The organism is Lentibacter sp. (assembly GCF_029254145.1).
Lineage (GTDB): Bacteria > Pseudomonadota > Alphaproteobacteria > Rhodobacterales > Rhodobacteraceae > Lentibacter.
This window is the reverse complement of the sequence record NZ_JAQWYD010000070.1, coordinates 1-55,223: the sequence shown is the minus strand read 5'-3', so window position 1 is coordinate 55,223 and position 55,223 is coordinate 1. Positions and strand designations below refer to the sequence as shown.

Annotated in this window: 56 protein-coding genes, 2 tRNA genes, 4 pseudogenes and 1 riboswitch (1 of these 63 running past the window's edge); of the genes and pseudogenes, 28 read left to right on the top strand and 34 right to left on the bottom strand. The window is 57.2% G+C overall.

Annotation, left to right across the window (positions count from 1 at the left end):
* Positions 1-447: the 5' portion of a DUF1007 family protein gene (locus P8O11_RS08400; RefSeq protein ID WP_300293631.1), read on the bottom strand. It extends 177 nt beyond the left edge of the window; 447 of the gene's 624 nt are visible here — the first part of the coding sequence; its start codon is at positions 445-447; its stop codon lies off the left edge, out of view.
* Positions 448-525: 78 nt separating this feature from the next.
* Positions 526-1,434: a polyphosphate kinase 2 gene (ppk2, locus tag P8O11_RS08395; RefSeq protein ID WP_300293629.1), complete on the bottom strand. Its 909-nt coding sequence runs from the start codon at positions 1,432-1,434 to the stop codon at positions 526-528.
* Between the two features lie 231 nt (positions 1,435-1,665).
* Here ppk2 and P8O11_RS08390 point away from each other — a divergent pair, with 231 nt between their 5' ends.
* The 3 genes and pseudogenes from P8O11_RS08390 to dtd all read left to right on the top strand — a co-directional run bounded on the left by P8O11_RS08390 (position 1,666) and on the right by dtd (position 3,769).
* Complete coding sequence (locus P8O11_RS08390; protein ID WP_300293627.1) at positions 1,666-1,998, top strand: helix-turn-helix transcriptional regulator; 333 nt, start codon at positions 1,666-1,668, stop codon at positions 1,996-1,998.
* Positions 1,999-2,589: 591 nt separating this feature from the next.
* Positions 2,590-3,213, top strand: a complete 624-nt coding sequence (locus tag P8O11_RS08385) for a hypothetical protein (protein WP_300293625.1) — start codon at positions 2,590-2,592, stop codon at positions 3,211-3,213.
* A gap of 118 nt (positions 3,214-3,331) precedes the next feature.
* A pseudogene (dtd, locus tag P8O11_RS08380) lies at positions 3,332-3,769 on the top strand (D-aminoacyl-tRNA deacylase).
* Here dtd and P8O11_RS08375 read toward each other — a convergent pair.
* Positions 3,766-4,956 (bottom strand): aminotransferase class V-fold PLP-dependent enzyme, encoded by a 1,191-nt coding sequence (locus P8O11_RS08375; protein ID WP_300293623.1) that lies wholly within the window; start codon positions 4,954-4,956, stop codon positions 3,766-3,768. The pseudogene dtd and the gene P8O11_RS08375 overlap by 4 nt on opposite strands.
* 150 nt (positions 4,957-5,106) lie before the next feature.
* On the opposite strand from P8O11_RS08375, the gene P8O11_RS08370 reads away from it, so the two are divergent.
* The gene (locus P8O11_RS08370; protein WP_300293621.1) at positions 5,107-6,990 is read left to right on the top strand and encodes an ABC transporter ATP-binding protein; all 1,884 of its coding nucleotides are present in this window, start codon (positions 5,107-5,109) and stop codon (positions 6,988-6,990) included.
* Between the two features lie 235 nt (positions 6,991-7,225).
* Here the strand turns inward: P8O11_RS08370 and P8O11_RS08365 are convergent.
* Positions 7,226-7,540 (bottom strand): annotated as a pseudogene (locus P8O11_RS08365) (glycosyltransferase); the annotation flags it as partial.
* A gap of 67 nt (positions 7,541-7,607) precedes the next feature.
* Between P8O11_RS08365 and P8O11_RS08360 the strand changes: the two are divergent.
* Positions 7,608-8,348: a folate-binding protein gene (locus P8O11_RS08360; RefSeq protein ID WP_300293619.1), complete on the top strand. Its 741-nt coding sequence runs from the start codon at positions 7,608-7,610 to the stop codon at positions 8,346-8,348.
* 54 nt (positions 8,349-8,402) lie between these two features.
* Here P8O11_RS08360 and efp read toward each other — a convergent pair whose 3' ends face one another.
* The gene (gene efp / locus P8O11_RS08355; protein ID WP_300293617.1) at positions 8,403-8,966 is read right to left on the bottom strand and encodes an elongation factor P; all 564 of its coding nucleotides are present in this window, start codon (positions 8,964-8,966) and stop codon (positions 8,403-8,405) included.
* Positions 8,967-9,184: 218 nt separating this feature from the next.
* On the opposite strand from efp, the gene P8O11_RS08350 reads away from it, so the two are divergent.
* Complete coding sequence (locus P8O11_RS08350; RefSeq protein ID WP_089893590.1) at positions 9,185-9,505, top strand: DUF6280 family protein; 321 nt, start codon at positions 9,185-9,187, stop codon at positions 9,503-9,505.
* Positions 9,506-9,579: 74 nt separating this feature from the next.
* Complete coding sequence (locus P8O11_RS08345) at positions 9,580-11,028, top strand: cobyric acid synthase (RefSeq protein ID WP_300293615.1); 1,449 nt, start codon at positions 9,580-9,582, stop codon at positions 11,026-11,028.
* Position 11,029: 1 nt separating this feature from the next.
* Here P8O11_RS08345 and P8O11_RS08340 read toward each other — a convergent pair whose 3' ends face one another.
* From P8O11_RS08340 to P8O11_RS08330, 3 genes are all read right to left on the bottom strand, one after another.
* Positions 11,030-11,905 carry a hypothetical protein gene (locus P8O11_RS08340; RefSeq protein WP_300293613.1) on the bottom strand — a complete coding sequence of 292 codons (876 nt, stop codon included), beginning with the start codon at positions 11,903-11,905 and terminating at the stop codon, positions 11,030-11,032.
* Between the two features lie 72 nt (positions 11,906-11,977).
* Entirely contained in the window at positions 11,978-13,405 is a 1,428-nt protein-coding gene (locus P8O11_RS08335; protein WP_300293611.1) for a TolC family outer membrane protein, read from the bottom strand.
* Positions 13,406-13,448: 43 nt separating this feature from the next.
* Positions 13,449-14,102, bottom strand: coding sequence for a protein-L-isoaspartate O-methyltransferase (locus tag P8O11_RS08330; RefSeq protein ID WP_300293609.1), 654 nt, complete (start codon positions 14,100-14,102; stop codon positions 13,449-13,451).
* 130 nt (positions 14,103-14,232) lie between these two features.
* Here P8O11_RS08330 and P8O11_RS08325 point away from each other — a divergent pair.
* From P8O11_RS08325 to P8O11_RS08315, 3 genes are all read left to right on the top strand, one after another.
* Positions 14,233-14,306 (top strand) — tRNA-Cys (locus P8O11_RS08325).
* Between the two features lie 430 nt (positions 14,307-14,736).
* On the top strand, positions 14,737-15,030 hold the full coding sequence (locus P8O11_RS08320) for a hypothetical protein (RefSeq protein WP_300293607.1): 294 nt from the start codon (positions 14,737-14,739) through the stop codon (positions 15,028-15,030).
* 10 nt (positions 15,031-15,040) lie between these two features.
* A complete protein-coding gene (locus P8O11_RS08315) occupies positions 15,041-15,610 on the top strand; it encodes a hypothetical protein (RefSeq protein ID WP_300293605.1) in 570 nt (189 codons plus the stop codon).
* A gap of 23 nt (positions 15,611-15,633) precedes the next feature.
* On the opposite strand, the gene mnhG is transcribed toward P8O11_RS08315, so the two are convergent.
* The 6 genes from mnhG to P8O11_RS08285 are packed head-to-tail and all read right to left on the bottom strand — an operon-like array spanning position 15,634 to position 21,584.
* Positions 15,634-16,023 carry a monovalent cation/H(+) antiporter subunit G gene (gene mnhG, locus P8O11_RS08310; RefSeq protein WP_300293603.1) on the bottom strand — a complete coding sequence of 130 codons (390 nt, stop codon included), beginning with the start codon at positions 16,021-16,023 and terminating at the stop codon, positions 15,634-15,636.
* Entirely contained in the window at positions 16,020-16,307 is a 288-nt protein-coding gene (locus tag P8O11_RS08305; protein WP_300293600.1) for a K+/H+ antiporter subunit F, read from the bottom strand. Before P8O11_RS08305 ends, mnhG begins: the two co-directional genes overlap by 4 nt.
* Entirely contained in the window at positions 16,304-16,807 is a 504-nt protein-coding gene (locus P8O11_RS08300; RefSeq protein WP_300293598.1) for a Na+/H+ antiporter subunit E, read from the bottom strand. The genes P8O11_RS08305 and P8O11_RS08300 overlap by 4 nt, the downstream gene beginning before the upstream one ends.
* Position 16,808: 1 nt before the next feature.
* Positions 16,809-18,350: a monovalent cation/H+ antiporter subunit D gene (locus tag P8O11_RS08295; protein ID WP_300293595.1), complete on the bottom strand. Its 1,542-nt coding sequence runs from the start codon at positions 18,348-18,350 to the stop codon at positions 16,809-16,811.
* Entirely contained in the window at positions 18,347-18,703 is a 357-nt protein-coding gene (locus P8O11_RS08290) for a Na+/H+ antiporter subunit C (protein WP_089891808.1), read from the bottom strand. The genes P8O11_RS08295 and P8O11_RS08290 overlap by 4 nt, the downstream gene beginning before the upstream one ends.
* 1 nt (position 18,704) lies before the next feature.
* A complete protein-coding gene (locus tag P8O11_RS08285; RefSeq protein WP_300293593.1) occupies positions 18,705-21,584 on the bottom strand; it encodes a monovalent cation/H+ antiporter subunit A in 2,880 nt (959 codons plus the stop codon).
* Positions 21,585-22,050: 466 nt separating this feature from the next.
* Here P8O11_RS08285 and P8O11_RS08280 point away from each other — a divergent pair, with 466 nt between their 5' ends.
* Both P8O11_RS08280 and P8O11_RS08275 read left to right on the top strand, forming a co-directional pair.
* A complete protein-coding gene (locus tag P8O11_RS08280) occupies positions 22,051-22,353 on the top strand; it encodes a hypothetical protein (RefSeq protein WP_300293591.1) in 303 nt (100 codons plus the stop codon).
* Positions 22,343-22,606, top strand: coding sequence for a hypothetical protein (locus P8O11_RS08275; protein ID WP_300293588.1), 264 nt, complete (start codon positions 22,343-22,345; stop codon positions 22,604-22,606). Before P8O11_RS08280 ends, P8O11_RS08275 begins: the two co-directional genes overlap by 11 nt.
* Here P8O11_RS08275 and P8O11_RS08270 read toward each other — a convergent pair.
* From P8O11_RS08270 to P8O11_RS08255, 4 genes are all read right to left on the bottom strand, one after another.
* Positions 22,603-22,905, bottom strand: coding sequence for a hypothetical protein (locus P8O11_RS08270; RefSeq protein WP_300293586.1), 303 nt, complete (start codon positions 22,903-22,905; stop codon positions 22,603-22,605). The genes P8O11_RS08275 and P8O11_RS08270 overlap by 4 nt on opposite strands.
* Before the next feature lie 92 nt (positions 22,906-22,997).
* A riboswitch (cobalamin riboswitch) is annotated at positions 22,998-23,207 on the bottom strand.
* A gap of 88 nt (positions 23,208-23,295) precedes the next feature.
* The gene (locus tag P8O11_RS08265) at positions 23,296-24,306 is read right to left on the bottom strand and encodes a TAXI family TRAP transporter solute-binding subunit (protein ID WP_300293584.1); all 1,011 of its coding nucleotides are present in this window, start codon (positions 24,304-24,306) and stop codon (positions 23,296-23,298) included.
* 18 nt (positions 24,307-24,324) lie between these two features.
* Positions 24,325-26,232, bottom strand: a complete 1,908-nt coding sequence (locus P8O11_RS08260; protein ID WP_300293582.1) for a TRAP transporter fused permease subunit — start codon at positions 26,230-26,232, stop codon at positions 24,325-24,327.
* Positions 26,229-26,735: a MarR family winged helix-turn-helix transcriptional regulator gene (locus P8O11_RS08255; RefSeq protein ID WP_300293580.1), complete on the bottom strand. Its 507-nt coding sequence runs from the start codon at positions 26,733-26,735 to the stop codon at positions 26,229-26,231. The genes P8O11_RS08260 and P8O11_RS08255 overlap by 4 nt, the downstream gene beginning before the upstream one ends.
* A gap of 105 nt (positions 26,736-26,840) precedes the next feature.
* On the opposite strand from P8O11_RS08255, the gene P8O11_RS08250 reads away from it, so the two are divergent.
* Together P8O11_RS08250 and P8O11_RS08245 are read left to right on the top strand one after the other, a co-directional pair.
* Positions 26,841-27,194: a hypothetical protein gene (locus tag P8O11_RS08250; RefSeq protein ID WP_300293578.1), complete on the top strand. Its 354-nt coding sequence runs from the start codon at positions 26,841-26,843 to the stop codon at positions 27,192-27,194.
* A 1-nt stretch (position 27,195) separates the two neighbouring features.
* On the top strand, positions 27,196-28,485 hold the full coding sequence (locus P8O11_RS08245; RefSeq protein ID WP_300293575.1) for an amidohydrolase family protein: 1,290 nt from the start codon (positions 27,196-27,198) through the stop codon (positions 28,483-28,485).
* Between the two features lie 3 nt (positions 28,486-28,488).
* Here the strand turns inward: P8O11_RS08245 and P8O11_RS08240 are convergent.
* Positions 28,489-28,575, bottom strand: a tRNA-Leu gene (locus tag P8O11_RS08240).
* 67 nt (positions 28,576-28,642) lie between these two features.
* On the opposite strand from P8O11_RS08240, the gene P8O11_RS08235 reads away from it, so the two are divergent.
* Complete coding sequence (locus P8O11_RS08235) at positions 28,643-28,993, top strand: VOC family protein (RefSeq protein WP_300293572.1); 351 nt, start codon at positions 28,643-28,645, stop codon at positions 28,991-28,993.
* Here the strand turns inward: P8O11_RS08235 and P8O11_RS08230 are convergent.
* Together P8O11_RS08230 and P8O11_RS08225 are read right to left on the bottom strand one after the other, a co-directional pair.
* On the bottom strand, positions 28,990-29,553 hold the full coding sequence (locus P8O11_RS08230; RefSeq protein WP_300293569.1) for a tetratricopeptide repeat protein: 564 nt from the start codon (positions 29,551-29,553) through the stop codon (positions 28,990-28,992). The two genes, P8O11_RS08235 and P8O11_RS08230, sit on opposite strands and share 4 nt — an antisense overlap.
* 30 nt (positions 29,554-29,583) lie before the next feature.
* Complete coding sequence (locus P8O11_RS08225) at positions 29,584-30,075, bottom strand: Lrp/AsnC family transcriptional regulator (protein ID WP_300293566.1); 492 nt, start codon at positions 30,073-30,075, stop codon at positions 29,584-29,586.
* 79 nt (positions 30,076-30,154) lie between these two features.
* Between P8O11_RS08225 and putA the strand changes: the two genes are divergently transcribed.
* The 3 genes from putA to P8O11_RS08210 all read left to right on the top strand — a co-directional run bounded on the left by putA (position 30,155) and on the right by P8O11_RS08210 (position 34,850).
* A complete protein-coding gene (gene putA, locus P8O11_RS08220; RefSeq protein ID WP_300293563.1) occupies positions 30,155-33,601 on the top strand; it encodes a bifunctional proline dehydrogenase/L-glutamate gamma-semialdehyde dehydrogenase PutA in 3,447 nt (1,148 codons plus the stop codon).
* Between the two features lie 143 nt (positions 33,602-33,744).
* Positions 33,745-34,485: a rhomboid family intramembrane serine protease gene (locus P8O11_RS08215; protein WP_300293560.1), complete on the top strand. Its 741-nt coding sequence runs from the start codon at positions 33,745-33,747 to the stop codon at positions 34,483-34,485.
* The gene (locus P8O11_RS08210; protein ID WP_300293557.1) at positions 34,482-34,850 is read left to right on the top strand and encodes a GFA family protein; all 369 of its coding nucleotides are present in this window, start codon (positions 34,482-34,484) and stop codon (positions 34,848-34,850) included. Before P8O11_RS08215 ends, P8O11_RS08210 begins: the two co-directional genes overlap by 4 nt.
* Before the next feature lie 3 nt (positions 34,851-34,853).
* Here P8O11_RS08210 and P8O11_RS08205 read toward each other — a convergent pair whose 3' ends face one another.
* Entirely contained in the window at positions 34,854-35,645 is a 792-nt protein-coding gene (locus P8O11_RS08205; protein WP_089891847.1) for an inositol monophosphatase family protein, read from the bottom strand.
* Positions 35,646-35,723: 78 nt separating this feature from the next.
* Positions 35,724-36,629 (bottom strand): LysR family transcriptional regulator, encoded by a 906-nt coding sequence (locus tag P8O11_RS08200; RefSeq protein WP_089891850.1) that lies wholly within the window; start codon positions 36,627-36,629, stop codon positions 35,724-35,726.
* Positions 36,630-36,725: 96 nt separating this feature from the next.
* Here P8O11_RS08200 and metF point away from each other — a divergent pair, with 96 nt between their 5' ends.
* Positions 36,726-37,589 carry a methylenetetrahydrofolate reductase [NAD(P)H] gene (metF, locus tag P8O11_RS08195; protein ID WP_300293552.1) on the top strand — a complete coding sequence of 288 codons (864 nt, stop codon included), beginning with the start codon at positions 36,726-36,728 and terminating at the stop codon, positions 37,587-37,589.
* Between the two features lie 107 nt (positions 37,590-37,696).
* Positions 37,697-38,140 (top strand): PaaI family thioesterase, encoded by a 444-nt coding sequence (locus tag P8O11_RS08190; protein WP_300293682.1) that lies wholly within the window; start codon positions 37,697-37,699, stop codon positions 38,138-38,140.
* 15 nt (positions 38,141-38,155) lie between these two features.
* Here P8O11_RS08190 and P8O11_RS08185 read toward each other — a convergent pair whose 3' ends face one another.
* Positions 38,156-39,337: a serine hydrolase gene (locus P8O11_RS08185; RefSeq protein WP_300293549.1), complete on the bottom strand. Its 1,182-nt coding sequence runs from the start codon at positions 39,335-39,337 to the stop codon at positions 38,156-38,158.
* Positions 39,338-39,456: 119 nt separating this feature from the next.
* On the opposite strand from P8O11_RS08185, the gene P8O11_RS08180 reads away from it, so the two are divergent.
* The 6 genes from P8O11_RS08180 (at position 39,457) to P8O11_RS08155 (ending at position 43,875) form a co-directional block, all read left to right on the top strand.
* Entirely contained in the window at positions 39,457-39,849 is a 393-nt protein-coding gene (locus P8O11_RS08180) for a diacylglycerol kinase (protein ID WP_300293546.1), read from the top strand.
* A gap of 186 nt (positions 39,850-40,035) precedes the next feature.
* Positions 40,036-40,536, top strand: a complete 501-nt coding sequence (locus tag P8O11_RS08175; RefSeq protein WP_089891863.1) for a YbjN domain-containing protein — start codon at positions 40,036-40,038, stop codon at positions 40,534-40,536.
* Between the two features lie 29 nt (positions 40,537-40,565).
* Positions 40,566-41,384 (top strand): pyrroline-5-carboxylate reductase, encoded by an 819-nt coding sequence (proC, locus tag P8O11_RS08170; protein ID WP_300293543.1) that lies wholly within the window; start codon positions 40,566-40,568, stop codon positions 41,382-41,384.
* Positions 41,377-41,730, top strand: a complete 354-nt coding sequence (locus P8O11_RS08165) for a tRNA-binding protein (protein WP_300293541.1) — start codon at positions 41,377-41,379, stop codon at positions 41,728-41,730. Before proC ends, P8O11_RS08165 begins: the two co-directional genes overlap by 8 nt.
* 3 nt (positions 41,731-41,733) lie before the next feature.
* Positions 41,734-42,687: a D-glycerate dehydrogenase gene (locus P8O11_RS08160; RefSeq protein WP_300293539.1), complete on the top strand. Its 954-nt coding sequence runs from the start codon at positions 41,734-41,736 to the stop codon at positions 42,685-42,687.
* Positions 42,688-42,747: 60 nt separating this feature from the next.
* Positions 42,748-43,875, top strand: a complete 1,128-nt coding sequence (locus P8O11_RS08155; RefSeq protein WP_300293537.1) for a beta-ketoacyl-ACP synthase III — start codon at positions 42,748-42,750, stop codon at positions 43,873-43,875.
* An 82-nt stretch (positions 43,876-43,957) separates the two neighbouring features.
* Here P8O11_RS08155 and P8O11_RS08150 read toward each other — a convergent pair whose 3' ends face one another.
* Together P8O11_RS08150 and P8O11_RS08145 are read right to left on the bottom strand one after the other, a co-directional pair.
* Positions 43,958-44,356 carry a hypothetical protein gene (locus tag P8O11_RS08150; RefSeq protein WP_300293535.1) on the bottom strand — a complete coding sequence of 133 codons (399 nt, stop codon included), beginning with the start codon at positions 44,354-44,356 and terminating at the stop codon, positions 43,958-43,960.
* Positions 44,346-44,927 carry a thymidine kinase gene (locus tag P8O11_RS08145; protein ID WP_300293533.1) on the bottom strand — a complete coding sequence of 194 codons (582 nt, stop codon included), beginning with the start codon at positions 44,925-44,927 and terminating at the stop codon, positions 44,346-44,348. Before P8O11_RS08145 ends, P8O11_RS08150 begins: the two co-directional genes overlap by 11 nt.
* A 405-nt stretch (positions 44,928-45,332) precedes the next feature.
* On the opposite strand from P8O11_RS08145, the pseudogene P8O11_RS08140 reads away from it, so the two are divergent.
* Positions 45,333-45,791, top strand: a pseudogene (locus P8O11_RS08140) (hypothetical protein).
* A 51-nt stretch (positions 45,792-45,842) separates the two neighbouring features.
* Here the strand turns inward: P8O11_RS08140 and P8O11_RS08135 are convergent.
* From P8O11_RS08135 to glyA, 5 genes are all read right to left on the bottom strand, one after another.
* Positions 45,843-46,376, bottom strand: a complete 534-nt coding sequence (locus P8O11_RS08135) for a flavin reductase family protein (RefSeq protein ID WP_300293531.1) — start codon at positions 46,374-46,376, stop codon at positions 45,843-45,845.
* Between the two features lie 226 nt (positions 46,377-46,602).
* Positions 46,603-48,849: a molybdopterin cofactor-binding domain-containing protein gene (locus P8O11_RS08130; RefSeq protein WP_300293529.1), complete on the bottom strand. Its 2,247-nt coding sequence runs from the start codon at positions 48,847-48,849 to the stop codon at positions 46,603-46,605.
* 3 nt (positions 48,850-48,852) lie between these two features.
* Entirely contained in the window at positions 48,853-49,311 is a 459-nt protein-coding gene (locus P8O11_RS08125; protein ID WP_300293527.1) for a (2Fe-2S)-binding protein, read from the bottom strand.
* Positions 49,312-49,505: 194 nt separating this feature from the next.
* Entirely contained in the window at positions 49,506-50,762 is a 1,257-nt protein-coding gene (locus P8O11_RS08120) for an aminotransferase class V-fold PLP-dependent enzyme (RefSeq protein ID WP_300293525.1), read from the bottom strand.
* A gap of 120 nt (positions 50,763-50,882) precedes the next feature.
* A complete protein-coding gene (gene glyA / locus P8O11_RS08115; protein ID WP_300293523.1) occupies positions 50,883-52,166 on the bottom strand; it encodes a serine hydroxymethyltransferase in 1,284 nt (427 codons plus the stop codon).
* A 177-nt stretch (positions 52,167-52,343) separates the two neighbouring features.
* Between glyA and P8O11_RS08110 the strand changes: the two genes are divergently transcribed.
* Positions 52,344-53,105, top strand: coding sequence for an NAD kinase (locus P8O11_RS08110; RefSeq protein ID WP_300293521.1), 762 nt, complete (start codon positions 52,344-52,346; stop codon positions 53,103-53,105).
* A 61-nt stretch (positions 53,106-53,166) separates the two neighbouring features.
* Here P8O11_RS08110 and P8O11_RS08105 read toward each other — a convergent pair whose 3' ends face one another.
* The 3 genes and pseudogenes from P8O11_RS08105 to prpE form a co-directional block, all read right to left on the bottom strand.
* Entirely contained in the window at positions 53,167-53,346 is a 180-nt protein-coding gene (locus P8O11_RS08105; protein WP_089891904.1) for a hypothetical protein, read from the bottom strand.
* Positions 53,347-53,467: 121 nt separating this feature from the next.
* Positions 53,468-54,718: a hydroxymethylglutaryl-CoA reductase, degradative gene (locus P8O11_RS08100; protein WP_300293518.1), complete on the bottom strand. Its 1,251-nt coding sequence runs from the start codon at positions 54,716-54,718 to the stop codon at positions 53,468-53,470.
* Between the two features lie 100 nt (positions 54,719-54,818).
* Positions 54,819-55,223, bottom strand: a pseudogene (prpE, locus tag P8O11_RS08095) (propionyl-CoA synthetase); the annotation flags it as partial.

Genomic DNA, 55,223 nt, shown 5'->3' with positions numbered 1-55,223 from the left:
GAGGCCAAGATCGTAGGCGGTATAATACGTCGGATCAAAAGCCTTGAGGCTGAGCGTTTTCGCAGAGCGCTCAAGCGCGCGGAAGTGGCGGGAGACGATCTGGCCTTTTTCAATGCTTGTGCCGCGGTTCTTGGGTGGGCCGAGCGCAAGCTTGCCCTCGACGCTTGTCGCGTAGAGATCGCCCTCAAAGCCCTCGATCCACTTCAGGTCAAACCCGTCCAGCTCTGCCATTTCGACTTGAGTGAGCTTGCCATCAAAATCATCATCCAGCCCCATGTCTTCGAGGACGAGCAGGGAATATAGCTCATCATAACGCCAAGTGACTTCGACGCCCTCGACCATTCCGCTCTCTCCGCGCACGAGCTTGAGGCCCGTTTCGACAAAGACATGCGGATGCGCGTTAAGCGGCGCGGCAAGCAGACAGAAGATAGCACTCAAATATCGCATAGCTCATCCCATAAGTCGCTGCGCGCGCCGTCGCAATGGGGGCGCGCAGGACTTGGCAAGAAAGTGCCACTGCACGGTCTACTTGCTGCGCCGTTGATCGGGGTGCAGGGAGGCGCCCAAAATGTGATCAGCGCGGTGGATCACATGATTGGCACTGTTGCAGATGAGCGGATCAGGTGTGCCGATCAACTCAACGTCTTTTCCCGGATAGTCGATGCTGGCGAGAAAATGGCGCATACAGGCGAGCCGGGCGCGCTTTTTGTCGTTGGATTTGATCACAGTCCAAGGCGCATCGGCCTTAGCCGTATAAAAGAACATCGCCTCCTTGGCCTCGGTGTAGTCGTCCCATTTGCCAAGGCTGGCCTTGTCGATGGGGCTAAGCTTCCATTGCTTCAAAGGGTCGGTTTCGCGGCTGGCAAAGCGGGCACGCTGCTCTTCTTGGGTGACCGAGAACCAATATTTGTAAAGTCTTATACCTGAGCGGACGAGCATTTGCTCTACATCAGGGGTCTGACGCATAAATTCGAGGTATTCGTTTGGCTCACAAAAGCCTATGACCCTCTCGACACCTGCGCGATTATACCAGCTGCGGTCATAGAGCACGATCTCGCCGCTGGTGGGCAAGTGCTGCACATAGCGCTGGAAATACCATTGGCCGCGCTCTTCGTCTGTTGGCTTGTTCAGAGCTATGACACGGGCGAAGCGCGGGTTGAGATGCTCGGTGAAACGCTTGATTGTGCCGCCCTTGCCCGCAGCATCACGCCCCTCAAAGAGCACAACAATTTTCTCGCCTGCCTCTTGGGCCCAGTGTTGAACCTTCAGGAGCTCTGCTTGCAGGGCGGCCTTCTGGGCCTCGTAATCGCGCTTACCGATTTTGGTTTTGTAGGGATAAATCCCGTTTTCAAACGCGCGGCGCGCCTCCTCGAGACTGGGACTGCCTTCCTTTGACTTTGCTTTAGAAACGGGGGATGTTGTATGTGTGCTCATGCGCGAGACCTTCCTTCAGGGTTCGCTGAACTCATATATTATTACGCTATGGCCCGCCTTGACCTCGCTCAACCTCGCCCGCAAAGGGGAATTGAGTTGTTTTATTACCCTAAAAATTAACTAAAAATTAGTCTTTAACTTTTGTGGAATTTACACAAGCGCTACACTGTGACATAATCTGCGCGCAAGAGCCGATTATAAGGCGCTGGAAATAAAGAAGGCTAGGTAACTGTGGCGAGTTTTGATTTTAAGCTGTTCCGTGAGAATCTTTTGTTTCATATGAAAGCCAAAGGCCTCAAACCAGCACAGCTATCAAAAATGGCGGGACTAAACCCACGCGCTGTGAAAGACATTGAAGAAGAGCGGATCAAAAATCCGCGCATTCAAACTGTGCTTGCTCTGGAAGCCGCGATGCAGCTGCCTTTTGGCAAACTCCTCGGCAAATCCATCGACGAGATCTACAGCGAGCTTCTCAGCCTTCTTGGAGAGCTTGACGGAGCAACCCAGAAACAGCTCCTGATGACTCTTCAATCTTTGTCTTCGAACAAAACCCATTCTCTTTAAGCTTTAAAAGAAAATTAAGCCGGACCTGGGGTGTGGTGTTTTCAAGTAACGCCTCGTGAAACGGGCGTTCACACAACCCGTCTGCGCAATTTGAGTCTGTCGTTTGAAAATTTGACATTTGCCTGTCTTCCTAGTGCTCGAACTCTTTATCGAAACGACTAACTAGCTAAATGTCCCCACACCATTATTCTCTTAAGTTGACTCTAAGATCAATAATAAGTTCGTGGTTTCCTCAAAAAACATGCGTTTCGTCTTCGCCTCTTGCAGAGGCCACATCTTGCAAACAGAACGTTTGACTTACAGGTACATCGAAAGTGCTCCACCCCCAACGGTGTCTGCTGATGTTTTTTGACGCGTATTATAGTTGACCTTCTGACTCAAGCGTTTTTCCCGTTTTGAGCTAAAGATGATTCTAATTTTACGTTTCTCGCTATTTTTCACTTTAAATAAACACTTAACTACAAAACATTCGACAATGCGCTGACGCCAGAATGCAACACAAGATTGCGCTCTCGACACCTAGAGGGCGGCGGATTCTTGCTTGGTGTGATTTAACACAATATTAAGACTTAAAAAGCAGAGGGCAAATTAATGTTCGCAAACACATCAATGAAGTCAAAGCATGGCACACGGAAGGAAGGCGTGGTTGCGCGGCTTATTGCTGCAGCACGGCTTCGCAAAGGCAAAACTGCGCGTAATGCGCAGCCAGACAACTCCCTTTTGGACACTCTTTTTGCTGAAGCTGGCCGTCGGTCCAGCCGTTCACCCTTCTATACGCCGCGTGAAACAGCAAAAGTTTTGAGCGAATTTGACGCCCTGCGACGCGGTTTCGTCTATGTATTTGCAAACCAGTCTCACCAGACCCACAATCTGAAGATATGGCTTGAAGACACGTTTGGAGCGAAAGTCATTTTCGTGTATGAATGCGCGATATTTCATGAGTGGCTGCAAAGGGCGAAATCTGATGCGAGCATGATATTTGTGGATGAAGACAGCTTTGAAGGCGACGCTCCGAGCTTCTCGCGCTTTATGACTTCTCTTCACCGCGAATGCGAAGACAAGCCTTTGGTTGTTTTGTCTCGTGACGCGACACTCAACGAATTTTCTGATGATGACGAAAAGATCTGGGATGTGACGCTGAAAAGCCCGCTTTCCAAGACCGCCTTGTGGCTGGGGATCAATGTCGCGTTGGACTTTGCGAAACGCCGCCAATAACGCTGTTTTGGCGGCGGGCCATGGTCTGCTCGACGTGGCCCGCCTGCCTTGAATTGACCTCCTCGCACTGTCGTGTCACGCATGCGCTTTGAGCCATGCGAACCAAGGGGACCGGAATATGAGAGCGCTACTGCAACGAGTCAGCGAAGCCCAAGTCAGGGTAAACGGGGCCGAGATCGGCGCTTGTGGACGGGGTCTGATGATACTCGTCTGTGCGATGTAGGGCGACACAGATGAGGACGCCACGCGACTGGTACTTAAAATCTCCAAACTCAGAATTTTCACCGATGACGGCGGCAAAATGAACCGATCAGTGCTTGATATAGCCGGTGAAGCACTTGTGGTGAGTCAGTTTACGCTCGCTGCGGATACGTCACGCGGCAATCGCCCTGGCTTTTCGGCAGCAGCTCCGCCTGAGGAGGGCAAGGCGCTCTATGAGAAATTTGCCCGTAACTTGGCCGAGCTTGGCGTGCCTGTGGCCACAGGCGAGTTTGGCGCTGATATGAAAGTCTCGCTGATCAACGACGGGCCCGTGACGATCTTTATGGAAAGCTAGGCCAAGGCCGCGGCAGCGGCATCTAGCGCGCCTGATCCGCGCGGCACATTCAGTGAGGAAAAGGCCGCCTCGATGCTGCCAAGCGTCCCCATGACCATTTGCGCATTAATGTGACCCATGTGGCCAATCCGGAAAAACCCATTGCCTTCAGGGTCTTCGGGCGTAGACATTCCAAGACCGATGCCAAGCGTAAGACCTGCCTCGCCTTCGGTCCATTGGCGTAGGCGCAGGCCATGCTCCACCCCGATATGCAGAGCTGTGACAGCACAGGAACGATGCATGCGCTCAGCAACATTGAGCTTGAGCGGGCCACTCTGCCCCCATGTTTCGCAAGCGGCCCAGATCGCCCCTGCCATACGCGCGTGGCGCAACCAGACGGCTTCCATGCCTTCAGAATGCAGCATTTCAAGGGAGGCTTGCAGCCCGTAGAGGTGATGTGTTGGCGCTGTCCCTGCAAAACACTGCCAGAAGGCCTGCGGGTTGGCACGCGGCGTCCAGTCCCAATACAGGCTGACACGGGGCATCGCGGCGCGCACGGCGGCTGCCTTATCACTAAAGAAGACAAACCCAAGTCCAGGGGGAACCATAAGCCCCTTTTGAGAGGCCGCGACCATGACATCGACGCCCCAAGCGTCCATTTCAAAGTGATCGCACCCCAAAGAGGCGATGCAATCTACCGCAAGAAGCGCATCATGGCCTGCCGCGTCGATCGCCGCACGCATTTCAGCAATATTATTTTTCACGGAGGTAGACGTATCGACATGGGTGCAGAGCACCACTTTGATCTTACCTGCCGTGTCTGCACGCAGGGCCGCTTCCAGTGCCTCGCCTGTCGCTGGCGTTTTAAGGCCGCAATCAAGCGGAACAACTTCGGCCCCAAGGCCGCGCGCCACTTCGGCCCAGCCGACGCCAAAACGGCCATTATAAATCCCGAGCGCTTGGTCGCCCTCGGCGAGAATATTGCTCAGCGCGGCTTCCCATGCACCGTGACCGTTGGCGATATAGATTGTTGCGTTCTGCTCGGTGCGCGCCACGGCTTTGAGGCCAGAGATAAGCTCTGGCATCATATCAGGCAGCTCGCCTGCGTAGATATTGGGCGCGGCACGGTGCATGGCGCGCAAGACGGCGTCAGGCATAACAGACGGCCCCGGAATGGCCAGATATTCGCGTCCACCAGATGCTGACATTGCACTCTCCCTTACCACTTTCGTGGCGACTTTAGACCCATGCTGCGCCGCGTCAACACCGCTTGAGCACAGCTATGGGCGCGCGCAAACCTTGCCAGCCAGCCCGCCCTTCTCTAAACGCATGTGAAAGGCAATAAAGAATGGCCCCTGATGAGCGACACTTCAAATCCGAGTGACAAACTGTTTGGCTGGCTTTGGCGCAGCTATCTTAAGCGCTTTACGCCTTATCTGCTGATTGCGCTGATGTTTATGATCCTCGAAGGCTCTATGCTGGGCGCGCTCAGCTACATCATGCGCCCGATGTTTGACACCGTGTTTATTGCGGGCAATGAGGCGGCCATTAAGTGGGTCGCTCTTGCTATCTTCAGTATTTTTGCTTGCCGCGCCGTCTCGGCTGTGGGGCAGAAAGTCACGCTCGCCTATATTGTCCAGAAGATGGCCGCCGCCCTGAGGACCGACCTTCTGGCGCATATCATGCGTCAGGACGGAACCTTTCATCAGATCCACCCGCCCGGCTTTCTTATTCAGCGGGTGCAGGCGGATGTGATGGCGATCAATGATGGCTGGCGCGCGCTGATTATGGGTGCGGGGCGCGATTTCATCACGCTCATGGTCTTGATGGGTGTCGCTGTCTCTGTGGATTGGAAATGGACCGTCGTGGCGCTGATTGGCGCTCCTGTTGTTCTCGCGCCCACGCGACTTGTGCAGAAATTTGTCCGTCGCCGTGCGCGTGAAGCGCGCGACCTTGGTGCAAAGCTTGCCACACGGCTTGACGAGGTCTTTCACGGGATTGTGCCTGTGAAGCTCAACCGCCTTGAGAGCTATCAAAGCGAGCGCTACGGCGCGCTCACAGACAAGCTTGTGAAAGCCGAAGTGCGCGCCCATGCGGGCAGCGCTGTTGTTCCTGGACTGATTGATATCATGTCGGGCCTCGGCTTTGTCGGGGTCTTGGTTTACGGCGGCTCCGAGATTATTGCAGGTGATAAATCCGTCGGGCAATTCATGTCTTTCTTTACGGCCATCGGCTTTGCCTTTGAGCCCCTGCGCCGTCTTGGTGCGGTGAGCGGGCAGTGGCAGATTGCAGCCTCGGGGATTGAGCGGCTGCGCGAGCTTCTGGAGATGGAGCCAAGCATGCGCTCGCCCGCAAACCCGAAGCCCGCACCGCAAGGCACGCCCGAAATTGCGCTGCGCGATGTGACGCTCGCCTACGGCAACACGACAGTGTTGAAAGGCGCGAGCCTCTTTGCTGAAGCGGGTAAGACAACAGCGCTTGTGGGGGCATCGGGGGCTGGGAAATCAACTATTTTTAACTTACTGACACGGCTCGTGGATCCTGACAGTGGCAGCGTGACGCTTGGCGGCGTCGAGACGCGCGATATGACACTAGAAGACCTTCGCGGCCTGTTCTCTGTGGTTAGTCAGGATGCGGCTCTGTTTGATGAAACGTTGCGCGAGAACATTCTCTTGGGGCGCACTGATGTTTCTGAAGAGCGCTTGCAAGAGGTAATCGAGGCGGCACATGTGGCTGACTTTTTGCCCCAGCTTTCTGACGGTTTGGAGACGCCTGTTGGTCCGCGCGGATCAAGCCTCTCTGGCGGGCAGCGTCAGCGGGTCGCAATTGCGCGGGCTTTGCTGCGCGATACGCCAATTCTACTTTTGGATGAGGCGACATCGGCGCTGGATGCGAAGTCAGAAGCTGTGGTGCAGGAAGCGCTGGAACGGCTCTCCAAAGGACGCACAACGATTGTGATCGCACATCGGCTCTCGACCGTGCGGGACGCCGACAAGATCGTCGTGATGGATGCGGGACGGGTTGTCGACGAAGGCACCCATGAAGCGCTTCTGGCGGGCGACGGTCTCTATGCGCGACTGCATGACTTGCAGTTCAAGACGAGCGGTCAGACCGCCGATAAAGCTGCGCTAGCGCGGCAGGGTCGGCGCCGCAAAAAAAGCGCATCAAAAGCCACAGATTCTTCCCACCACGCAGCACCCAGCCTTCTGTCTCGTATTTTTGCGCGTCTGTCAGGGCGGTAAAGCCAAGCGGCACAAGCTGGCCCCGCAGGGCGCGAGCGAGCGCGACATCTTCCATGAGCGGCAGTTCAGGATATCCGCCTGCAGTGGCGAGTGTTTCGGCAGCGACCAGCAGCGCTTGGTCGCCGTACGGCAGACCGAAGAGGCGCGCGCGCAAATTGGCCCAACCCGCAACGAGGCGGGGCGCTGCGCCACGGGCGGCAAAAGCAAGCTGACCAAAGCCTGCTTTGGTCGGGGCGGACTTGATATGGTCAAGCACCGCCCTACTCCATCCTGCTTCCAGAACTGTGTCTGCGTGCAAGATCAGAAGCCAAGCCCCTTGGGAAGCCGCAACGCCACGGGCAATCTGAGCGCCCCGCCCTGCGGACCCAGCGAGCCAAATCGCGCCTGCGGCCTCAGCTATGGCGGCTGTTTCGTCCATTGAGCCACCGTCTGCCAGGATCAGCTCGCGGATCAGGCCCACCTCAAGCCCCTCTCCCAGCGCACCAAGGCAGGCAGGCAAGCCAGACGCCGCATTGAGCGTCGGAATGATTACCGAGACAGGTGCGCGCATGAACTGGCCCTTTCGTTTGCCCTTTCCTCCCCTATATTACGCGTAAGCGCGAATGGGGAGAGCAGCGATGAGCCGCGAGATACTAAAAATTACAGGCGAGGACCGCGAGCACTTCCTACAAGGGCTTGTGAGCAATGACGTCACACGGCTGAAGCATGGGCTGGTCTACACCGCCATGCTGACACCTCAGGGCAAGTATATTGCGGATTTCTTTCTTGTGCCTGCTGGAGACGCGATCTTACTTGATGTGGACGCGCGCCTTGCGCAGATGCTGATGCAGCGCCTCACGATGTACAAACTGCGCTCCAAGGTTGGCCTTGAGCCGGCTGGGCTTTGCCTGCACCGTGGCTTGGGCGCTGTGCCCGAGGGTGCCTTTGCAGACCCGCGCCATGAGGCGTTGGGCTGGCGGGCCTACCGAGAAGATCCACAGGGCGAGGACATAACCGACTGGGACGCCTTGCGCATCGCGCTCGGCGTGCCTGAGACGGGTACGGAGCTGACGCCAGACAGCTTTATTCTTGAGATGGGCTTTGAGCGGCTCAATGGCGTGGACTTCAAGAAAGGATGTTATGTAGGCCAAGAGGTCACTGCGCGGATGAAACATAAGACCGAACTGCGCAAGGGTTTGGCGCGGGTTGAGGGCGAGGCGCCGCTTACGGAGGGTGCGGAGATCGTCAGCGGCGGCAAGGCGGCGGGGACTGTGCTCAGCGTTGCGGGGACTACGGCACTGGCTTATCTGCGATTTGATCGGACCGAAGCAGGGCTTGAAGCCGAAGGGCAGAGCCTGAGCTTTGAGCGCTTAGACTGATATAAAAAAGCCCCCGCCAAAGGCGAAGGCTTTTTTCGGGCGCGTTGCTAGACTTTAGGCGCGCTCGGAATATTCCATTGTGTCAGTGTTGACGATAATCGCCTCATCCTGCCCGACGAAGGGCGGAACCATGACTTTGACGCCGTTTTGCAAAATCGCAGGCTTGAAGCTGTTGGCAGCTGTCTGACCTTTCACCACTGGCTCTGTCTCGGCAATCACACAGGTGACTTTCTGCGGCAAGGTTGCGTGGAGTGCTTCATCCTCGTGAAACTCCACGTAGATTGTCATGCCATCTTGCAAGAAGGGGCGACGCTCACCAAGCAGATCGGCGTCGAGCTGAACTTGGTCGTAAGTTTCTGTGTCCATGAAAATGAGCTGACCTCCATCCTCATAGAGGAACTGCATGTCTTTTTGCTCAAGGCGGACGCGCTCAACTTTATCGGCACTTCTAAACCGTTCGTTAAGCTTTGATCCGTTACGAAGGTTTTTCATCTCAACTTGAGCGAAGGCTCCACCCTTTCCGGGCTTTACATGATCGACTTTGACAGCAGCCCAGAGGCCCCCGTTGTGCTCCAGAACATTCCCGGGGCGAATTTCGTTTCCGTTAATTTTAGGCATTATGGCAAAACCGTGGCAAAAGGTTGATCGGATTTAGGCTGCACCTATATCTTGGGGGAACACCCTTGGCAAGAAACCCATATATCGTGGTGCATTTGCTGAAAGATATGCGCAAAACGCAAGGGAGCTATGCAAATACGCCCTATCCGAATCGGAATAAAGCGGTCATAACGAGCCTCACGCCGAAAAAGACAAGAGCAAAAAACAAAGGACGGATCATGAGAGATTTCGTTGACGGCACGGCCTTCAATAACGAGCAAGGCAACCGTGCGCGTAAACTATTTGCAGCCGTGGTACTGGCTGCCCTCGACGATGCTATCGCCGATGATAAAAAGTATGGCAACGGCCCTGAGCAAATTGCGCGCTGGGCCCGCTCGCGTGATGGCCGTGAAGTGCTGTCCTGTGCGGGGATTGACCCGAACGAACGCGTTGTAACTGGTTTGATGGACTTCGTGTCCAAAGGTGTTCGTACCTCTGTTGCGCTGTCGCGCGAAGAGAGCGAGCGTCGGAATGCTGCTGCACAGGCTGAAGCCGCCTAAGCACACCGTTCTATTTTGCAAAATCGGCCCTCCCTCGGGGGCCTTTTTTGTGTCTGGCATATGGAAGAGCGCAGATGACCAAAGCAGTGATGATACAGGGCACGGGCTCTGATGTGGGCAAGTCGCTTCTTGTGGCGGGCTTGTGCCGTGCGGCGGCCAATCGTGGCCTCAGCGTTGCGCCGTTTAAGCCGCAGAATATGTCTAACAACGCCGCCGTGACGGCAGACGGCGGCGAGATTGGCCGCGCTCAGGCCCTTCAGGCACTGGCCTGCCGCATTGCGCCGCACACCGATATGAACCCCGTGCTCTTAAAACCCGAAAGCGAAACTGGCGCACAGGTGATTGTGCAAGGCAAGCGCGTGGGCACGCAGGCGGCGCGCGACTTCGGCAAGAAAAAGCAAAGCCTTATCGGCCCCGTGCTGGAAAGCTTTGAACGGCTCAAAGCGCAATATGATCTTGTGCTTGTTGAGGGCGCGGGCAGCCCTGCTGAGATCAATCTGCGCCGCGGTGATATTGCCAACATGGGTTTTGCGGAGGTTGCACATGTCCCTGTGATCCTTGCGGGGGATATTAACAAAGGCGGAGTGATTGCTCAAATTGTGGGCACGCAGGCTGTTTTGCCGCCCGAGGACACGGCCCATATCAAAGCCTTTATTGTGAACAAGTTTCGCGGCGATGTACGCCTCTTTGACGACGGTCTGAGCGCAATTGAAGCGTTTACGGGGTGGCCCTCGATGGGAGTTGTGCCGTGGTTCTTTGAAGCCTGCCGTTTGCCTGCGGAAGACGCACCAGAGCTTGGGCTTGGTGGCGACGGAAAGCTCAAGATTGCTGTGCCGCTTTTGTCGCGGATTGCAAATTTTGATGATTTTGATCCGCTGGCGTCGGAGCCTGATGTCAGCCTTGTGATGGTCCCGCCAGGGCAGCCCCTGCCCGCGGATGCAACTCTTGTGATCTTGCCTGGCAGCAAATCCACAATCGCGGACCTCGCCTTCTTGCGCGCGCAGGGCTGGGATATTGATCTTGCGGCGCATATCCGCCGTGGCGGGAATGTGTTGGGCATTTGTGGCGGCTATCAGATGCTGGGGCGCGAGATTGCCGATCCAGAGGGGCTGGAAGGCACGGCGAGCGCTGTCGCGGGCCTTGGACTTCTGGATGTGGTGACCGTAATGCGCCCTGAAAAGCGGGTGCAGTTGACACAAGCAGCAGACAGGCTGACTGGCGCGCCAGTCAGCGGCTATGAAATCCACCTAGGAGAGACCACAGGTGCGGACTGCGGGCGCGGCTGGCTGACCGTTGAGGGCGCAGCGCATGGCGCAGCAAGCCAAAATGGGCGGATCAAGGGCTGCTATCTGCACGGGCTGTTTACATCAGACAGCTACCGAGCGGCCTTTTTGCAGGGCTATGATGCAAGCTCAAATCTGAGCTATGATGCAGATGTGGACGCCATTCTGGATGCGCTTGCGGCACACCTAGAGGAGCATCTCGACATAGATCAGATTTTGGAAATAGCCGCGCAGGCCTGAGTTATTCGAACTCTTGTGCCATCAGCGCACGGTGAATTTCACGCCGCACGAGCTTGCGAACATTGCGGGTGATCCGCTCGCCCAAAGCGCCTTGCAGCTCTTGACGGACGATATCAGCCACCATTTCACGCAGTGTGTCTTCATCTAACAAGGTCTCGTCCCCTGCGAGGAAATCATATTCATCCTCCGCTTCGGTGATCTTGTCGGCCTCATCCGCGGCATCAAAGTCATGATGTTGCTCTGCGAAGGCCTCAGGGGCGGACATATTCTCATCGGAAGCGCCTTCATCGCCGTGGTCTTCCCACTGCAAAGTCTCGACACTTTCATCGTTTTCTTCTTCCCATTCACCGTCTTGGCTCGAAACAGCGGCTTCTAACTGCTCGATGCGGTCTTTCAGGCTTTCGCCCTCTGGCGCATTCACGTGTTCATCTGCGCTCTGTTCGGGCGTCTGTTCTGCTTCAGCAGCGCGCTCTGCGCTCTCTTCGGACACGGCCTCTGGCTGTGTCTCTTCAGACACTTCAGAGTGGTGCTCTGCGGCTTCGTGCGCATCTTCGGCTTCGTCTGCCGCTTCAATTTCGGGTTCGGCTTCAATTTCGGGTTCGGCTTCAGCTTCAGCTTCAGGCTCTGACGTAACTTCAGATTCGAAAACGGTTTCTGGTGCTTCGGCAACTCTGAGTGAGGGTGTCAGAACAAGCTTGTCGAGCACCGCAGGCTTCTCTGCAGGGGTCTCGGCTCCTGTCTCGGGCTCTGGGGCTTTGTTTTCAAAAATCTTTGAGGCCTTACGAACCTCGGCTTGCGCGCCGCCGCTCTCTGAAACGAGCCGACGTATGGACGACAAAACGTCTTCGATTTCCACGTTTGTTACGGGGTCTGACATTACTTTATACCACTCTTGCCTCACACTTATTGTAGCGCGCGGCCTAGATTCTCACAACCGATATGAAAGATTTTACTCTTTGCCGAGTGATTTAAGCACACGATCCAGCTGCTTGCCCTGCTTCGAGCTGCTGGTTGGAGCTGTTTTTACAAGGTTATAATAGGCGGCAGGATCATACCGGGGCACATTGAGATTGAGCCGTTCGGCTGTCAGAAGGCCCATGGTTGCAAGAAGCATATATCCTGCACGGACCTCATCAATCTGCGCCGACACAAGGCTTGCGCGCGCGTCCAGTAGCTCTTGTTCTGCATCAAGTACATCTAATGTCGTACGAGCGCCGAGAGTGGCTTCCTCGCGCACCCCACGGAAGGCCACCTGCGCTGCGCTCACCTGTTCAGTGCTGGCAGCAGAGGTTGCACGCGCCACATTAAGCTGCGCCCAAGCGTTGCCAACGTTCTGAGCGATTTGCAGCTGGCCGATGTGAAGATCTGCACGCGCAGAATCGCGCTGAGCGCGTGCCTTGCGTTCTAGCGCACTGAGGCGCCCACCTTGATAAATCGGCTGGCTGGCCGAAAGGCCAAGGCTTGCGCTTTCACCACCGTTGGCTGAATTGAAGGTGTCGCTGACGCCGATGTTGCTGGTGATTTTGAGCTGAGGTCTTTTGCCCGCTTCGGCGACAAGAATTCCAAGCTCGGAGGCGCTCACCTGATGCTGAACACGCTTGAGGTCAGGATGGGTTCTCAGAGCAAGTGCCTTTGCTCCATCAAGTGACGTAGCTGGCAACTTGATGGCTTTGGCCGCGTTCAAAGCGCCAGGCTTGCGGCCAACAACGGCGCGGTAGCTTTCGATCCCACGGGCCAGATCGCCCTCGGCTGCGGCAAGCTGGGCACGGGTCGCTGCCAAACGGGCTTCGGCGATGGACACATCTGTGCGAGTCACCTCACCCACTTCAAAACGGTCACGTGCGGCACGCAATTCTTCAGAAATAACACGCAGGTTGTTGCGGCGCAGGCGCACAAACTCCGTCGCGCGGCGGACTTCAAAATAGGTGTCCACAGCCGACATCAGTACCTGCTGCTCAACAGAGACAAGTGACTCTCGCGTCGCCAGAACAGTTTCTTTCGCGATATCCATGCGCAAGCGATTGGCCCCACCATCATAGAGCATCAGCTCCGCGGCCAAGCCGACTGTGGTGGAAACGGATTCTGAGGTTACGCCCAGAGGCGCACTGCCTGAAACCGCATCTGAATAGGAATACGTAAGCGAGCTGGTCCAGCCGACAATCGGGCGCAGCGCGGCCATCGCGACGGCCACATCTTCATCCGCAGCGCGCAAAAGCGCGCGGTTTTTGTCAAGCAGACCGCTGTTTTGGTATGCTCCGACAAGGGCATCCGCGAGCGTCTCAGCTTCGAGCTTGTCAGCACTCGCGCCCAACGTGAAGACGAGGGCTGTTGCAACGGCGACACCGCGCATCTCTTTTTTCGTCAATCCAAGCCACATAGGGCGCACTCCAGACTTCACAACATTTACGCCAAACGGCGGTTTAGAGACTAAAGGCTTCTTCGCGTTCAAACCCAGCCAGCACGGGTGCGCTTGCATTGAACGAAAAGCGCCAGTTCATCTGGCCGTTCACCTTCAGACCAATACGCACAGTGCCGAGATTTCCGTCGGCAAAAATAGCAGCCATACGGCCACCGTCTTTAAGCTGATCAATGATCGCTTGCGGCACGACTTCAACAGCGCCTTCAACAGTGATCACATCATATGGACCGTGCTGAGGAGCACCTCCAGCGATCGGTCCCGTCTCAACGACCGCATTCACAACGCCTGTTTCGGCCAGGAGCGTCTCTGCATCGCGGGCCAACGTCTCGTCTTCTTCGACAGCAATGACGGCTTGCGCCATTTGAGCGATGACAGCGGAGGAGTAGCCCATACCTGCGCCCAAATCGAGCACAAGCTCGTCTGCGGTGATGTCGAGCGCATCGAGCATTTTGGCAAGTGTGCGTGGCTCAAGCAGGACACGATCTTTCGAAAATGCAAGATTTTCACCAAGATAAGCCGCCTCTCGCAGGGCGAGGGGCACAAAGTTTTCACGCTCAACACTCAGCAAGGCTTCGATGATAGGGTATTTGGTGACATCGGAGGGACGCACCTGATTGTCCACCATCATGCGGCGGCGATCGGCAAAATTTGTCATAAGTGAACCCGTTCGTTCAGAATCTATAGTCAGGTTCTGACACATTCCCTGCCCCCCTTCAATCCAAAGCCGCACGAGGCCCCTTGCGCGGGGGGGGCGAATGGGCTAATCCGCGTCTCGAACCACGAGGGGCGAGTTGGCGGAGTGGTTACGCAGCGGATTGCAAATCCGTGTACAGGAGTTCGATTCTCCTACTCGCCTCCATTAAAGATCAAGCTATTTCAGAAAATTTAGACCAGGTCTCGTGTAGGCGGACCGTTTCTGCTTTGGGGTTTTGATTTTTGCGTACTGCAAGTGACCTAACACCCGAAAATCATAAAAATGGCGAGAGCCCGTTTATCATACTCTCGCCAGAAACTGCTAAAAAGTAGTTTTAAAGTTGATTGCTAAATAACCGTTTAAACACACACCAGCACTGCACAGCAATCCTGTGGGAACACTCTCTTACGAGTTAGTGCAGGAATAATAAGCCTACATTTTAGACTTATCAAGCCAAAAAGTCTAAAACGTAGACAAAAAACAGCTCGTTCATATTCCCTATAAAACCTCTGTTTTCTCAAAAAGACTGCATCATTGCCAAGGCGATGCCTGCAATGTAGTGTTTTATCACATTTTGCTATTTGGAGCGCACGACTTGGATAATCTTGGCAAAACCGCACAACTCAGGCAGCTCCTGTTCGGTCTTGAGAAAGAGTTGGGTATCAGTGAGCTCGGCACCGTGAAGCAAAATATCCTATATGCTGCAACGCTCGTGGCCAAGCCGGATGCGCCTATAGACACAGACGATATACGAACGCATGAGTTGGTTGATGGTGTCCCACGAAGCACATTTTTCAAAGCACTCAAAGAGCTGGTTTCTGCGGGTTTTTTACAGCACTCAGATGGCACGCAAAGAGCCAGCTACATGCTCACAGACAAAGTGAAGTGAAGGTAAGGTATTGCAGACAGGCTCTTTTCGAGATGATTGGCTTTTTCCATTCATCATCATCACAGTGATTTACTCCATCTCTTTTGGCCTAACGATTTACTGGCTTTTGCCGGTACAACAAATGTTTGCTCCCGAAATGGCGGCTTTCGCGAGCCTGCTCTTCCTGCCACATGGTGTGCGTATCCTATCAGCATGGCTGCTTGGCTGGAAATCCATCGTTTTGATCGCGCCCGTGGCGCTCTTTACGCATTGGCTCATATTTGGTGCGGAGGGCTTTTCTGCCTCAGGCATTCTTGGCGCAATGTCAGGCGTAATATGTGCTGCAACGAGTTTTTGGCTCCTCGCGAAAGCGGGGCTCGACTTTCAAGTTTCCAACAGTAAGGCGGCCAATTGGCGGGACATTATGGTGGCTGGCTGCTTGGCCTCGGTGATCAATACGCTGGGCATAGGCTGGATGTTGGGACTGGATACAACCACTATGACAGGCTACCTGCTTGGCGATGTCTCTGGGCTGTTCGCCTGTATGTTTATCTTGATGTTGACCTTCAAAGCGCTGCGCATCCGACACGCGCAAAGCTAAAATTTCATTTCTTTTCCAGCGGTTTACGTGTCGCTCGCAGGGCCTAAATCCCGATCTTCATCGGGTACTTTGAGCGTTGACCACGTGTCATCCTGCGACGGCGCAGGCGGGGTTTCGCAAGTGCGCAGATGAATGTTCACTTTGGCAATAAAATTGGCCGAGATCGGCGCCGTGACAAACAGAAACGCCATGATCAAGAGCTCGTGCATTGAGGGCGCGCCAGAGACGTAGGAGTAAGTCATCGACGCCAGAAGCAGTGCACCGATGCCCACCGTCCCAACTTTTGTCGGCGCGTGGAGCCGCGTCATAGAGTCGTTGAACTTGAGTAGGCCGAGCACAGCGACAAGCGCAAAGCCTGATCCGATAAGCAGAAAGACCGCTGTGGCGTAAGTTCCTATAACTTCAAAAGTCATTCGATGATGTCCCCCCGCAGAATGAACCGCGCAAGCGCGACGGTGGATACGAAGCCAAGCATTGCGATGAGCAAGGAGACTTCAAAATAAATCCGCACACCTTGGTGAATACCCAGCAGAATCACGAGGCCGAGCGCGTTAATCACCATGGTATCGAGCGCTAAGATGCGGTCGCCTGTGCTTGGCCCAAGAACGAGGCGGATCATACACATCAGCTGCGCCACAGCGAGCGATATAAAGGCAATGCCGAGCGCTAAGCTCATCAGATCGGGAGCAGACATCATGAGAAAATCTCCTTCAGGCGGGCCTCATAGCGGCTCTTAATTTCGTCGCGCACGGCGTCCGGATCCTCCGTGTGGAGGACATGCACCAAAAGGCTGTGGCCCTCATCAGACAGATCGGCAGAGACTGTCCCTGGCGTGAGAGTGATTGTTCCTGCGAGCATGGTGATGGCCTCGGGCTCCAAAAGATCAAGCGGGATCACAATCCATGCAGGTTTGAGCTTGGCGTTTGGGACGGTAAGCACAATCCATGCAACCTGCACATTGGCGACCATGATGTCCCACATCACAAGGAAGCTGTAGCGGATCATCTTGAAGAGGCGGAAGCGATGGGGCGTATCGGGCCACCACGCGGAAGTTCCCCAAGGGATCAGGATCCCCAGGACCACGCCGAAGACAGCCATGCCTGCGGAGAACTCGTTTTGCAGCACGATCCAGACAACAGCGAGCAACAGTGTCAGAAACGGATGTGGCATAAGCCAGCGGAATGCACGTCCTAGCATCTCAGTGGCCCTCCTTTGGTTGGCTCAACTTGCCGGGCGTATCGAGCACCTTCAACATATAGGGCGCAGGGTCAAAGAGCTGCCCTGCTATTTTGCTTGTGTAGCCATGCATCTGCCCCGCAAAAACCGTATGCGCAGCGAGAAGTGCGACCAGCCCACCGACAGCGACGTAAGACAAAGGCCGCGGCACAGAGCCCGACGGATCGGCGCCCTCAAGCGTCATACTCTCGGCCTTCCAGAACAGGATACTGCCCGCCCGAGCAAAGCCGAGGATGCTGACAAGGCTCGACACAAGCACCACGCCCCAGATCCAGACCGCCTGAGGCGCAGAGAAGCTTGCGTTCAATACGAGAAGCTTGCCCAGGAAGCCTGAGAGCGGCGGCAGACCCGCCATCGCAATCGCTCCGACAAAGAAAAACCCTGCCGTCAGAGCGGCGCCAGCCATCGGCGGTTGGGCGGTCAAGTCAAGGCTGCAACGGCCAGTGCGCACGAGATCAGCAATCAGAAAGAGCGCGGCGCCCGCAAGCGTGGAATGAATAATGTAATAGAGCGCGGCGGCGATGCCTTCGGGCGTAAACAGCGAGAGCGTCACCATGACCATACCCATTGAACCGATCACCGAAAAGGCCACAAGCCTGTCGAGCTTTTTCGCAGCGAGCACGCCCATCATACCGATTGCAACGGAGACCAGCGCAGCAGGCAGGAGCCAGAGATCATGCAAGCCCTGCGTCGCGGCGAGCTCGGGCGGGAAAATCAGCGTATAGACCCGGATGATCGCGTAGGCGCCCACCTTTGTCATAATCGCGAAGAGAGCAGCCACGGGTGCAGGGGCTTCGGCATAGCTCGAAGGCAGCCAGAAGTGCAGCGGCACAAGCGCAGCCTTGATTGCAAACACAAGCAGCAAGAGCACGGCAGCGACACGGATGCCAACGGTTTTCTCGGGGCCGATGAGCGCAACACGCTGGGCCAGATCGGCCATATTGAGTGTGCCTGTCTCGGCATAGATCGCTCCAAGCGCAAACAGAAAGAGCGTAGAACCGATCAGATTGAACAGCACATACTGAACCCCTGCCCGCATCCGTGCGTTTCCGCCTGCGTGGATCATCAGGCCGTAGGAGGCTATGAGCAGCACCTCAAAGAAAACAAAGAGGTTGAACAAATCGCCCGTCAAGAAAGCGCCGATGATGCCCATGAGCTGAAACTGGAACAAGGCATGAAAATGTCGGCCGCGATTGTCCCAGCCCGAACCGATAGCATAGAGCAACACAAACAGCGCGAGAACGCTCGTCAGCAAGACCATAAGGGTCGAGAGCGCATCAGCGACGAGCACAATGCCAAAGGGTGCGGCCCAGTCACTCAGACGATAGAGCGTGATTGTGCCATCAGACGCCTGCAACGCAAGCGCAGTCGCAATCACAACAAGCGCCACCACACCCGCGAGCGAAAGGGCGCGCTGAATGCCGATATGATAGCGCGCTGCCAGCACGATAAAGGGCGCAAGCAGAGCGGGTAGAACGATGGGAGCAATGATCCATTGGCTCATGATCGGCCCTCCGCATCGGCTGTCTCTGTCTCGGGTTGGTCATCTACATGATCATCATTGGAGCCAAGGAACGCGCCCAGCCCGATCATCACGACAACGGCGGTCATCCCGAAGGAAATCACAATAGCCGTCAGAACCAGAGCCTGCGGGAGCGGGTCTGCATAGTGCGTGACTCCGTCACGCAAAATCGGCGCCCCAGCAATAGTGAGGCGGCCAGACGTAAAGAGAAAGACGTTCACAGCGTAAGTCAGCAGTGAAATCCCAAGGATCACAGGAAATGTGCGCAGGCGCAGCACAAGATAAATCCCGCCTGCCGTGAGAATGCCAATCGCTGAGGCAACCAGAAATTCCATGTTACACACCCTCCTTGGCATAGCCGGCTTTTTCGGCGGGCGGATCACCCCGTGAGGGGTCGATATCCATCGGGTGCTCCGTGTCGGCCACATGGGCGCGACGTGCAAGGCGGGAGAAGCTCTCAAGCGAAAGCATCACAGCGCCGACAACGGCAAGGAAAACCCCGAGATCAAAAAGCGCAGCGGTTGCCAATTCAAATTTCTCAAACGGCGGGATGCGCACATATGTGAAATCCGAGGTGAGGAAAGGCTTACCCACGAACCAAGAGCCAATTCCTGTCAGCCCCGCAATCAACACCCCTGCGCCAATGACGCCGTGATACGGATAACGCAGACGCGCGGAGGCCCAAGAAAAGCCGCTGGCCATATATTGCATCACAACAGCGATCGAGACGATCAGACCCGCGATGAAGCCCCCGCCCGGCTCATTGTGACCGCGCAGAAAGATGTAAAACCCGACAAGCAACACAAGCGGCATGATCACCCGCGTCAGCACAACCATCATCATCGGGTGCATGGCCCCGGCACGAGGCTGATCTGGCTTGCGGTTCAGCAGGCGGGCGCGCACAGGGCCGTCAAGCAGTGTCTCTGTGAGGGCGTAGATCAACAATGCGGCAATGCCGAGCACGATGATTTCACCATAGGTGTCAAAGCCACGAAAATCGACAAGGATCACGTTGACGACATTGGTCCCGCCCCCGCCTTTGTAAGAATTGGCGAGGTGAAACTCGCTGATCGGTGTCGCAACAGCGTCGCGCAGCAGGTAGTGATAGGCCAGTCCAAAGGTCGCGAGGCCACCCGCTATTGCCACCACTGCGTCACGCAAACGGCGTAAGAGCGAGCTCTCGACAGGTGTTTTGTTGGGCAGGAAATTGAGCGCAAGCAACATCAAAATAATCGTCACCACCTCGACAGTGAACTGCGTCATTGCCAGGTCAGGTGCGCTGAAGAAGACGAAGCCGATCGAAACCATGAGCCCCACGATGCCGATCAGAATGAGCGACAGGAGGCGGTTGCGATGCATGAAGACCATGCCACCCGTCGCCGCAATCAGCATCAGCCAACCCGCGACTGGCACAGGCCCGACAGACTGCATTTCACGTGTCGGCGCACTGACCGTGCCTGTGACAAATGCGTGTGAGCCTGCGGCGATAATCGCAACCGTGCCAATGGCTGCGTAGCGCGAGAACGCGCCATTGTGCAAAGGTAGGATGATCTTTTGCGCAAGGCTTGCCACAGCTTCCACAACGGCCTCAAATATCGTCCTGGCTTCGGGGCGTGGAGCAGCCTCCCAGAAGCGCAGCGCTGGATTAAACACCGCGAGCATAAGCAAACCGCCCACAACAGCGGCAACCGACATATAAAGCGCGGGCACAAGGCCATGCCAGATTTTGAAGTAGGCTTTTGGAACGTCGGCAGCCTCGCCGAGCACTGAGGCTGTAACAAGCTTTACAAAAGGCTCCGCCAAAAACGGCGCGACCCCGATCAGAACCACAGGGATCATCAGCAGCGCGGGCGGCAGCCAGAGGCCAGCGGGGGGATCATGCGGCGTCGCAGGGTAGTCGTTGCGCACGGGGCCGAGGAAGACGTGACCAATAAGATGGAAGCAATACGCGGCGGAAAAGAGCGAACCGACGGTCGCCAAAGCAGGGACAAGCCACGGCACGCCAAACAGCGCGGTTCCATAGGCCTCCTCCAACATCATTTCTTTGGACAAGAAGCCGTTGAGAAGCGGTATCCCCGCCATCGACAGCGCCGCAAGAGTTGCGATTGTGAAGGTCACGGGCATCAGCTTGCGCAACCCCCCAAGGCGGCGGATGTCGCGGGTGTGGGCCTCGTGATCAACAATCCCTGCGGACATAAAGAGCGCGGCCTTGAATGTCGCGTGATTGAGGATGTGGAACACGGCGGCCATCGCGCCAAAGGCCGTACCTGTGCCGAGAAGCATGGTGATCAACCCAAGATGAGACACCGTCGAGAAGGCCAGAAGCGCTTTCAGATCATGTTTGAAGAGGGCAATTACCGCACCAAGCACCATTGTGATCAAGCCAGCTGTTGTAACGATCATAAACCACTCGGGCGTACCCGAGAGCACGGGCCACATTCGCGCCATGAGGAAGATCCCCGCCTTCACCATCGTGGCAGAATGCAAGTAGGCCGAGACGGGCGTCGGCGCAGCCATCGCGTGCGGGAGCCAGAAGTGGAAGGGGAACTGTGCCGACTTGGTGAAGCAGCCCAACAGGATCAGCAAAAGCGCCGTCAAATAAAGCGGGTCCGCCTGGATTAGATCGCGGTTTTGCAAGATCACACTGAGATCATAGCTACCGACGATCTGGCCTAGAATGAGCATGCCCGCAATCATCGCAAGACCGCCCATGCCAGTGACCGTCAGGGCCATACGCGCGCCTTGGCGGCCTGCGGGCAAGTGCTTCCAGTAGCCGATCAGAAGAAACGAGGAGAGCGATGTAAGCTCCCAGAAAACAAGCAAAAGCAGGATGTTATCGGAAAGAACAATCCCCACCATCGCGCCTTGGAACAAGAGCAGATAGGTGAAAAATTCGCCCATATTGTCGCTGCGGCTGAGGTAATGGCGCGCATAAGCGATGACCAAAAGCCCAATGCCCAAAATAAGCATGGCAAAGAAAAAGCCCAAGCTGTCGAGCATCAATGTGAAGTTTAGCCCCAGAAGCGGCATCCAGTCGATCCGCGCCGTCACGACCTCGCCGGCGAGGACAGTGGGAAGATTTGTAAGCAAGCCGACAAAAGCCGCGAGCGAGACCGTAAATGTCACGCCGGCAACGGCCGCACGGCCCGCAGAATTCATCAAACCGGGGAGCAACGCCCCAAGAAAAGGCAGGAGGACGATGAAGAAAAGAGACACGGGAACTCCTGTTGAGCGTGTTTTTGGGTTTGTTCAAAAATGCACCTGAATTTCCAAAACGCAAGGATGAACGACAAAAATAGTCAATTACTCGCACCGAAAATGGAAAGTTTGTCACGAGGCCGCAGCAATGAGGCTATGCGCTCACCAGGAAAGCTGGTCTGCCGGCACAGATTTATGCTCACTCTGGCAGTCTGGAAAACGGCTCAAGTCTGCTGAAAAAATCAGCAGTAAAACTGTTTCAAAACGCACAAATTGGTGGGTGATTCGAAAAAACCTGCCCGCCGTTAATTAAATATTGTGTTATATCACATTTATTCCTATCAGTGCTGTACTACTGTTTGCATCTAACGATGTGACATGCCCACCTTTAACTCCCCCTGTTGCCTCGGCAATAGGGGACTTTTCTTAAGGTGCGGCCAGACAGGTTGCCTATTTTGGCTTATCTCAGTGCGGCGGAGCTTAAATGACGCAAGAAAAGCAGACTTGGCTCGCCAATCTAGAACAATCTATTGCTGATGAAATCATACGTGCGAAGAGTGAAGCCTTTGCTGTCGCAGTTGCGAATGAGCGGCTTGAAAAAGCTCAAATCCGCGCTGAACAACTTGAAGAAAAACTACGCGATGTGACAACCATCCTTGCCGAACTCAAGCGGATGTCTGGAGCCTGCGCGAGCGCAGCAGGGGCGAAAACCAAATTGCCTCCTCTGCGCTTGCTTTACCCTGTAAGCGTTCCACACTCAAAGGAGAGACCGCACTATGATGCTTGAAACCGACTTTGAGACAGACACCGACATCACCCGTGCGCGCGCGCCGCTCGAAGCCTTCAAAGACTTTATCGAGTTTGCCCCCGCAGGTGCGAAAGCAGTATATTGGCGCGGCACATATCTGGCGAATTATTCGGTCGCTGAATTTGCACGCAAACAGCAAGCCACAGGTCTGTGCGAGCTGGTCCAGCGCCGCATAGCAAAAGGGCGCAAGACCGAGTTTGAGTATGTCGCGATAAAGCGCCGCGCACCTTAAATCAGCTGCCGCCTTGATCGCGCACCACCGCGCCTGCGCTTTTCTGGCAAGGCCAGATTCAGCGGCTTTGGCGGCATCACGAGCGCCTCTTCAATGAGACTGCAAAACACCTCGACAACAGGGTCCGATGAGCGAAACCTGTGTGCCGCGAGCAGGGCAATCTCAGCCTGTCGCGCAAAACTTGCCCGCCCCTGAAGGCCACCAAGCCATTGCATAAATCCCATGCGTCCAAGCTCGGCGACACGCGCCTGAGAATCTGTTTGTGTCTGCAACATGTGCAGCGTTCTGTGTAAGTTCATAGCGCCCTCCGCGCATTTCTTGGGCGAAGGGTCACAGAACAAAGAGATCGCCTCGAAACCTGCTGCAATCACCCGTTCCGAGGCACCCCGCCCGGTGGTTGACATCAGATGGCAGGTCTCCTGACTTGCGGGTCAATGCGCGTCTCCGTCCTTCCCGAGCCAGTGTGGCTCAGTGGAGCTTTCGGAGGGCACTCGCCGCTTACAGTTGCGGGGGCAGTCGCGGAATAAGCCAATGAAGGCCGCACCGTGTTCCCATTTTCATCTGACTGCGAACAGTCAAAACCATCGCGCCCAGTAGCGCAGCAGCGCGGGCCTCTGTCAATCAGACAAATCTGCAACGCAAAAGGCCCGCAGCTCGTGCCACGGGCCTCTATCTTTGGTGAGACGCGTTCAGTTCCCGAATGTCACAGGCTCAGGGATCTCCCAGCCAGCTTCGCGGTAGTAACGTTCAGCGCCGGGGTGCAGGCGGCTGGCGATCAGGCCAAGACCTTCTTCTTTTGTGATCGTACTGGGCATCCAAGCGGCTGCTTCGTGAATGTCTGCAAGATTTTCCCAAATCGCTTTGGTCACCTGATAGACGACCTCCTCATCAACATGCATGCCCGCGCTGAAGTTGACGATAGCGCCATGGGTGCGCACTGCCCCCTCATTGACTTGATTGTCACCATAGACACCCGCAGCGATCTCATTGACCGTGCCGCCCGTCGCTGCGTTGATCTTGAGCTTTTCGACAGGCACATCCAGAAGGCGGATTTTCTTGGTCAGTGCAAACTGCTGGATCGCAGGGCTTGGCGAGTTGGTTGGCAGGACAATCACGTCGATCTTATCATCCTGAAACGCCTGAATGGCCGCATCAAAGCCGAACTCGACCACATCCATATCTTCCGCCTTCAGCCCTGTCGCATCTGCGACATTGCGCAAAACAACGCCCTTGGCTGCGCCCCCTGGAGGGCCTGCGAAAACCTTCTTCCCGCGCATGTCATCCAGCGTCATGATGCCTGAATCCGCGCGTGTCACGTAGTGATATGGGCCGATCTGATAGGAAAAGATCATACCGACGCCTTTTTCAAGCTCAGGCGCAGCAGCCATTTCTTTATAGGGGCCAAAGTTGTTCGCCATCAGCCAGTTGATCGTGGGTGAGCCGAAAAGAAAGTCAACTTTGCCCGTGGCTGCATCAACCATATGCTTGGTCGCAGCGCCCGTTGCGCGGACCTGAAACTCGACGCCATCGACCTTATTATTTACCACCTTGGAGATCGCCGTGTTCACCACGAAAGGCGACATACCCGGCGCAATGGACGTAACTTTGTAAATTTCGGCCACAGCAGCAGAGGCAAGAAGCCCACCCGCAACCGCGCCCACGGCCACAAAGCGTAGCCCTTTTGTAAGTATTTGTTTCATCGCTTCAGTTCTCCCTTTTTATGCTGGTTTGGCCGCCCCGAGACGGCGTGAGAATAGCCCTGCCACAAGCGTGAGGATCAGAGCTGGAATATAAATCATCGGAATGGGGATCATGGCGCCGAGGCCAATGACAAACCGTACGCCAGATTGACCAAACCCGATGCGGCCAAGCATCGGATCAGCGCGGCCAAGCGACGTCGCAAACATCCAGATCGCCGCCAGAAGTCGCAAGACCGTTATGGCCAGCTCGCTCCAGCTAAACTCTCCCGCCACGAGGAGAAGCGAGGGCGAATAAACGAAGATATAGGGAACAAGCAGGCCGACAATCGAAATCCGCAGGGCGACAAAGGCGGTTTGCAAAGGGTTCCCCCCCGCGATCGGCGCAGCGACATAACAGCCATAAGCGATCGGCGGCACGATGGAGGAATAGACCGCATAGTAGAGCACAAACATATGTGCCGCGAGTGGCAAGACCCCTGCCTTGATAATCGCGGGTGCAATCATGATCGCGATGATGAGATAGGCGGGAAGCGTTGGCAGCCCCATTCCAAGAATGAGCGCGCCGAACATTGCAAGGATCAGCGCCATGATCAGATAGTCTTCACCCCCGCCCGAAATCGCCGTGGCAAAGCGGATCGCCACGCCTGTTTCGTTGATCACGGCGAGCACAACGCCAATCACGGCAACCGCCAGCATAATCTGCGCCGAAGAGATACCGCCCGCCACAAGCGCATCCCAGATGCGCTTGGGCTCGCGGCGAAAATCAGGATTCAGCACAAAGCCCGCACCAATGGCTGTCAGCACGCCAACAAGCCCCGCCGTGGCAGGAGATTTGCCCATCAGGAAGGTGACCATCAGCATGACAATGGGTAAAAATACGAGAAGTGAATTGAGCCAGTCGCGCGCGGTGAGCACAGGCAGCCCCTCTTTTGCCATTGGTTTGATATCAAGGCGGATCGCCTCGGCGTAAACTTGGGCAAAGAGGCCGATGTATTTAAAGAGCGCAGGAAGCGCCGCCGCCGCAATGACCATGGCGAAGGGCATGCCGACAAGATCGGCCATGATAAAGACCGCCGCGGCCATGATGGGCGGGGTGAGCTGCCCACCCGAGCTTGCCGCTGTTTCGACAGCGCCTGCGAAGTTGGCCGAGAAGCCCTGCCGCTTGATCATAGGGATCGTAAAGACCCCTGTGCCGGCAATATTGGCGGCAACGGAGCCTGACATCATCCCGAAGACTGCGCTTGCAACAATGGCCGCATGGGCCGCACCGCCACGGATCCGCCCCGTCAGAGCTGTGGAGATATGAATCAGGCTCTCCCCCGCGCCTGTCCGCTCCAGCACTGCGCCAAAGATCAGAAAAATCAGCACATTATCGGCCACAAGCCCAGTGGTACGCCCGAAGACCCCGTCGAAGGAATACCACACGATCTGCATAAAATCAGCGATGTTTGTGCCGAAATGCTTCAGAATACTGGGCAAATATGGCCCTGCAAATCCAAAGGCTACAAAACTAAGCGCCATAATCACGAGCGACCAACCCCAAGCGCGAATGGTCAGCAAAATAATCGCAGCCACGCCCAGAAGCCCGCCCGCAATATTCATTGGCGTGGCAATGTAAAAGCCTGTCCAAAGATCGGCTTTGACCCGATAAAACCAGACCGTTGAAAAGACAAACGCCGCAACGAGCAACGCGTCAAACAGATAGCCAAGCCACGGCGCGCGCTCAAACAACGCGAGCTTGGCAGCAGGCTGCGTCAGCAAGACAATCAGAGCACTGACAGCAATCACGCTAAAGCGCGCTGTCACCTCGTCGAGCGTGAAAAAAGCGATGACCGAGATGATTATCAGCGAAAATACACCAGCACCGGCGCGCCCAGCCTGTTGCAGCGGAGTTTGCGGGCCTGTTGGCGTCACGCCCTCGCTCATGGCGTGATCCCTTCGGCTTCGGCCCGCGCAATGCTATGTGCGGTAAGTTTGTCGAGCAGGCGCAGAAACTCTGCACTTTCTTCCGCTGTAAAACATCCAACCACGCTTTCGTTGCGCATGGCAGCCTCGGCAAGCACCTCGCCATGCAGAACCCGCCCCTTTGCCGTCAGCGAAAGCGTCACAGCGCGGCGGTCTTCTGGGGAGGTATGGGTGAGAAGCAGGCCGCGTGCGACGAGCCCTCTCACACTGCGGCTGAGCTGACCCTTGTCCATCAAGAGCATCTTGCGCACATCAGAAACCGTCGCAGGCGCCAGAGCTTCTGTCAGGCCGATGACGCGCCACTCATTGAGCGTCACACCGAGGCGCTTTTGGAAGTTCATTCCGCCAAGTCGCTCGTTGAGCAGACTGAACCGCGCAACCCGAAACGACAGCGCATCAGTCACAGACAGAATTTCAGGGTGAATCTTCTCCTCCACAGCCTTTTTAGCACGATTGGCTTGCATGGCAGCCTCCCCCGTTGAAACCACCCTGCCCCTTTGGTTGATTTAGTCAACAATTTTTTGACATTTTGTCGCAGCTGCACCTAAGCTGGAAAAAAGGAAAGCTCTATGGTCAGAACCACGCCCGACGAAATATTGACAGGTGGCACTGTTCTGACGATGGACAGCAAAACCCCTTTTGTAACAGCCATCGCGCTGGCAGGCGGGCGTATCCTTGCCGTGGGCACAGACGCAGAGATCAAAGCTCTCGCAGGCGCAGGAACCAAGCACACGCAGCTACACGGGCGACACATCATGCCTGGATTGATAGAGAGCCACACCCATGCACTGTGGGGCGCGTGCCGTGATCTTTTTGATGTCTACACAGGCTATAGCGCCAGCCTTTCAGAGCTCCTGCAAGCCACAGGCAAGCGCGCCGCAAACCTGCCAGCAGGCAGCACTGTCCACGGAGGGGCGCCATGAGATGCGCTCCGAAATGGGCCAATGCCCGCGCACACTTCTGGACAAGATCAGCCGCGAGCATCCGATCGTGCTGTTTGACACCTCGCAACATGTGGCGTGGGCAAACACATTTGCGATCAAGCAGGCAGGACTAGGGGGCATTCCAGACGATATCAAAGGTGGCGTCATTGAACGCAGTGAGGACGGATCGGCAAGCGGCATCTTCGCCGAAAGCGCCATAGAGGGTCTGAAAGCGCTAACCGTCCATACTGAAGCACAAATGGCTGAAGCCGCGCGGGAATTCACCCGCTACTTCAACAGCTTAGGCTTCACCGCATTCAAAGAGCCGATGGCCTTTGAGCCCGAGCTGCGCGCCTATCATGCCGCTGACCAACGCGGTGAGATGACGCTCCATGCGGCGGCGCATATTGTAAAGGCTGGGGTCTCCGCCGAACGCGTGAGTTATGACGAGCTGGAGCGCCTGCGCAAATCCTACCGCAGTGAGAACTTAAGAACAGACTTTGCCAAGCTCTTCGTTGATGGCGTCGCACCGAGTTTCACCGCTTCTTTCAGTGAGCCCTACTTGGCCAGCGCTGGCTACGACGTGGCGGGCCATATGCCCGATGCCACATTGCTGATCTCGCCTGAAGAGCACGCCGAAACGATGATCGAGCTCGATCGGTGGGGCTTCACTGTCAAGATGCACGCCGTCGGAGACAACGCCATATCAAAAGGGCTTGATGCCATCGCCGCCGCACGCCGCACGAACGGCATGAGCGGTCTGCGCCACGAAATCGCTCATGCAAGCTTTATCGCCGATGCCGATGTGGCACGCTTCAAGGCGCTCGATGCGATTGCGGAGCTTTCCCCAAAGCTCTGGGCGCCAAACGCTGCCACGCCCTCACAGATAAAGGTTCTCGGCGCGCAGAGACTGGAAAAAATATATCGCCTCAAGGACTTGCACGCCGCCAAAACCGAGATGACCTATGCTTCGGATTGGCCCGCCTCTGCCCCGGATGCAAACCCGTGGACAGGGCTCGCGGGGATGCTCACACGGCGCGATGTGACGGGGCAATTCGCGGGCACCGTGGCCCCCTCGCAAGCCATCAGCCTAGCCGAAGCCTTACCACTTTTCAAAACAAACGGGGCGCGCAGTCTGAAAATGGAGACAGAGACTGGCTCGCTCACAGCGGGCAAGTGGGCCGATTTTATCACCCTGCCCAAATCACTGTCAGAAATGGCCCCCGAAGAGATCGGAGCATGCACGCCGCTTCAGACCAGATGGAAGGGCCGCGTTGTCTATGAGGGCTAATGCTGGTACCCGCGGCCGGACTCGAACCGGCACGGCCTATACGGCCTAGAGATTTTAAGTCTCCTGTGTCTACCATTCCACCACGCAGGCCAGCGCGGCTTGCCTAAACCGAGCGGCGCGTAAAAACAATCCGCTTCTTTGCCTAGAGGGCCTAAATATGACCGTGAAACGCATTACCGCCAATCTCAACAGCCGTTCAGTGAGCGAAATGCGTCGTTTTTATGAGGCCGTTTTCGGACTTAAACTTGAGATGGAGCTCGGCTGGGTCGTGACCCTCGGAACCGGCGACGATGCACCTGTGCACCTAAGCCTTGCGGTCAATGGCGGCGAGGACATGCCTGTGCCCGAAATTTCGATTGAAGTAGAGAACCTTGACGAAGTGCTCGCCAAGGCGCGCGCGCATGGGTGTGACATTCTCTATGGTCCCAAAGCGGAGAGCTGGGGGGTGCGCCGTTTTATGCTACACGATCCATCAGACAACCTCGTCAATGTGATGATACATGTTTAAAGGTCGTCGCCTTTTGGCTCCTGCTGCCCTTTCATGGCTGGATCAGACAGCATGTGTCGCTCCGGCAGCCAAGGATTGAGCCCAAGCGCGACCTCTAGGTCCGCTCGCGCTTCCTTCAGACGGCCCAGCGCATAGTAGCTCAGAGCGCGCCCTGTGAGAGCTCCTGTATGGGTCGGGGACAGCTCAAGCGCACGTGTCAGATCGGCGATCGCTGGCTCGTAATCATTGCGCATAAAATTGATGAAGGCGCGCTGGTTGTAGCCCTCGGCGTACTCAGGGCAGTAGTCGACCAGCGTATCAAAGTCAGCCCGCGCACCAAGCAGATCAAAAGAGCCGCGCTTTCGCATCCCGCGATTGAGAATTTCTTGAGCCGCCTCATCAGGCGCGTCTGTCCAAAGCTCCCACATCTGCGTATTGAGTGGCGCGGCATACATTTCGTTTTTGGCGTCACGCACCTCCTCAACCAACTCGGCCAAGCGCACCGAATGATCCGGTGCTTCGGGGCATTCGCTCGCAAGTGCAGGGCTGGCCAGCAGGACAGTTATAACAAGAGCTTTCATCACCTCATAATGCCCAGCCACGCTGTCAGGTCAAATAACATCCGCGAGAGTGGTTTCTTTCACCGCCTGCATCGCCACATAGGTCGATGTTGAAGAGACATAGGGCAGCGTCGATATTTGTTCAGCCATAACAATGCGATAATCGTTCATATTGTGGGTGCGCACCTTCAAGAGATAGTCAAAATTCGCAGCCATCAAATGCACCTGCTCGATCTGTGGGATCTTGGCGACCGCCGCATTGAAAGCCGCCAAGGCCTTTTCACGGGTGTCCGACAGGCGCACCTCGACAAAGGAGACATGATCCAAACCCAAGCGGATCGGATCAAACAGCGCCTTATACCCCGTGATGACACCCGTCTGCTCGAGCCGCTTGAGCCGCGCTTGTGTGGGCGACTTTGACAGCCCGATACGCTGCGCCAGTTCGGTCACAGGCATGCGCCCGTCGCTCGCAAGTTCAGACAGAATCTTACGATCAAAGCCATCCAGATCGATCTGCCCTTGATTTACATCACTTATAGCCATTTTGACCCGCCATTTATTAACTATCAGGAATATAGTCTGATCAATCGAAGATATATAGGGCAAAATGGAGGAGCCTGCCATGCCTAAGAACACCCAAAAATCGTCCCTACGCGCCAAAATCAGCACCAACATGTATGCCAATGAAGCCGTCACGCTTCAGCGCCTGATTGAAGAGGCGGGTCTTTCACAAGAAACGCGGCAGCGCATTTCGGCAGACGCTGCCACTCTGGTGCGCGGCATTCGCGAAAGTTCCGATCCGGGGATGATGGAAGTGTTCCTCGCGGAATACGGCCTTTCCACCGACGAGGGCATCGCGCTCATGTGTCTTGCCGAAGCGCTCTTGCGTGTGCCCGATGCCGAAACGATTGATGCGCTCATTGAAGACAAGATAGCGCAGTCTGATTGGGCCAGCCACCTCGGCGAAAGCACCTCGCCACTGGTCAACGCGTCCACGTGGGCGCTCATGCTCACGGGCAAGGTGCTCGACGAGCCTGCTCCTGGCATCATCGGCTCTCTCAGAGGCGCGGTGAAGCGCTTGGGCGAGCCTGTCATCCGCACAGCCGTAGGCCGCGCGATGAAAGAAATGGGCCGTCAATTTGTTTTGGGAGAGACCATCGTCGGCGCGATGGAACGCGCAGCCAAGATGGAAGCAAAGGGTTATACCTACAGCTACGATATGCTCGGCGAAGCCGCTCGCACAGAGGGCGACGCGAAGCGCTATCATCTGGCCTACTCCCGCGCAATCACCGCAATTGCGCAGGCCTGCACGCATGCTGAAATCCGCGAAAACCCGGGCATCTCGGTCAAGCTGTCGGCGCTGCACCCACGCTATGAAGAGGCCCAGCGCAGCCGCGTCATGGACGAGCTTGCCCCGCGCCTGCGTTCGCTGGCGCTTCTGGCCAAGTCCGCAGGCATGGGCCTCAATGTCGATGCAGAAGAGGCCGACCGCCTCGCCATTTCCATGGATGTGATCGAGGAAGTTCTATCCGAGCCAGCGCTCGCAGGCTGGGACGGCTTCGGCGTTGTTGTGCAGGCCTATGGCCAGCGCGCGGGCGACGCGATCGACTATCTCAACGCGCTGGCCGAGCGGCTTGACCGCCGCATCATGGTCCGCCTTGTAAAGGGCGCTTACTGGGACACCGAAGTAAAGCGCGCGCAGGTTGAAGGCGTCGAAGGCTTTCCTGTGTTTACAGCCAAGCCTGCAACAGATGTCAGTTATATCGCCAATGCCAAAAAGCTTCTGGGCATGACTGGGCGCATCTATCCGCAGTTTGCCACGCACAATGCCCATACAGTCGCCGCCGTGCTCAACATGGCGCGCGATATGGGCGTGAGCAATGACGCCTACGAATTCCAACGCCTTCACGGCATGGGCGAGGCACTGCATGATATCATGTTGAAAGAGCGCGGCAGCCATTGCCGTATCTACGCGCCCGTTGGTGCGCATCGCGACTTGCTCGCCTATCTCGTGCGCCGTTTGCTTGAAAACGGGGCCAACTCAAGCTTTGTGAACCAGATCGTTGACGAGGATGTGCCCGCCCAAGAGGTCGCCGCTTGCCCGTTTGACGCCCTTGCAGACGCCCAACCCAACATCACTCAAGCCCCCGATTTGTTTGCGCCAGAGCGGGCAAATTCCAAGGGCTTTGACATCACCCACGAGCCAACACTGGCCCGCATCGAGAAGGCCCGCAAAGCGTTCGCCGCGCATGTCTGGGACGCAGCACCGCGAGTCGCAGGGAAAGCCAAACCCGCCAAAGCACATGTGGTCCTCAACCCTGCCAACCCAGCTGATACAGTGGGTAAGGTTTCTTTCGCCTCGGCCGCAGATGTCGAAACCGCGCTGACAGCCGCAGCCCCATGGGACGCAACCCCGGAGATGCGCGCCAAAGTTCTGAACAAGGCTGCCGATCTTTATGAGAAGCATTTTGGCGAGCTTTTCGCACTGCTCGCGCGCGAAGCGGGCAAGATCATGCTCGATCAAGTGGGCGAGCTGCGTGAAGCCGTCGACTTCCTGCGCTACTACGCCGCTAATGCGCCGCATGAGACCCCCGTGGGAACTTTTACCTGTATTTCGCCGTGGAACTTCCCGCTGGCGATCTTTACGGGGCAAGTCAGTGCCGCCCTCGCCGCTGGCAACGCCGTGCTGGCCAAACCCGCCGAACAGACCTCCCTCATCGCCTATCGCGCAGTTCAGCTTCTGCACGAAGCGGGTGTTCCCGCGAGCGCACTCCAGCTTCTGCCCGGTGCGGGTGATGTGGGCGCAGCGCTGACATCTGATCCGCGCGTTGGCGGGGTGGCCTTCACGGGCAGCACCGAAACGGCGCTCCTTATCCGCAAGTCCATGGCCGACAACCTCACGCCAGGCGCGCCGCTGATTGCCGAGACAGGCGGCCTGAACGCGATGATCGTAGACAGCACCGCCCTGCCCGAACAGGCCGTGCAAGCCATTGTCGAAAGTGCCTTCCAATCTGCAGGCCAGCGCTGCTCTGCTCTGCGCTGCCTTTATGTGCAGGATGATATCGCCGAGAGCCTCACCCACATGCTCAAAGGTGCGATGGACGAACTTTCCATCGGCGCACCATGGCTTCTCAGCACAGATGTTGGCCCAGTGATCGACGAGGACGCCCGCGCAGGGATTGCTGCACATATCGAAACAGCCCGCGCCGAGGGGCGTTTGCTGCACGAGCTGCGCACGCCAAACTCGGGCACATTTATCGCGCCTACCCTTATCAGGGTGGGCAGCATCGCAGACATGGGCCGCGAAATCTTTGGCCCAGTGCTGCATTTGGCAACCTTCAAATCCAGCGAGATCGACACCGTCGTCAATACGATCAACGCTACGGGCTATGGCCTGACCTTTGGCTTGCAAACGCGCATCGACGACCGTGTGCAGCATATCTGCGAGCGCATCCACGCGGGCAACATCTATGTCAACCGTAACCAGATCGGCGCGATTGTGGGTTCCCAGCCCTTTGGCGGCGAGGGGCTTTCAGGCACGGGCCCCAAGGCGGGCGGACCAAACTATCTGCCACGCTTCGTTGCGCCTTCCGCGCAAGCGGCACATGGCGCATGGAGCAGCAAGATGACTGCCTCGGATATACAGGCAGCCATCGCCACAGCTCCATCAGCGGAAGCGGCACAAACCTTGGTGATGCCTGGACCAACGGGCGAGTCCAACAAACTGACACTGGAGCCACGCGCGCCACTGCTTTGTCTTGGGCCAAGCGCCGAAACGGCAGAAGCGCAAGCTTCTCTGGTGCGCGCCATGGGTGGAATTGCTGTGAAGGCCACAGGCTCTCTGCCGGCGGTGGCCTTGGAAACACTTACAGGTTTCTCTGGCGCTCTCTTCTGGGGCGCAACAACGGAGGCACGCGCCTATGAACAGGCCTTGGCCAAGCGCACAGGCGCGATCCTGCCGCTGATCACCGCGACACCTGACCTGGCGCGAGTGATGGGCGAACGGCATGTCTGCGTCGACACCACAGCCTCGGGTGGCAATGCCGCGCTTTTGGCAGGACAGGGCTGAGGGGCTCGAATTTCGCTGCGCGAAATCCGACCAAAGCGAGGGGCGCTGCCCCTCGCGCTCCCCGGGATATTTAGAGAAAGAGGAAGCAGCAAAGCCGCTCATTGGGCCTTTTCGTCCGCGTATTTTACGCATAGCCTTGTCCTATGTTTCCATTTCGCGATCATAATCCAAGCGGGCGCACACCCTATGTGACCTACGCGCTAATTGCCGTGAACATCGCGGTTTTTCTGAGTTATTGGCATTTGTTTGCAGACCCTCGTGCGCTCTCTGACTTTTACTTTCAATATGCGCTGATCCCTGCAGCCATCAGCACAGGGCAAGGCTACGAAGGCCTTATGACCTCAATGTTTCTGCATGGTGGGCTTATGCACCTTGGCGGCAACATGCTGTTTTTGTGGATTTTTGGCGACAACATGGAAGACGAGATGGGGCATCTCGGGTTTTTCGTGTTCTACATTCTGTCGGGATTACTCGCTGGCTATGTGCATGTGATGTTTGCGCCTGGCTCCGCTGTCCCAACGGTCGGCGCATCAGGGGCGATTGCAGGGGTGATGGGGGGCTATCTCTTGCTCTTTCCGCGCGCCAAAGTCGATATCCTGTTGATCATCGTCATTTTCTTTCGCGTTTTCACCCTGCCCGCTTACATCATGCTGGCGATCTGGTTTGGCCTGCAGTTCTTTGGCGGGTTAAGCGCAGACCCGGACACTGGCGGTGTCGCTTATTGGGCTCATGCGGGCGGCTTTGTCGCGGGAATTGTGCTGACCTTGCCGACATTCCGGCGCCTTGGCGGGCCGCGTTTCTGGCATGAGAACGACTTTCACCCGCCCCACCCAGAAGCAACATATGAGCCCTCTCGCATTCCCATGATCAGGAGACGCAAATGAGCCAACCCCATAAACTCACCTGTCATTGTGGAGCCGTCGAGCTTGCGGTGACGCTTTCGGACGGGCTTGACACTGCGCGACGCTGTGATTGTTCTTTTTGTCGCCGCCGTGGGGCTGTCGCCGTGAGCGCGCCTCTGGACGGGATCAAAATCGTCAAGGGAGAGGAAAACCTCACGCTCTATCAATGGGGCACGATGACGGCCAAGCATTATTTCTGCAAAACCTGCGGGATATATACCCACCATCAGCGCCGCTCGAACCCAAACGAATACGGCGTCAATATGGGCGGGCTCGAGGGGGTAAACCCCTCAGAGCACGACCCGATCCCTTGGGCTGACGGGGTAAACCACCCCGCTGACCGCTAAAAACTAGCTGTTGCGGATGAGCTTGCAGAGCGGGTCAAACATAGCGTCATTGGAGCAAATGATCTCGCCTGTGTCCAGAATGCGCGCCTCGGGGTCAATCGCTTCGGCAAAGCCGCCCGCTTCCCGCACGATCAGCATCCCTGCGGCGAGATCCCATTCACTCAGTCCGCGCTCCCAGAAGCCATCAAAGCGGCCAGCAGCGACATAAGCCATATCAAGCGAGGCCGCGCCCCAACGGCGCACACCGGCACAGCCGGGCAACACGCGCGCCAAGTCTTTCAACGTGGCAGGCAAATCGCCATGGCCCGAAAACGGAAGGCCCGTTGCGAAAACACATTCGTTCATGTGGCGGCGGCCAGAAACGCGCAGACGGCGGGCGTGGTCTTGCCATGCGCCCGAGCCTTTTTCCGCGTAAAACATCTCGTCTTTGGCGGGGTCAAAGACCACAGCCGAAATCACTTCGCCCTTGTGCTCAAGCGCGATCGAGATCGCCCAATGTGGCATACCGTGCAAAAAGTTGGTTGTTCCATCCAGCGGATCAACGATCCAGCGGCGCGTCGGGTCTTGGCCTTCTTCCACGCCGCCTTCTTCAGCCACCCAGCCATATGTCGGGCGAGCGCCCATCAGCTCTTCCTTGATGATCGCTTCGGCGCGCAAATCGGCTTTGCTCACAAAATCGCCTGCGCCCTTCATGGAAACCTGAAGCGCTTCAACCTCGCGGAAATCCTTCACAAGGCTGCGGCCCGCCTTACGGGCGGCTTTGATCATCACGTTAAGATTCGCGCTGGCTTGCATGGCTCAAGCTCCTTCGGGGGGTGTCAAACCGCGGCTATACGCCTTGGCTGCGCGCCGCGCAACCCATAGCAACCCAGCCTAGCCCCTTTGCAGGCGAATAGGGATTTCGCGCGCCAGCTTGAGAAAATGCGCCATGAAGGGCAAGCTCGCATCATCTTCGCGCACGGCGGCATAAAGCCGCTTGGTGACACCTGCCTCTGTCAGAGGGCGGGTGATGTACTCCGCAGAAGATTTCACCTCACGCAAGACCCAGTCAGGCAACACAGAGACACCGCGCCCCGCCGCAACCAACATAAGGATTACGGCTGTCAGCTCAACCTGACGCACCGCCAACGGCTCCACCTTAGCAGGCGACAAGAGCTCGGAAAAAATATCGAGCCGCGCGCGCTCCACAGGATATGTGATCAGGGTTTCGCCCCTGAAGTCTTCCGCCTCCACAAAGGCTTTTTCGGCAAGCTTGTGCTTGGCCGAGGCCACAAAGACGGGCGCATAGTCAAACAGCGGGACAAAGACGATGCCCTTGAGCTTTTCAGGATCAGAGGAAATCACAATATCAACCTCCTCGCGCATCAGGGCGGGCAGAGCCTCAAATGCCAGACCGGGGCGGATATCAACATCGACTTCAGGCCAAGGCGCGCGGAACTGTTCCAGCACAGGAAAGAGCCACTCAAAACACGCGTGACACTCAATTGCGATGTGCAAACGTCCAGCGCTGCCTTGGCGCAGCCCCATAAACTCAGCCTCAAGCGCGGCAATCTCGGGCAAAACCTTTTCGGCCACACGCAGCAATCGAAAGCCCGCCGCCGAGAGCTTCATCGGCTTGCTGCGGCGCACAAAAAGCTCGACTCCGGCCTGATCCTCGATCCCCTTGATCTGATGGGAGAGAGCCGATTGCGTGATATTGAGGCGGTCAGCCGCACGGGCCAAGCCGCCTTCCTCATGGATCGCCTGAATGGTGCGCAGGTGGCGAAACTCGATATGCATATGTGAACACACCTCATAATGAGAATGAAAGTTATGAATTTGTCTCACATTCAATTTGCGGGCACAAGAGAGCAACTGCCATGAAAGGCCCCCCTTATGACACCCGACGTATCGTTTGAGTTCTTCCCACCCAAAAACCTTGAAGCCGCGTTCAAGCTCCATGAAGCCGTCCAATCGCTCGCACCCCTTGCGCCGAGATTTGTCTCGGTCACCTACGGAGCGGGCGGGACCACGCGCGCTTTGACACGCGAGGCGGCGGAAACTCTGCATAAGACAGCTGGGCTGCGTGTGGCGGCCCACCTCACCTGCGTCGATGCGACCCGTGAGGAAACCCTCGAGATCGCCCGAGGCTACGCCAAAGCAGGAATTACGGACATTGTGGCGCTGCGCGGTGACGCGCCCACAGGTGCTGGCGGCTTTCGCGCCCACCCCGAAGGGTTTGCCGATTCTGTTGAGCTGATCGCCGCCCTAAAAGCCGAGGGCAACTTCAACATCCGCGTGGGGGCCTACCCCGAGCCACACCCCGATGCCGCCTATGCAGGTGCGGACATCGACCATCTCAAGCGCAAGTTTGAGGCTGGTGCAGATGAAGCCATCACACAGTTTTTCTTTGACCCGATCCATTTCCTGCGCTTCCGCGATGCCTGCGCCAAAGCGGGTATCGACGGGATGATCACCCCCGGCATCATGCCAATTGAAAACTGGAGCGGCGCCAAGCGCTTTGCCCAGAGCTGTGGTGCCTCCGTGCCGTCCGAACTTGACGACGCTTTCGCCAAAGCCGCGCGCGACGGGCGCGAGGAGCTTCTGGCGACAGCACAGGCAACAGAGCTTTGCGACATCCTGATGCAGGAAGGTGTCTCGCGTTTTCACTTCTACACGCTAAACCGCCCCTCACTCACGCGTGACATCTGCGTGGCGCTCGGGCTTGAGCCTCGTGCCGCCTTGCGCAACGTGGCGTAAGAGTTGCACCGCCAAGGGGGCCGCTCTAGCGTTTTGTAAAGTCATCCTACGGAGCGCAGATGAGCCAGACACGTTATATCGCCAAGAGCCCAGAAGAGCTGCCTGATATGGAGGCGACACTCGCACGCTCCGGGCTTGAGTTTATGCAGGACGTCCGCGACGGCAAACTCGCAGGCCCGCCTATCGGCGCACTTATGGGCTTTTGGCCAACGCTTGTGGAAGAGGGTAAAACCGTCTTCACAGGGGCCCCAGAATTCAGCGCAACCAATCCGATGGGCACGGTTCATGGCGGCTGGTATGGCACAATTCTGGACAGCTGCATGGCCTGCGCTGTGATGACACGGGTGCCCAAAGGCTCTGTCTACACCACGCTTGAATTCAAGGTGAATATCCTGCGGCCAATTCCGCTTGGCACAGAGGTCGAGGCCATCGGGACATGCCAACACGCGGGCCGCTCCACAGGAATCGCCAATGGCGAGATCAGGGGCGTAAGCGACGGCAAGCTCTACGCCACCGGCTCGACCACTTGTATTATTATGAAAATGAAGTGAGCGATTTCGCCGCGCCTAATCAAGCAATGCCCCGTGTATGAGCGCCTTCAATTCGGCGCGATTGCTGTAACTTGATGAGGGGATGAGCTGGGTGAAGAAGACCACGCTCAGTCGCTCAACCGGGTCTGTCCAGAAATATGTGCTCGCCAAGCCGCCCCAGCCAAAGTCTCCAACCGAGCCCTGAACCCGCACGCGGGCCGGGTCGAGAACCACAGCGCCACCGAGACCAAAGCCCATCCCTGTCATTGGCATTTCTGCAAAACTCTCAGCGCCCATAGAGGCGATATCACCCTTGAGGTGATTGCTTGTCATAAACCTGACTGTGCGAGGGCTGAGCAGGCGCACACCTTCGAGCGCGCCGCCAAGGCGGATCATCTCGCCAAAACGCATGTAATCATCCAGCGTCGAGACAAGCCCGCCACCGCCTGCGTATAGGCTGACGCGGCCCTCAGCAAAGCGGCTGTCCTGCGCGCTATCAAAGAGCGCAAGCGGATCGCCCTCGCGCTTCTCATAACAGTCGGCAAAGCGCCCAAGTTTGTTGGCAGGTACATCAAAGCCCGTATCAACCATGCCAAGAGGGTCAAAAATCTCGCGCTGCATCACGGCGGCGAGCGTCTCGCCTGTGATCACTTCGATCACACCGCCAATCACATCGATCCCGACGGAATATTCCCAAGCTGTTCCCGGCTGGAAACAAAGAGGCAGCTCTGCAAGCACCTTGCACCAAGCCTCAAGCGTAACATCCTGCAAACCGATCTCTGAAAAGCGGCGCGCATAGGCCTCGGGCACAACACCTGTGTTAAAACCGTAGGTCATGCCGCTCGTGTGGGTGAGCAGCTCGTGTAGCGTGGGGCTGCGCGCGGGGTCCGTCTGATCTTCGCCCGTGGCCCCCTGCCGCAGCGCACGCATCTGGCCAAACTCTGGCAAATATTGCGCAACAGGCGCATCGAGCACAACCTGTCCACGCTCCACCAGCATCATCAAAAGCGTGGTCGTGACCAGCTTGGTCATCGAATAGATTCGCAAGATGGTGTCTCTCTCATAGGCCTGACCGCGCGCCACAGACGCAAGCCCGTCGGAAGCAAAAAAAGCCTCCTCGCCATGACGATAGACCAGAAGCGAAGAGCCACTGTAGCGCCCTGCTTTTCGGTAGTCGCGCATCCAGTCTTCGATCCGTTTCAGCCGTGCGTTGTCCATCGCTTGTCTCCCCATAAGCTGACCCATAGTGCGCGCGGCGCACCGCCTCTGCAAGTCGCCCCTTGCGGCGCGGCGCGATTTGGGAAACCTTTGGCGCAGCTTCCCTCGAAAGGCCTAAAATGCAAGACACACCGCAAAACCCCGTTCCAGAAAAAGTCACAGGCATCGCCCATCTCTTTGCCGCGACGCGCTATTCGTCACAAGGCTTTCTCCGCCTTTGGCGTGAAACAGCCTTTCGCCATGAGCTCCTGGCGACAGCGCTCGGGCTTGGACTGCTCGTGATACTTGGGGCACCGCTTGTCTGGATCGTGGCGGTAGCGGTGCTTGCGCTTCTGACACTGGCGGTTGAGGCACTCAATACAGCGATCGAGGAGATAGTGGATCATGTCTCACCAGAATGGTCTCTCGCGGCCAAACACGCGAAAGACATGGGTTCTTTTGCTGTCATGGCGCTGCTCTTTGCGACAGGGCTTGTCTTTGTCGTCGCCCTTTTGAGCACCTTTGCGGCATAAATAGTATCCACTCACAGGCTATCCACAAGTTATTGGGGTTATCCACAATAAATAGCTTTACAGGATCGGAAGGCCACGCTTACCATATTTGGTAGGACAAGGGGACCAAACCCCATCCTATCGGGCAAATCAGGGTGTTTGCGCTGCATAAGAGCAGGCACTTTGACGCAAAAATGAGGTGGCGAGATGGCACTGTCAGAACAATATCTAGACGACGAAATTCACCCCATCGACATTGTTGAGAGTCTGGCCTCTCACAATGACTGGGAGTTCGACCGCGTGGCGGACAACCAGATTTCTATGTCAGTCGAAGGCCAGTGGCGCACCTACGGCGTGACACTCGCATGGTCTGACTATGACGAAACCCTACGAATGATCTGCACCTTCGAGATGGAGCCACCCGAGGATCGCCTCCCAGACCTTTACGGTTCGCTCAATGAAGTCAACGATCAGTGCTGGACTGGCGCCTTCTCCTACTGGGCCGAACAAAAGCTGATGGTCTACAAATATGGCCTCGTCCTTGCGGGGGGCATTCTGGCCTCGCCCGAACAGATCGACACGCTGATCAACAACGCCGTCTGTGCTTCCGAGCGGTATTACCCCGCTTTCCAGCTGGTGGTTTGGGGCGGACGGACGCCACGTGAAGCGATGCAAGTCGCCATTGCAGAGGCCTACGGCCACGCGTAACCTATCCCCGAACGCTTTCGGGGGCAGACATGACATATTCTGATATTTCAACAAAAGGCCTTGTTCTGCTGGGCTGCGGTAAAATGGGGTCGGCTATGCTGGAAGGCTGGCTCAAGGGCGGTCTGCCCGCAGCCTCCGTTTATGTGATTGATCCAAAGCCGTCCGAGTGGCTCCAAGCCACGGGCGCACATCTGAATACAGAGCTCCCCGAAGCTCCGGCTATCGTGATTGTCGCAGTAAAGCCCCAGATGATGGGCGCAGCCCTGCCCACACTTCAGGCGATGGGCGGCGGGTCAACCTTGGTGATATCTGTCGCGGCTGGCACGCCGATTAAGCATTTTGAAGCGGTGCTTGGCGCAGATACCCCGATTGTGCGCGCCATGCCGAACACGCCCGCGGCCGTCGCCCAAGGCATCACAGCAATCGTTGGCAACAAAGCGACCACAGCGACACACCTCAATGCCGCCCAAGCGCTGCTTGAGGCCGTCGGGACAGTCGTGCGGCTGAAGTCCGAAAACCAGATTGACGCAGTCACGGGTGTCTCTGGTTCTGGTCCCGCCTATGTCTTTCATCTGATCGAATGTCTCGCGGCTGCAGGTGAGGCACAAGGCCTTGCACCCGAACTGGCAATGCAACTCGCCAAGGCGACAGTCGCTGGCGCAGGCGCGCTCGCGATTGCATCAAGCGAAACACCCAGCCAGTTGCGCGTAAATGTGACAAGCCCCAACGGCACAACACAAGCGGGACTTGACGAACTTATGGACAGCGATCGCGGCTTGCCGCCGCTCATCCGCCGCACCGTCGCCGCCGCGACCAATCGCTCCAAGGAGCTGGCGCGCGATGCCTGATACCCTGACGCCCACCGTCGGCTTTGAGGACTTCCTCAAAGTCGATATCCGCGTCGGCACAGTGATCGAGGCCGCGCCCTACCCAGAGGCGCGCAAACCTGCGATCAAGCTCGTGGTTGATTTTGGCGGCGAGATCGGCCAGAAAAAATCCTCTGCCCAGATTACGGACCACTACACCCCCGAGGCGCTGATCGGACAACAAGTCATCGCTGTGGTCAATTTTGCGCCAAGACAGATTGGCAAGTTTATGTCCGAAGTGCTTGTTCTGGGCCTGCATGATACAAATGGCAGCGTCGTGCTTTTGCGCCCCGACACCCCTGTGCCCAATGGCGAAAGAATGAGCTAAGACATGAAGAAAATTCTCGTTTCCCGTGCCTTGACCGACGCGGTCATGCAGCGCGCCCATGACAGCTATGATGTCACACTGCGCAAGAGCGATAGCCCGATGAGTACGGCTGAAATGCGCTCCTCACTCGTGCTCTATGATGGAATGATCCCGACTTTGGGCGATATGTTTTCGGCTGATATTTTTGCAGAATTTGGCCGCACCAAATGCAAAATTCTGTCCAACTTCGGCGTTGGTATCAACCACATCAATGTCGCCGCTGCCCGTGACCACGGCATTACCGTGACGAACACACCAGGCGCTGTCACCGACGCCACCGCCGATATCGGCCTGACGCTTCTCTTGATGTCGGCCCGCCGTGCGGGTGAAGGCGAGCGCCTCGCACGTTCAGGCAATTGGGCTGGCTGGACGCCAACGCAAATGCTCGGCAGCCACGTCAGCGGAAAAACTGTCGGCATTGTAGGCATGGGCCGTATCGGGCAAGCCATCGCACGGCGCTGCCACTTCGGCTTTGGTATGAGCGTCAAATTTTTCAATCGCTCGCCAAAAGAGATTGATTTTCCAGCGACACAGATCGCGAACCTTGAGACGCTCGCAGCCGAAGTTGACTTTCTTGTCGTCGCCACCCCGGGCGGCGCGGAAACGACCCACCTGATCAACGCAAGCATTTTTGACGCCATGAAACCGACTGCGCATTTTATCAATATCGCGCGCGGTGAAATTGTTGACGAAACCGCGCTGATCGCCGCCCTTGACGCACGTGCCATCGCGGGTGCAGGCCTTGATGTCTATGAGCACGAGCCAGCCGTGCCACATGCCCTGCGCAAGCTTGATACCGTCACGCTGCTGCCCCATCTAGGCACAGCCACAGAAGAAGTGCGCGACAACATGGGCCACATGAGCCTTGACAACCTTGACGCCTTCTTTGCAGGCGAGACACCCCCCAACGCGCTCTAAGGCTTGACGCCGCCGCACCCGATGGGTGATCTTGGCCAAACCCTCAAGGAAAGTGACACCATGCACCAGCCCGTCATCTCAGGAACAGGCGTTTTCACGCCCTCCGACACGATCACAAACGCCGAGCTGGTCGAGGCCTTCAATGCCTATGCAGAGGCCTTCAACAAAGAGCACGCCGACGCCATCGCAGCGGGTGAGATGGAAGCCAAGGCTGGCTCCTCCGTTGAGTTTATCTTCAAGGCTTCAGGCATCGAGCAGCGCTACGTCATGGACAAAAAAGGCGTGCTCGACCCTGCCATCATGCACCCTGTGTTGCGAGAGCGCGTCGATGACGAACCAGGCATCATGGCCGAAATGGCGCTCGATGCCTGCCAAAAAGCCCTTGCCCAAGCAGGTGTTGATGCAAGCGAAGTTGATCTCGTCATCTGCGCCGCCTCAAATCACGAGCGCGCCTATCCCGCCATCGCCGTAGAAATCCAGAAGCTCCTCGGCGCGGGTGGCTTTGCCTTTGATATGAATGTCGCCTGCTCCTCGGCCACCTTCGGTATTCAGGCAGCATCTGACATGATCCGCGCAGGCTCAGCCAAGAAAGCACTCGTGGTCAATCCAGAAATCTGCTCGGGGCATCTGGAATGGCGTGACCGCGACTGCCACTTTATCTTTGGCGATGTCTGCACAGCCACCCTGATCGAACGCGAGGCCGAAGCTGCCACGCCCCTCTTCAAGATCCGCTCAACCCGCTGCGCCACCGAGTTTTCCAACAATATCCGCAATAACAACGGCTTTTTGCGCCGCACGCGCACCACAGGTCAGGATCTGGACGACCGCCGCGACATGCAATTCATGCAAGAGGGCCGCAAAGTCTTTAAAGAGGTTGTGCCGATGGTCTCGGCCCATATCCTCGCACATCTTGAAGCCGACGGCCTAACCCCTGAAAAACTCAAGCGCATGTGGCTTCACCAAGCCAACAAAACCATGAACGATTTTGTCGGCCGCAAAGTGCTTGGCCGCGTGCCAGAGCCTGAAGAGCAGCCCAACATCCTGCAAGATTATGCCAACACCTCTTCCGCTGGGAGCATCATTGCCTTCTCCAAGCACCAGTCGGGGCTCGGCCAAGGCGACATTGGTGTCATATGCTCTTTCGGCGCGGGCTACTCCGTCGGCTCCGTCATTCTAGAGCGCATGTAGCTCGTTTAGAGTGCCACGGATATTTTAGGGTTTTGGGGCTGGCCTAAGGCGGGTCGGATTTTCGCGCCGAGATAAGCCGGGCTCAATCAGGGCAAGTCGTCCCTGCGCCTGAGCCATAGCGCCATGGCACAGAGCAGCCGGCGGCATCAAAAGCAAAAAACGCTGCATTCTCATCCGCTGTCGAAAACGGCAGCGCCGGCTCCACAGTCACTCTCAACCAGCGCGCCACACCAACAGGCGCCACACACCAGCCAAAGCCAGTTTCTTCGCGCGTCTCCCAGCCCCATTCTTCGGCCACATCGCTGATTTCATCCGCGACCAAACAGTCACTTTCAGGCAAAGCCGCCATGAATTCACGGCGCGCCTCGCGATGCGCGTCACTGCTATCGCGCTCCCATGCTCCAAAAATATACGTCAGACCAAAGTAAACAAATCCGAGCACGAGAGCGAGGCTCAGGAGAGCACCAACCCTACGCATCATTCACCGCCTCACGCCAGTGTCGCCGGCAGAGGCTCACATAGGTTTCATTTCCGCCGACCAATATTTGCGCCCCGTCCATCAGCGGCTGACCGTCTGGACCATTGCGCACAACCATGGTCGCTTTGCGTCCGCAATGACATATCGTGCGGACTTCTCGCATCTCGTCCGCCCAAGCAAGCAGAGCCGCAGAGCTGGGAAAAAGTTCGCCCCGAAAATCGACACGCAGCCCATAACACATCACAGGAATGTGAAGATCATCGACCGCTTTTGCCAGCTGCCAGACCTGCTTTTTCTCCATGAAATGGGCTTCGTCGACAAAAACGCAGGCCACAGGCCCCTCTTTCAGCCGCGACTCAATCTTCTCATAGAGGTCATCACCGGGCAAAAACGTATCCGCATCCGCACCAATCCCGATACGGCTCGCTATGCGTCCTTTACCGCCGCGCTCATCAAAGGCGGCGAGCATAAGATAAGGAACCATACCGCGCTCACGGTAGTTATGCGCCGCCTGCAAGAGCACTGCTGATTTGCCAGCGTTCATGGTGGAGTAGTTGAAATAGAGTTTTGCCATGGGCCTGTTTTAGCCCCAAACCCCAGTAATTCAAGCGTTTTACCGAGCAAATCGCCGCAGAAAAACAACCGCCCCTACCCCAAAGAAAAAGCCCCGACACCTGAGACAGCAGGCGCGGGGCGCAATCGTTAACGGTCGGGGTCGCGTGGCGTAACCGTGCAGACAGGCCACTGGGGATGGAGCATACACGCACCCCGCGCCCCCTAAGAGACTCAAGCAGACGCATACATGCCTGCCAAAAAGTCCCGTACGCTTGGCGACTATAACATTCGTCGACCACTCACTAACACCTGAAAACCGCAGGTTAATTCACTCATGACATTTACCATTAAACCGTTTAATGGGAAAACTATTGTTCAATTCCCCTAATATCCACTTAGAGGGAAAAAGGTTGGGAAAGAGTTAATGGCAGGCGTTGGAAGCTATTTAAAAAAGCACACAGAAGCTTTGGTAAAAGACGTGGGTATAGAGCCCGCTTGCACCCTCACAGGAAAGTCCAAAGCCACCTTGGGCCGCTATTAGTCCGACAACGAGGAACACTCTGATCGCTTCATGCCGATTGATGCAGTCGCCGCCCTCGAAGAGGCTGCGAGCTACCCGCATGTCACCTCCGCCCTGGCTGATCTCAAAGGCATCACCCTGTCCTATGATGACAGGCGCCGCAACATCGACGACAAAGGCGGCATCAACGCCGATGTCATCGCCCTCAGCCAGCGCTTTGCCATGCTGATGGCAGAATACCAGCAGTCAATCGAAGACGGCGTCATCACAGTCAATGAAGCCAAACGCCTGCTCAAAGAGACGACAGCGCTTCAACAGGTCTTGATCGAGATGAAGCTGCATCTCGAAGATGGCCCGATCTAAGGATCAGCTGATTGTAACATCGCAAGGCTCCTTGGCACACGGCTCGGGGGCCTAGCCTTCAGCAACCTGCCCATAGCCACGGCGCGTGTGCAAAAGCGGCGTTGCATCTGGCCCCAAGACCACATCCTGCACAGCCCCGAACAAGACATGATGTGTCCCCACAAGGCTTTGCTCGCTCAGGCGGCAATCATAGCTCGCCAAAGCATCTTCAAGCCGCAACAACCCGCTGCTCGCGCGCGTCCAGTTGCCTTCCGCAAAGCGGTCCTCCCCTTTGCCGCGCCGCCCTGCAAAGCGCTCGGAAAGCCCTTCATGCGCAGCGCTCAGAATATTGACACAGAACACACCATTCGCCCGAATAAGCTGTGCAGTGCTGCTTTCATGATGCATACAAATCAACAAACGAGGCTCGCTGACGTCCGCAGACACGCTCGAAAATGCCGTCACAGTGACGCCCCCGCGCCCCGCAACACCATCGGTTGTTACGATATAAACAGAATTCGCCGCACGGCTCATCGCCTCAAGAAAACTCCCGCGCAAATCGCCCACTGGCTCACTGTTCATCGCCTCTATCCTCGCCTGCTTCATTCGTTTCATCCTTTTGCTCTGCCATGGCACAAACAGGGTTACAAGTCGCGCCTTCTACTTCATCCCTATGGCAAAATTCAGGCAGCAGCAGAAAACTCGCTCCACCCACAGCTTCTTCTCTTCAAAAATATCCCAGGGGGTCTGGGGGACTGGTCCCCCAGCTTGGCTGGGGTCTGGGGGACGGATCCCACAGCGGGTCGGATACCGCAAAAACGAAAGTCGAACCCTAACTTGCAAAACTCACAAATTTGGAAAACGGCATCTCCCGCAGCCGCACACCCGTTGCCGCATAGATCGCGGCCGCAAGTGCAGGCGCAGCAGGGGGCACAGGCGGTTCGCCCACCCCACGCACCGCCTCGCCGTTCTCCAGCCCGCGCACAACAATCTCGGGACACTGGCTCATCCGCATGCCCTCAAAACTGTCAAAGTTAAGCTGTTCTGCAACGCCGCCCTCATAGGTGATTTCGCAGTTCATCGCATGACCCAGCGCCCAAACAACACCCCCCTGAACCTGATTTTCAAAATTCACAGGGTCAAGCACACGCCCGACTTCGGCAGCCACATAGACCTTGTCGACCCTGAGGCCATCGTCCGTATCAGTGACCTCGACCACCTCGGCACAATGCACACCAAAGGAGCGCGTCATAGCAATGCCGCGTCCACGGCGCGGCCCAAGGCTCACCCCGTCCCAATCTGACATTTCGCCGACAGCTTCTAGAACCTTTCGCGCCAAAGGATCGCTCGCCAGCCTGAGCCGCTCTTCCAGCGGGTCCGCCCCCGCCGCCTCGATGAGCTCTTCCAAACCAAGGTTATAGAAAAACCCGTTGGTTGACGCCCCGACAGAGCGCCACGAGCTGACCGGCGCCAGCGGATCCGCGCGATACCCCGTCACCCGATGATGCGGGATCGCAAAGGGCTGCTCAAATGCCCCCGCCACAATCTGGCTGTCCGGCGCCGGAACGCCCAAGCCCTGCCGCCCCATCTGGCTCACAATCACACTCGGCATCGCGATGGAGAGATCATAGGCCTGCACGCGGCCGTCCTTCACCGTGCCGCGCATCTTCGCTGCCGCAATCTGGCGGGTGTAATCATGCGCCATATCGGTTTCACGACTATAGGTGAGCTTCACGGGCACACTGCGCATCTGCACAGCCACTTCTGCCGCCTGCCGCACCACATCGTCCTCAAGACGGTGGCCAAAACTGCCCCCCATCATGAGCACATGCACATGCACAGCGTCGGCATCTACGCCCGCAATCTTCGCCACAATCGCCTGCACAAATCGCGGAATCTGCGTCCCCGTCCAGACATCCACACGCCCCTCACCCACAAGCACAGTCGCGCTCACAGGCTCCAACGGCGCATGCGCCAGATAGGGCGCGCGGTAGTCCGCTGTCACAGCCTCGCCTTCAACCATCGCCGTGTCTACATCGCCATCGTCTCGCACACGGCTGTCCTGATGGCTCGGCACAAAACTTGCGTCAAGCGCCGCCCAATGCTCATCCATGCTCTGCGGCATCGGCGAAGCGCTCCATTGAGCTTCCACAGTCTCTGCCGCCTGAAACGCACGCCAAGTGTTGTCCGCGACAACGGCCACACCACCGCTCACTTCATAAGCTCCGCTCACGCCACGCATCTCAAGCGCCGCGCTCGCGTCATAGCTCACAAGCTCCCCACCCTGCGCAGGCGCAAGCTTCACAGCGGCATGCACCATGTCCTCGGTCTCAAAGTCGATCCCATACGCCTGCGTGCCTGTCGATTTCGCCAGAATATCCACCCGCTGCATCGGCTTGCCCAAATAACGCCATTCGCTCGGATCGCGCAGCGCCACATCCTGTACAGGCACCATACCCGCCACCGCCTCGGCCAGCTCTTCATAGCGGACCGCGCTCCCATCGGGCGCAATCACTTGCCCCGCCTCGGTGCGCAATTCGCCCACAGCCACACCAAGCCGCTCAGCCGCCGCCAGCTTCAGAGTCTCACGCGCGCTGGCCCCCGCCGCCCGCAACTTTATAAAGCCATCGGGCACAGTGGTTGACCCGCCAGTAATTTGCAGGCCGACAAACTTAATCACCGAGCCAAAAACACCCGTTAAAGCGTCTTGCACAAAGCCCTCTTCAGGCGCGTTAAACTCGGCTGCCTCAGCTGCGAGCGCAGTGTTCCAATACGCGCGATCAGGTGGACCTGGATCGATCTTCACAGCTTCAAGTGTTACATCCAGTTCCTCGGCAATCAGGGCCGCCTGCACATGATAAGCGCCCTGCCCTTTGTCCGCCCGCGGCGTGATCAAAGTTACGCCAGAGGCGTCGATCTTCACATAAGGCGTCAGCGCCGCCTCTCCCTCGCCCAGCCGCTTGAGCAGCGGGTTGGCGTAAGGCGTCTTCGCACGCCAGACCCCAAAGGCCACACCCCCCAAAACAGCCGCAGACCCGATCAGAAAAGAGCGCCGCGCAATTGTTTTCACCTTGCCCATATCTCAGCCCTCCGCCAGCGTCTTGGCCGCTGTCTTCACAGCCACCCTGATGCGTGGATATGTCCCACAGCGGCAGAGGTTCCCGCTCATCGCCGCGTCAATCTCGGCGTCACTGGGCGCAGCCACCTCGGCCAGTAAAGCCGCCGCCTGCATCATCTGCCCAGACTGACAATAGCCACATTGCGCCACTTGATGCGCTTCCCAAGCCGCCTGCACCGCATGCATCGCCTCAGGGCTGCCCAGCCCGTTGATTGTCGTGACCTCGCCCCAGACGTCCTCGGCAGCCACCTGACAAGAGCGCACAGCCTCACCGTCAATATGAACCGTACATGCACCACAAGCCGCAATCCCACAGCCGTATTTCACACCCTTAATGTTGAGCTCGTCGCGCAAAACCCACAGCAAGGGCATCTCGCCCTCAACATCAAGCTCATGGGTCTTTCCGTCCACCGTCAGCTGCATAGCAGTCTCCTCGCGCGCACCACGTTTGCCTTACTACGCCAGATTAGCCGCGAAAGGACAAAACAAGGCAGCGCTGCCGTCGCGTCACAGGCCAAACATCCCAGTTCCTCTCTCCAGAAATATCCCAGGGGATCTGGGGGACTGGTCCCCCAGACGGTCGGATTTTGCGAAGCAAAATTCGAAAAGAGAGTCCCTTACTCCGCGATCTCTTTCATCACCGCAAGAAACTGGCTCACATCCTGCACAGAGTTATAATGGCACAAAGACACCCGCACACAGCCGTCCAGCCCAAGCGGCGTCAGGATATTTCCCGAATAGTGGTCTGCCTTGCGCAGATGCGTCCTGATCCCCGCCGCGTTCAAACGCTCGACAACCTCGACTGACGGAAGCCCATCGACAACAAGCGAAACAAGCCCCTCGCGCGCATCGTTATCCGCCCCGCCAAGGATCGTCACACGCTCCATTTCGCGCAGGCCCGCAAGGTTGCCGACCCCGTCAATCATCGCATCAGTCAGCGCCTTTTCCTGCCCGTGAATGGCCTCGCCCGCCGCGATGATCCGCTCACGGCGGTCGCTCTTGCCCGAAACCTCGCCACCCAACCACTCCAGATAGCCGCAGACATCCGAAAGCGTCGCGTATGCGCCCGTGTCCCGCGTGCCCATCTCCCAGTTGAGCTCAGGTCCACCGTCGAGCGCATTATGTGCCACACGTTCCAACGCCACAGACATCCACGCCAGCCCGAAGCCATGACGGGAGAACATCTTGTAAGGGCTGATCACATAGCCATCGACATCATAAGCCGCGAGATCAATTGCGCCGTGTGCTGCATGCTGGATACCGTCAACAATGATCAAACAGTCAGGCGCCTTGGCGCGAATAGCGCGGCTGACAGCGCCCACATCCACGCCCATCCCCGTGACAGGCGAGGTATGCACGATCGTCGCCACAACAGTGTCTTCAGTGACAGCCTCTGCGTAAGCGGCGGCCTCAATCGTGCCTGCCGCATCGTCATGAGCGATCACAACATGATGCAGCTCCGCCTCCCCCGCCCAGCGCGCAGCCGCCGAGCGGCTCGCCGGATGCTCAAGAGACGAGCTGAGAACCTGCCCCTGCCCCTTGCGGGCAAGACAAGCATTCATAATGAGACGAAACAAAAGCTCCGTGCCGCTCTCGCCCACAAAAAACTGTCCCTGCGGCGCGTTCATCATCAAGGCCATATCCGCCTTGGCGCGGTCAATAATCTCGACAAGGGCACGGCTCGCCCCGTTCGCGCGGCCTTGGTTGTCAGGAATGGCTGCAAACTTTGCGCTGGTCTCCACCACAGAGTTGAGCGTCAAAGCGCCACCCGCATTCTCAAAGAAAACCCGACGCCCCTCAAAAGGACAACTGTCCACATGAGCAAACCGCCCGCGCACCGCACCCATCACCGCGTCTGAAAATCCGTTCTGCATCTCGCACTCCTTTGGCTTGTGCTATCAAAAGCCCAAACCAAAGAGAAAGGAAAGCCCCCCGCGTCACCGCGAAGGGCCTTTGTCTTGTCAGGCAGGTGTCAGCCCGCCTCGCTGTGCATCTCAGAGGTTCGGGTAAAGCGGGAACTTCTTCAGCATTTCGGCCACTTCACCGCGCACTTTGGCTTCTACAGCCTCGTTGCCCTCTGGGCCGTTTGCGGCCAATCCATCAACCACTTCCACAATCCAGTCCGCGATCTGGCGGAACTCGGCCTCGCCGAAGCCGCGTGTCGTGCCTGCAGGTGTGCCGAGGCGAATACCTGATGTCACCATCGGCTTTTCTGGGTCAAACGGGATACCGTTCTTGTTTGTGGTGATATGCGCACGGCCCAGAGCCGCATCGGTGATATTACCCGTTACTTTCTTGGGACGCAGGTCCACAAGCATCACATGCGTGTCTGTGCCACCCGTCACAATATCCAGACCGCCTTTGATAAGCTGGTCTGACAGCGCGACAGCATTGGCACGCACCTGCTTCATGTAGTCTTTAAATTCGGGGCGCAGTGCTTCGCCAAAAGCCACAGCCTTGGCTGCGATGACGTGCATCAGCGGGCCACCCTGAATCCCCGGGAAGATCGCCGAGTTGAACTTCTTGGCCAAGGCCTCGTCGTTCGTCAGGATCATGCCACCGCGTGGGCCGCGGAGCGTCTTGTGAGTTGTGGTTGTTGCCACATGCGCATGTGGGAAAGGCGATGGGTGCTCGCCCGCCGCAACGAGCCCTGCAAAATGCGCCATGTCCACGTGGAGGTATGCGCCTACAGAGTCAGCAATCTCGCGGAATTTTGCAAAGTCGATGACCCGTGGAACAGCCGAGCCGCCCGCGATGATCAGCTTGGGCTGATGCTCTTTGGCCAACGCCGCAACCTGATCATAATCAATCAGATTGTCGCTCTCGCGTACGCCATAATGAACAGCGTTAAACCACTTGCCCGACTGGTTCGGCTTTGCGCCGTGTGTCAGGTGGCCACCAGACGCCAGATCCATCCCGAGGATCGTATCTCCAGGCTGCAACAGAGCCGTGAAAACACCTTGGTTGGCCTGTGAGCCAGAGTTTGGCTGAACGTTGGCAAAGCCGCAGTCAAAAAGCTGGCAAGCGCGCTCGATGGCGAGCGTTTCAGCCACGTCTACATACTGACAGCCGCCATAATAGCGACGGCCTGGATAACCTTCGGCGTATTTGTTGGTCAGAACTGTGCCCTGCGCTTCCATCACAGCAGCCGAAACAATATTCTCGCTTGCGATCAGCTCGATCTCGTCGCGCTGGCGGCCAAGTTCGCTTTCGACTGTGCCCCAGAGCTCAGGGTCGCGTGAGGCCAGCGCCTCAGTGAAGAAACCTTTATCAGACATGGTGCTTCCTTATGAAATAACGTTCGATTCCTGCGTTTCCTATTGGAAACTTTTGCAAAAAGGAACACCAATTGCGACCAATACCAACACCAGTACGCCAAAACCTTAGGCCTGCGGTGGACAAGCCGTTTTTATAGGGTAATCTTGCCGCCTATAGGAAACGAGGACGCGCCCAATATGGCCCTGAAAATTGCATTCACCGCCTCCGAGGCACCCTTGGCCCAAACGGCGCGCGCCGCCCTCATCAGTCGCTATGGCGAAGCCTCTGAGGCAGAAGCAGATATCATTGTCGCGCTCGGCGGCGACGGCTTCATGCTCCAGACCCTGCATCGGACACAAGCACTCCCCGCGCCGGTCTACGGAATGAACCGTGGAACCGTTGGCTTCCTGATGAATGAATATAACGAAGCAGACCTGATGGCGCGGCTCGAAGCCGCCGCTGAAACCACAATCAACCCGCTCGCCATGACTGCCACCAGCACAGACGGAACGGTGCATGAAGCATTGGCAATCAACGAAGTCTCCGTGCTGCGGATGGGCCCACAGGCCGCGAAGCTGAAAATCACAGTTGATGGTCGCCTGCGCATGGAAGAGCTCGTGTGTGATGGCGCACTTGTCGCAACGCCCGCAGGCTCAACTGCGTACAATTACTCTGCCCACGGCCCGATCCTGCCGATTGGCTCTGATGTTCTCGCCCTCACAGCTATCGCGCCGTTCCGCCCACGGCGCTGGCGCGGCGCGCTCCTGCCCAAATCTGCGATGGTCGAGATTGAAGTCTCCGAGCCCGAGAAACGCCCTGTCATGGCCGATGCCGACAGCAACTCGTTTCTCAATGTCGCGACTGTTCAGATCCGCTCGGAGCCAAACATCACACACCACATTCTGTTTGATCCGGAGCACGGCCTCGAAGAACGCCTGATCCGCGAGCAATTCGTTTAAATCAGAGGACTCAACGAGTTTGGCCGCCGCTTGGGCCGCCTGCAGTCCGCTTTTTAGACGCTCACGCTTTCTTGTCGCGTGCGGCCTTTTCCTCGCGGGTCAGTTTGTTATTCCACTGGTTGTTGCTCAGGCCAAGCTCAGGGTTTGCAGGCTTGGTCTTGCCCACCTTCACTTCGCCACCCTTTTTCAGAAATTCCTGAATAAGCGCATCATCCGTGGTTTCTTTTGGCACATGTTTCATGAAACAGAGCCTAGGCCGCCCTCAAGCGTATTGCAACAGCACAGCCGCCTTTCGCTTTGCGCGCCCGCTGTTTCGTTTGGCCCATAACAGCCTCCCCAAAGGATAGGCACGTCACAAGCGCTTAGCCCTCGTCCAAAAGCGCGCGCGCCACATCCTCGCGGATTTCCAACCGCTCGATCATCAGCTTGGCGATCCGCTCGATATCCGCGCCCTTGGCCCCCGCCACAATCGCCACATTGCGCGCATGAAGTCCCATGTGCCCGCGCTGGATCCCCTCGCCAGCCAAAGCGCGCAGCGCCGAGAAGTTCTGAATAAGACCCACAGCCGCAGTGATGCGCCCAAGCCGCTCCCCCCGCGTGATTCCCATGATCTTGAGCGCTTTTTGCGCAGTCGGATGTGCGCGCGTGGCTCCGCCGACGATCCCGACAGCCATCGGTAGCTCAATCTCTCCCCAAAGATCGCCGTCCTCCGTCACACCATAGCGACTCAACGGCCCATAGCCGCCAGCATTGCCCTTCGTCGCAGCAAAGGCATGCGCACCAGCCTCTAAAGCGCGGGTGTCATTGCCCGTCGCCAGCGCCACAGCCGAAATCCCGTTCATAATCCCTTTGTTGTGGGTCGCCGCGCGGTAAGGGTCGTGCGCCGCAAATTCATAAGCCGACACAATCCCGCGGACCATATCCGCGCCGATCTCTTCGGCGCGCCAAACAGCCCTCGCGCGCACAAGTCGCCGATCGGCCAAGTTGCTCAAGATACGCAATCCCACTTTGCCGCCCGTCCAGCCCTCCAGCTTTGGCGCCAGCGCTTCCGCCATCGTGTTCACAGCATTCGCGCCCATCGCGTCGCGCACATCGACAATCAAATGCACAACCAAGAAGGGGCCACAAATGCGCACCTCAAGGTCCCGAAAGCCCCCGCCCAGCTTCACAAGCATCGGATCACACGCATCACAAAGCTTGCCGATCTCGCCCGCGAGGCTCTCCACTTGAGCCTTCGCCGCCGCCAAATCTGCAAGCCCCGTGATCTGCACCTGCGCAATCATGCAGGGGTCGTCCGCCTCGGTGAAAACACCGCCCAGTTCACGGCAAGCCCGCGCGCCATTGCTCACCGCAGCAATAACAGAGCTCTCCTCCGTCGCCATCGCAACAAGCACATCTTGGCCATCCACAGTCAGGTTGGTCGCGACCCCAAGCGGTACAGCGACAGCCCCGATCACATTCTCCGAAAGATTGTCGGCCAGCTCTGCGAGCGGCCCCGCCTCAAGCGCAAGCTCAGCGGCCTCACGCTCACTCAAGAGCCCTAGCTCAACAAGCTTTTCCAGCCGCCCCGCACGGCTCAAATTGTGAAATCCTGCTATCCTTGACGATATCATCAAAGCCTCCCAACCCTGTTGCAACAGAGCTTAGCGACACCATCTCAAAAGAAAAGGCCCGCCAGAGCAGGCGGGCCTCATTTGCAGTGATGCTCAGAGCTTACTTCGCAAAGCCGATGCCTTGCAGCGCAACCTTGATCTCATCCAGAATGGCTGGGTCATCAATCGTCGCTGGCATCTTGAACTCCTTGCCATCAGCGATCGACACCATCGTCGCGCGCACAATTTTGCCCGAGCGTGTCTTGGGCAAACGCTCAACAACGCAAGCCAGCTTGAACGCCGCCACAGGCCCAATCTTCTCGCGCACCAGCGTCACACATTCCTTGACGATTTCCTCATGCGGACGGTTCACACCATTGGACAGGCAGACAAATCCGACAGGCAACTGCCCCTTGAGCTCGTCACTCACACCAATCACCGCGCATTCCGCCACATCTGGGTGAGAGGCGAGCACTTCTTCCATCCCGCCTGTGCTCAGACGGTGGCCCGCCACGTTGATCACATC

Bases quoted from the DNA above. Each gene is read 5' to 3' on its own strand.
- ppk2 (WP_300293629.1), bottom strand. From the start codon at position 1,434: ATGAGCACACATACAACATCCCCCGTTTCTAAAGCAAAGTCAAAGGAA.
- P8O11_RS08385 (WP_300293625.1), top strand. From the start codon at position 2,590: ATGTTCGCAAACACATCAATGAAGTCAAAGCATGGCACACGGAAGGAA.
- P8O11_RS08375 (WP_300293623.1), bottom strand. From the start codon at position 4,956: ATGTCAGCATCTGGTGGACGCGAATATCTGGCCATTCCGGGGCCGTCT.
- P8O11_RS08370 (WP_300293621.1), top strand. From the start codon at position 5,107: ATGAGCGACACTTCAAATCCGAGTGACAAACTGTTTGGCTGGCTTTGG.
- P8O11_RS08360 (WP_300293619.1), top strand. From the start codon at position 7,608: ATGAGCCGCGAGATACTAAAAATTACAGGCGAGGACCGCGAGCACTTC.
- efp (WP_300293617.1), bottom strand. From the start codon at position 8,966: ATGCCTAAAATTAACGGAAACGAAATTCGCCCCGGGAATGTTCTGGAG.
- P8O11_RS08350 (WP_089893590.1), top strand. From the start codon at position 9,185: ATGAGAGATTTCGTTGACGGCACGGCCTTCAATAACGAGCAAGGCAAC.
- P8O11_RS08345 (WP_300293615.1), top strand. From the start codon at position 9,580: ATGACCAAAGCAGTGATGATACAGGGCACGGGCTCTGATGTGGGCAAG.
- P8O11_RS08340 (WP_300293613.1), bottom strand. From the start codon at position 11,905: ATGTCAGACCCCGTAACAAACGTGGAAATCGAAGACGTTTTGTCGTCC.
- P8O11_RS08335 (WP_300293611.1), bottom strand. From the start codon at position 13,405: ATGTGGCTTGGATTGACGAAAAAAGAGATGCGCGGTGTCGCCGTTGCA.
- P8O11_RS08330 (WP_300293609.1), bottom strand. From the start codon at position 14,102: ATGACAAATTTTGCCGATCGCCGCCGCATGATGGTGGACAATCAGGTG.
- mnhG (WP_300293603.1), bottom strand. From the start codon at position 16,023: ATGACTTTTGAAGTTATAGGAACTTACGCCACAGCGGTCTTTCTGCTT.
- P8O11_RS08305 (WP_300293600.1), bottom strand. From the start codon at position 16,307: ATGATGTCTGCTCCCGATCTGATGAGCTTAGCGCTCGGCATTGCCTTT.
- P8O11_RS08300 (WP_300293598.1), bottom strand. From the start codon at position 16,807: ATGCTAGGACGTGCATTCCGCTGGCTTATGCCACATCCGTTTCTGACA.
- P8O11_RS08295 (WP_300293595.1), bottom strand. From the start codon at position 18,350: ATGAGCCAATGGATCATTGCTCCCATCGTTCTACCCGCTCTGCTTGCG.
- P8O11_RS08290 (WP_089891808.1), bottom strand. From the start codon at position 18,703: ATGGAATTTCTGGTTGCCTCAGCGATTGGCATTCTCACGGCAGGCGGG.
- P8O11_RS08280 (WP_300293591.1), top strand. From the start codon at position 22,051: ATGACGCAAGAAAAGCAGACTTGGCTCGCCAATCTAGAACAATCTATT.
- P8O11_RS08275 (WP_300293588.1), top strand. From the start codon at position 22,343: ATGATGCTTGAAACCGACTTTGAGACAGACACCGACATCACCCGTGCG.
- P8O11_RS08270 (WP_300293586.1), bottom strand. From the start codon at position 22,905: ATGAACTTACACAGAACGCTGCACATGTTGCAGACACAAACAGATTCT.
- P8O11_RS08265 (WP_300293584.1), bottom strand. From the start codon at position 24,306: ATGAAACAAATACTTACAAAAGGGCTACGCTTTGTGGCCGTGGGCGCG.
- P8O11_RS08260 (WP_300293582.1), bottom strand. From the start codon at position 26,232: ATGAGCGAGGGCGTGACGCCAACAGGCCCGCAAACTCCGCTGCAACAG.
- P8O11_RS08255 (WP_300293580.1), bottom strand. From the start codon at position 26,735: ATGCAAGCCAATCGTGCTAAAAAGGCTGTGGAGGAGAAGATTCACCCT.
- P8O11_RS08250 (WP_300293578.1), top strand. From the start codon at position 26,841: ATGGTCAGAACCACGCCCGACGAAATATTGACAGGTGGCACTGTTCTG.
- P8O11_RS08245 (WP_300293575.1), top strand. From the start codon at position 27,196: ATGCGCTCCGAAATGGGCCAATGCCCGCGCACACTTCTGGACAAGATC.
- P8O11_RS08235 (WP_300293572.1), top strand. From the start codon at position 28,643: ATGACCGTGAAACGCATTACCGCCAATCTCAACAGCCGTTCAGTGAGC.
- P8O11_RS08230 (WP_300293569.1), bottom strand. From the start codon at position 29,553: ATGAAAGCTCTTGTTATAACTGTCCTGCTGGCCAGCCCTGCACTTGCG.
- P8O11_RS08225 (WP_300293566.1), bottom strand. From the start codon at position 30,075: ATGGCTATAAGTGATGTAAATCAAGGGCAGATCGATCTGGATGGCTTT.
- putA (WP_300293563.1), top strand. From the start codon at position 30,155: ATGCCTAAGAACACCCAAAAATCGTCCCTACGCGCCAAAATCAGCACC.
- P8O11_RS08215 (WP_300293560.1), top strand. From the start codon at position 33,745: ATGTTTCCATTTCGCGATCATAATCCAAGCGGGCGCACACCCTATGTG.
- P8O11_RS08210 (WP_300293557.1), top strand. From the start codon at position 34,482: ATGAGCCAACCCCATAAACTCACCTGTCATTGTGGAGCCGTCGAGCTT.
- P8O11_RS08205 (WP_089891847.1), bottom strand. From the start codon at position 35,645: ATGCAAGCCAGCGCGAATCTTAACGTGATGATCAAAGCCGCCCGTAAG.
- P8O11_RS08200 (WP_089891850.1), bottom strand. From the start codon at position 36,629: ATGCATATCGAGTTTCGCCACCTGCGCACCATTCAGGCGATCCATGAG.
- metF (WP_300293552.1), top strand. From the start codon at position 36,726: ATGACACCCGACGTATCGTTTGAGTTCTTCCCACCCAAAAACCTTGAA.
- P8O11_RS08190 (WP_300293682.1), top strand. From the start codon at position 37,697: ATGGAGGCGACACTCGCACGCTCCGGGCTTGAGTTTATGCAGGACGTC.
- P8O11_RS08185 (WP_300293549.1), bottom strand. From the start codon at position 39,337: ATGGACAACGCACGGCTGAAACGGATCGAAGACTGGATGCGCGACTAC.
- P8O11_RS08180 (WP_300293546.1), top strand. From the start codon at position 39,457: ATGCAAGACACACCGCAAAACCCCGTTCCAGAAAAAGTCACAGGCATC.
- P8O11_RS08175 (WP_089891863.1), top strand. From the start codon at position 40,036: ATGGCACTGTCAGAACAATATCTAGACGACGAAATTCACCCCATCGAC.
- proC (WP_300293543.1), top strand. From the start codon at position 40,566: ATGACATATTCTGATATTTCAACAAAAGGCCTTGTTCTGCTGGGCTGC.
- P8O11_RS08165 (WP_300293541.1), top strand. From the start codon at position 41,377: ATGCCTGATACCCTGACGCCCACCGTCGGCTTTGAGGACTTCCTCAAA.
- P8O11_RS08160 (WP_300293539.1), top strand. From the start codon at position 41,734: ATGAAGAAAATTCTCGTTTCCCGTGCCTTGACCGACGCGGTCATGCAG.
- P8O11_RS08155 (WP_300293537.1), top strand. From the start codon at position 42,748: ATGCACCAGCCCGTCATCTCAGGAACAGGCGTTTTCACGCCCTCCGAC.
- P8O11_RS08150 (WP_300293535.1), bottom strand. From the start codon at position 44,356: ATGATGCGTAGGGTTGGTGCTCTCCTGAGCCTCGCTCTCGTGCTCGGA.
- P8O11_RS08145 (WP_300293533.1), bottom strand. From the start codon at position 44,927: ATGGCAAAACTCTATTTCAACTACTCCACCATGAACGCTGGCAAATCA.
- P8O11_RS08135 (WP_300293531.1), bottom strand. From the start codon at position 46,376: ATGAAGCAGGCGAGGATAGAGGCGATGAACAGTGAGCCAGTGGGCGAT.
- P8O11_RS08130 (WP_300293529.1), bottom strand. From the start codon at position 48,849: ATGGGCAAGGTGAAAACAATTGCGCGGCGCTCTTTTCTGATCGGGTCT.
- P8O11_RS08125 (WP_300293527.1), bottom strand. From the start codon at position 49,311: ATGCAGCTGACGGTGGACGGAAAGACCCATGAGCTTGATGTTGAGGGC.
- P8O11_RS08120 (WP_300293525.1), bottom strand. From the start codon at position 50,762: ATGCAGAACGGATTTTCAGACGCGGTGATGGGTGCGGTGCGCGGGCGG.
- glyA (WP_300293523.1), bottom strand. From the start codon at position 52,166: ATGTCTGATAAAGGTTTCTTCACTGAGGCGCTGGCCTCACGCGACCCT.
- P8O11_RS08110 (WP_300293521.1), top strand. From the start codon at position 52,344: ATGGCCCTGAAAATTGCATTCACCGCCTCCGAGGCACCCTTGGCCCAA.
- P8O11_RS08105 (WP_089891904.1), bottom strand. From the start codon at position 53,346: ATGAAACATGTGCCAAAAGAAACCACGGATGATGCGCTTATTCAGGAA.
- P8O11_RS08100 (WP_300293518.1), bottom strand. From the start codon at position 54,718: ATGATATCGTCAAGGATAGCAGGATTTCACAATTTGAGCCGTGCGGGG.